Raw genomic sequence first — 56587 nt, forward strand, 5'->3', positions numbered from 1 at the left:
GAAGCGCTCTACCAACTGAGCTAATCGCCCGCTCCGGCGCGGACCTTTAAGCAGTTCGCGAACGCTTCGCAAGACCAAATGACAAGATTGAAGGGATGTTAAGCTTGCGCTTTCGCGGCTTTCCGATGGCTTGTCAAAAAACCTTCGCATGAACTGCAATTAGCCGTGACGGGCCGCTTGACACCCGCCGGTGAACCCCTTATCCAGCCGCCAACGACGACACAAACACGTGTCGTTGGTGCGCGGGTGTAGCTCAGTCGGTTAGAGTGCCGGCCTGTCACGCCGGAGGTCGCGGGTTCGAGCCCCGTCACTCGCGCCATTCTAATTTTCAGCAGAAAGCTGTTGTTTTTCAATCTTCATGCGGCATTGTCTGCATGAAGATGCGGCATGCTCGGCTGCGTCGCGGGCACCATCATTTCTTCAGCACGACAACATCCCTGGCCGCCGCGACTGTCAGCCACGAAACAGCCCGGTGAAGAATGGCCATGATTATCAACACCTCCAAAATCTCTACAATTTAAAGACTGGCGCTGCGGCGCGCTGGCCAAGTTGGTGATTCTGCATGTAAAGCGTGCTTCGATCGGAACGTTAGAACCGCGACATGGATCTCCCTATCTTTGCCATCAATCTCGACACCGAAGTCGACCGCTGGGAAGAGCTGGCGGGCAATGCCAGTTCCGCGGGACTTTCCTTGCGCCGTGTATCGGCGATCGACGGCAGAGGTCTGCCGGTTGAGAATTGGAACGGTGTCGACCTGGCAACGGCCAGGGCACGAAGCGGTCGAGAGATCCTGCCGACGGAGTATGCCTGCTACCAGAGCCATCTGACCGCGTTGCGGACATTCCTGGACGAAGGCAAGCCATATGGACTGATCATCGAGGACGACGTCGCGTTCAACGAGGATACGTTGAGCCGGATTGAAGCGATCGTCGCCGCCGTACCGAATTTCGACGCCATAAAACTCACCACCCACAGAACAGGGCTGTTCATCCGAGCGGTCACAACCTCGCAAGGCGACGAGATCGGGCGGGCACTCCATGGCCCGCAGGGCTCCGCAGCCGCCTATCTCGTTACAAGGCAAGGCGCGCAGAAGCTGATCTCGAAACTTGCAACGATGACCCTGCCTTGGGACATCGCTCTGGAACGGTTCTGGGATTCCGGCCTCGAAGTCTACTCGACCCGGAAGAACGTATTGAGCTTCACATCGCGCAGCGCTGTTTCCAGCATCGCAGGGCCTTCCGGAAGCTACAAGGGCGCCAGATTCTCGTGGTGGAAACGGCTGGGAACGGCCTCCTTCCGGGCGCAGGATCAGTTTCGACGTTTGCATCACGTTTTTTTGCGCCCGCCGCTGGACAGCGAGAGGGCGGACTTTGCGGCCTCCACACAGCCTTTGTTGTGGCAGATGCTCGCAACACTTCTCGTGCTGGCTTTCATCTCACCAGTCTGGCGGGAGGCAGATACCTATCGTTACGCCGGGGTCCTCCTTTTCTTGGCGGGCATCTTCCGCTGGCTGGGCAAGGATTTGTGGACATACGGCAAGCCGTTGATCGGCGGGGTCGGATATCTCTGTTTTGGCTGGACCTTCTATGTGTTCGCCCGCCTCGCGGTCGTCTATTTCACGAGCGGTCAACTCGGCGCATCTGAAGGCATCTACTTGTTTCCCGCCCTCTATGCGACGACGGGCTTCACACTCCTGGCCTATGTCAGGCGCCCGTCGATCGCAGCCGCAAGTTTCATGGCTCTGAGCCTGGCTTTTCTTGCAGCGACCACCGGCTACGCGGCTATACTTCAAGGTTTGAAACCCGAGCCAGTGCTGTTCAACAACCCCATCCACGCAGCGATCGGCGCCGGTTTCATCTTCCTGTGCGCGCTGCAGTTTGCGATTTACACCATGCAGCGCAGCGATCTCGGAGCAGGAGGCAAGGTGCTGTTCTGGCTGCTCTCAGCAGCCGTACTGGCTTTTGCCGTCGTCAACATCGTCGCGCTGCGATCGAAGGGCGTGTGGTTTGCCCTGGCTGCCGCGCTTCTTCTGCTGGTTGTCCTGACCGTGCTGCGGGGAAGTCGGCGCCACGTACTCGTAGCTATGGGCGCCCTGGCTCTGATCCTCGTTGGCCTTTTCTTCTCCTACGGTATCCTGTCGTCGACTGCGGGCGACACGGTTGCTTTCGTCGGAAGGTCCATTGCGGACGCAGCCACCAACGGCGTAGGCAATGCCCTCGAACATGCCATCCAGAACGACCTGACGCCTGTATCGGCCAAAGAGCGCTTGATGTTGTGGTCCAATGCGCTCGAAATCTGGAAACACCATCCGATTTTCGGCGCCAGTTCAGCCTGGCTCACCGAGTGGCAAAACAGGGCCTATCACACCCAAATCTACGATGTCTTCCACAACGGCTATCTTGAGATCGCCGTGCGCTACGGCATCGCGGGGCTGGCGTTCTATGCCTTTCTGTTCGCCTGGTCGGCAAGGCAGGTACAGCAAGCGGCGCGGACGAAACTCATCGAGCCGGCCGCATGGCATTGCTACATCTCAACGCTGGTCTTCTTCGCCATCACACTGCTCAGCAACTCCAACAACCGGTTGGCGATCGGTGAGGCTTACATGTGGTTCGCGGCGGCTTTCGGCTTCTATTGTTTCTACCTGCGCCAGCGTGCCAGGCAGGTTCAACCACAGACATATTTCTAATCCGGGCCAGGGTTTGGCCATCTGGCCAACAAAAAAGCCGGGCGCTAGGCCCGGCTTTTCGCAGTTCTGAACAAACAGCGCGCCTTAGTTGACGGCGTCCTTCAGGCCCTTGCCGGCGGTGAACTTCGGCACCGTACGGGCCGGAATCTTCACTTCCGCGCCGGTCTGCGGGTTGCGGCCGGTCGAGGCAGCGCGCTTCGAAACCGAGAAATTGCCGAAGCCCACGAGACGTACATCGCCACCCTTCTTCAACTCGCCGGTGATAACGGCAAACACCGCATCCACCGCCGACTGCGCGTCACCCTTCGAGATCTTCGCGGCATCGGCGACAGCGGACACCAGTTCGTTCTTGTTCATCAAAATTCCCTTCCATGAGAAAACCGGAACTTGCGACTCATCCGGCAGGGATTGGACTTTAGAAAGAAGCGTTCCGACAACCAAGCCAAAAGACCGACAAAACAATGAAAAAAGCCCGGAAAACCGGGCTTTTTCACAAAAAAGCCGGGCGTGAAGGCCCGGCTTTTCGTTTGTGCATTGCACTCTTAGCCGATGCTCATGCAACAACCCGAAAATCGAAACCGATTCTCGTCGCACACAACGACGGCTCTAAAGTCCTGGATCAGCTTCGCGCGCCCCAACGGACGCGCGACGCTCTAATGAGCAAGCGACTTTCCAGCATCATCGACATCGGCGCTTGCCGGGGCGTTGACGGGCTCCACCCACTCGATCGGCTCAGGCATCCTGACCAGAGCGTGCCGCAGCACCTCGCCGACACGGGAGACCGGAATGATTTCCATTCCGTTCTTCACATTGTCCGGAATCTCGGCCAGGTCCTTGGCGTTGTCTTCCGGGATCAGCACCTTCTTGATGCCGCCGCGCAATGCCGCGAGCAGCTTCTCCTTCAGGCCGCCGATCGGCAGGATGCGACCGCGAAGCGTGATCTCACCGGTCATCGCCACATCGGCCCGGACCGGAATACCGGTCAGGATCGACACGATAGCGGTGGCCATGGCCGCACCAGCGGACGGACCATCCTTCGGCGTGGCGCCTTCCGGCAGGTGCACGTGGATGTCGCGCTTGTCGAACAGTGGCGGCTCGACGCCGAAATCGAGTGCCCTGCTGCGGACGTAGGATGCCGCCGCCGAGATCGATTCCTTCATGACGTCGCGCAGGTTGCCGGTGACCGTCATCTTGCCCTTGCCGGGCATCATGACACCTTCCACCGTCAGCAACTCGCCGCCGACCTCGGTCCAGGCCAGACCGGTGACGACACCGACCTGATCGTCGGACTCCGCACGGCCGAAACGGTACCGCTCCACGCCGAGATAGTCAGCCAAGTTGGCGGCGGTGATCTTCACCGACTTCTTCTTGGTCTTGAGGATCTCGGTCACGGCCTTGCGACCGAGCTTCATCAGCTCGCGCTCAAGGCTGCGGACACCCGCCTCGCGGGTGTAGGTCTGGATGACGGCACGGATGGCATCCTCGGAAACCGAGAACTCCTTCGGCTGCAACGCATGATCCCGCACCACCTTCGGCAGCAGGTGCCGCTTGGCGATCTCGATCTTCTCGTCCTCGGTGTAGCCGGCGATACGGATGATCTCCATGCGATCCATCAGAGGCGCAGGGATGTTCAGCGTATTGGCCGTCGTCACGAACATCACGCTCGAGAGATCGTATTCGACCTCCAGATAGTGATCCATGAACGTTGCGTTCTGTTCCGGATCGAGCACTTCGAGCAGCGCCGAAGACGGATCGCCACGGAAGTCCTGGCCCATCTTGTCGATCTCGTCGAGCAGGAAGAGCGGGTTGGACTTCTTCGCCTTCTTCATCGACTGGATGACCTTGCCGGGCATCGAACCGATGTAGGTGCGGCGGTGACCGCGGATCTCGGCTTCGTCACGCACGCCGCCGAGCGCCATGCGGATGAACTCACGGCCTGTCGCCTTGGCAATCGACTTGCCGAGCGAGGTCTTGCCGACGCCGGGAGGGCCGACGAGGCACAGGATCGGCCCCTTCAGCTTCTTCTGGCGGCTCTGCACGGCCAGGTACTCGACGATACGGTCCTTGACCTTGTCGAGGCCATAGTGATCGGTATCGAGCACGTCCTGCGCGAAATTCAGGTCCTGCTTGACCTTGGAATTCTTGCCCCACGGGATCGACAGGATCCAGTCGAGATAGTTGCGCACGACCGTGGCCTCGGCCGACATCGGCGACATGGTGCGCAGCTTCTTCAGCTCCGCCTCAGCCTTCTCCCGAGCCTCCTTGGTCAGCTTGGTCTTCTTGATGCGCGCTTCGATCTCGGCGGCCTCGTCGCGGCCGTCCTCGCCCTCGCCGAGCTCCTTCTGGATCGCCTTCATCTGCTCGTTGAGGTAGTACTCGCGCTGCGTCTTCTCCATCTGGCGCTTGACGCGCGAGCGGATGCGCTTCTCCACCTGCAGGACGGAGATTTCGGCTTCCATGAAGCCCATAGCCTTCTCGAGACGCTCCTTGACGGAAAGCGTGGCGAGCATTTCCTGCTTCTCGGGGATCTTGATGGCAAGATGCGAAGCAACGGTATCGGCGAGCTTGGAATAGTCGTCGATCTGGCTGGCAGCGCCGACCACCTCGGGCGAAATCTTCTTGTTCAGCTTGACGTAGTTCTCGAAGTCCGAGACCACGGAACGCGCCAGCGCCTCAACCTCGACCTCTTCCTCCTCCGGCTCGGCCAGAACACCGGCCTTGGCCTCGTGATAGTCGGTACGATCGGTGAAGGTCACGATCTTGGCGCGCGCGACACCCTCGACCAGCACCTTCACGGTGCCATCGGGAAGCTTGAGCAGCTGCAGCACGTTGGCGAGCGTGCCGATGTCATAGATCGCACCGGGCTCGGGATCGTCGTCGGCTGCATTCATCTGCGTGGCGAGCAGGATCTGCTTTTCCTGACCCATCACTTCTTCGAGGGCCTTGATCGACTTCTCGCGCCCGACAAAGAGCGGAACGATCATGTGTGGGAACACCACGATGTCGCGAAGCGGGAGAACCGCAAAGGCGCCGTCACCGGTAGCCTTGGATATTTTGGCCATTGTCCAACCTTTCCTTCACGATCGCCTTTGGCCAATCGCGAATCTCATATTAACGACCGCGGACCATTCCGCCTACCACCGATTGTGACGGGAGTTTTGCAGCACAGAATTCGGCCCGTGGCCTTCGACTGTTAAGTGGATAAGACACCGGCAAAGATCAAGGTCCATCTCCACCTACCTTTAGTGCTAGGCAACCTGCCCCGCAGTGACCTCGTCCACGAAATGAAAACGGCGCCGAACGGCGCCGCTTCAACCTTGAAAGAAGACACGTCAGGCGCTGACGTTACCCTTCTTTTCCTTCTGTTCGGAGTAGATGTAGAGCGGCCGGGCATTGCCCGAAACGACCTCCTCCGAAATCACGACTTCACGGACGCCTTCGAGCGCCGGCAGCTCGAACATGGTGTCGAGCAAGATGGCTTCCATGATCGAGCGCAGGCCGCGCGCGCCGGTCTTGCGCTCGATGGCACGCTTGGCGATCGCCGACAGCGCGTTCTCGTGGAAGGTCAGATCGACGCTCTCCATCTCGAACAGGCGCTGATACTGCTTGACCAGCGCGTTCTTCGGCTCGGTCAGGATCTGAATCAGCGCAGGCTCGTCGAGATCCTCGAGCGTCGCCAGCACCGGCAGACGGCCGACGAATTCCGGGATCAGGCCGAACTTCAGCAGATCCTCGGGTTCGACCTGGCGGAACAGATCGCCAGTGCGGCGATCTTCCGGCGAAGCCACCGTCGCGCCGAAACCGATGGAGGTCTTGCGGCCGCGATCCGAAATGATCTTGTCCAGCCCGGCAAACGCGCCGCCGCAGATGAACAGGATGTTGGCGGTGTCGACCTGCAGGAATTCCTGCTGCGGATGCTTTCGGCCGCCCTGCGGCGGCACCGAGGCAACCGTGCCTTCCATGATCTTCAGAAGCGCCTGCTGGACGCCCTCGCCCGATACGTCGCGGGTGATCGAAGGGTTGTCCGACTTGCGGCTGATCTTGTCGATCTCGTCGATGTAGACGATGCCGCGTTGCGCACGCTCGACATTGTAGTCGGCCGACTGCAGCAGCTTCAGGATGATGTTCTCGACGTCCTCGCCGACATAACCGGCTTCGGTCAGGGTCGTGGCGTCAGCCATCGTGAACGGCACGTCAATGATGCGGGCGAGCGTCTGGGCAAGCAACGTCTTGCCGCAGCCGGTCGGGCCGATCAGAAGGATGTTCGACTTCGCCAGCTCGACATCGTTGCTCTTGCCGGCGTGCGCAAGGCGCTTGTAGTGATTGTGGACGGCCACCGACAGCACGCGCTTGGCGTAAGGCTGACCGATGACATAGTCATCCAGCACTTTCAGGATTTCCTGCGGTGTCGGCACGCCTTCGCGCGACTTCACCATCGAGGTCTTATTCTCCTCGCGGATGATGTCCATGCACAATTCGACGCATTCGTCGCAGATGAACACCGTCGGTCCGGCGATCAGCTTGCGCACCTCGTGCTGGCTCTTGCCACAGAAGGAGCAATACAGGGTGTTCTTGGAGTCACCGCCGCTGTTGCTGACCTTACTCATCGTCCCAGTCCTTTCATGGGCACCCGCCGATGGTTTGGCGTATGGCACACCTACATATCTATCGCGGGAATCCGCGCCGGCCAGTGGTCTGGCTCCTGCAACGCATTCCGTACGAAACACAAATCAGAAAACGTGGCAATGATTCCTGCAGCCCCACGGAAAGCTAAGCCGCCGAAAATCAACATAGCCTTAACGTAGGCAATCGTCGTCGTCGAGGAAACAGCCAATTGTGGCTGAAATGCCGCAAACCACACCAAAAGCGTGGTCTGCCGCCGACAACTGACAATTTTCGCTGGTCCGGCTATCAGCTTGCAGCCGTTTCCGCCGGGTCGCGGCTTTCAATGACCTTGTCGATGAGACCGAAATCCCGGGCCTCGTCGGCGGTCATGAAATGGTCGCGGTCGAGCGTCTTTTCAATGGTCTCGTAGTCCTTGCCGGTGTGCTTGACATAGACCTCGTTCAGACGACGCTTCAGCTTGATGATATCCTGCGCGTGGCGCTCGATGTCCGAGGCCTGGCCCTGGAAGCCACCCGATGGCTGGTGCACCATGATGCGGGCGTTGGGCGTGGCAAAGCGCATATCCTTGTGGCCGGCGCAGAGCAGCAGCGAGCCCATCGATGCAGCCTGGCCGATGCAGAGCGTCGAAACCGCCGGCTTGATGAACTGCATGGTGTCATAGATCGCCATGCCGGACGTCACCACGCCACCCGGCGAGTTGATGTAGAGGTTGATTTCCTTCTTCGGGTTCTCGGCTTCCAGGAAGAGCAGCTGCGCGCAAACCAGCGTCGCCATGCCGTCCTCGACCGGGCCGGTGATGAAGATGATGCGTTCCTTGAGAAGACGCGAGAAGATATCGTAAGCCCGTTCGCCGCGATTGGTCTGTTCGACCACCATCGGAACGAGGTTCATGTAAGTTTCGATGGGGCTCTTCATAAATGGTCCCTTGCCTGGATGGGGTTTCCGCTCCGAATGGGCGGAATCGATGCTGACGGTCGTTTCCGTAGATAGGATGCCGGCTCACCCTAGCGCAAGACCGGGCCGCCTAGCCATCCGGCCAGCGCATTTTATGGCCTTGCCGCCGTTAACGAATTTTAAAGAATTCACTTTCCCGCCCACCACCGTCCGTTAAAGTTGAAGCGAGCGGCGTCAGTTCGCGTAAAAAGGGGTGGCATATGTTGAAGAAGCAGCTTTCGCTGGCCGTGTCCGCGCTGATCATGCTCGGCACCGCCTCGGAAACAGTGGCCGGCGGCCGCGCGGTCGAATGTTACGAACCATACCGGACGCGTCCGGTCTACGACACCATCTATGGCGAGGAACAGGTCAGCCCGGGCTACAGCCGGGTGGTCAGGACGCCGCCGATCTATGGCACGCGCCAGCGCGCCGTACTGATCCGCCCTGAACGCGTCACCTACGAGGTGATCCCGGCTGTGGTCGACACGCGCTACCGCACCGTGCAGGTCTCGGATGGTGGCTATGGCTGGGAATGGCGCTGGATCAACGGCCGCCGCGTGCTCTGCAAGATCAAATACAAGCCGCGCTACGAGAGGGTAGCCGAAACCGTCGTGATCCAGCCGGAATCGCGCCGCCGCGTCGTCATCCCCGCGGAATATGGCTACGAGACCGAGCAGGTCGTCGTCCAGCCGGGATCCGAGCGGGTGCTGGAGGTGCCGCCCACCTACCGGCAGGTCGCACGCCGCGTGATGGTCTCCGAAGGCCAGACCGGCTGGCGCCGCGTGCACATTCCACGGCACTGCCAGTACTGAGCAGGCAGCGTGCAGACAAAGCCGGGCATTTCCTCCGGCTTTTTTGCCGGCGCCAGCAATGACCGTAGCTCAAAGCAACCAACGGAATGCCCGACGCAGGAAAGCCTGCCCGTCCCGCGTTATCGGGTCGCCATGAGCCATCAACACGTTGTCCGCCGGCCAGGCCAGGATCTTCTCGATTGAGCCGCGCGCCGCCCGCCTGTCCGTGAATGCGATCCGAAACTTGCGCGGCACGGACGCCTCGGCGCCGGTCATCAGATCAAGCCGCGCCACGACCCCGCGCCAGCCAGAGAACCAGCCGGGTTTGAATTGCTGGATCAGATCGCAGAACAGAACCGTGCGGCTCGCCAGGTGAAAAAACACGACTTCGGTCGTGATGCGATTTCCGCCCATGACGACCTGCTTCATATCCGTGTTCCAGGCCGACTGGCCGATGTCGGCGAGATCACCATCAAACGGGATATCGGGTCGTTTCTCGCGCAGCCCCTGCGGGGCATAAGTCTTCGCTTGTGGAAAGGCACCCTGCCAGTCACCAAGGAACAGGTGATGCAGCGAATTGGGCGGGACGAGATAGGCCACCTCGCCCAACGCACTGACCGCCGCCTGCAATTCGGCTGTAAGGGCAACCGGCGACCAGATGAACAGCTGGTTGCCGGACAGGCGAATGACAGCCATGAGCGTCGGATAGTGAAAACCGGCCGCGGCTGTTACGGTCGGGCCTTCGGCAAGCCAGATTTCAGGCCCGAACTGCGTCAGGATGGAAGCCACGTCATCACCAATATTTACAGATGAGTAAATTTACACATATGTATAAAAATGCCAAGCTTGAAACGCACTGAACGGTCCAGAAATCTGATCCTCGACGCCGCCGACGGCGCATTCCGGGAATTCGGGTTCGAGAACACCTCGGTCGAGGAAATAGCCGGGCGTGCCGGATTGACCCGCAAGACCGTCTACAATCTGTTCGCCTCGAAGGAGGACATCGCGTTAAGCCTCATCGCCCGCGTGGAAGCGAACGATGCCAGCTATCGCGAGCTGATGACGCGCAACACGAACGTCACCGAATTGCTGGAACTGGTTCTGACAGACAGCGCAGGCTGGTGCATGGCCAACCCGTCACTGGCACGCCTGGCGCTTGCGCCTTCCACACGGCCGTCCCTGGAGCCACCGTCCGGGCGCCCGTCTTTTCAGGGGCTGGTCAGGGACATTCTTGCTCTTGGACAGCAGCAGGGCCTGGTACGCAGGGATGAGGAAGCAAGCTACATGGCCCTGGTCCTGCTCGGGATCTATGGCCAGGCGATGCTGAACTCGCTTGCGGGAGAAGCGTTCGATCACAGCCAGGTGCGCCGGCTTGTCCGCATCGTCGTCGAGGGCATAGGCCCACAGGCATAGGCCCCGCACCTTCTTGTGTTCAACTCACGCTTGACGTGCCTGAGGCACCTGCGGTAGCCATCCACCCGCAGTCACTCTAGCGCTGCCGTAGGCGTTACCGTCATCCAACGCGCCTTTTCGAGAAGGTCCCGGCTGGGAGATCTCGATCACGAAGGCGCAACGGTATGTCCATTCTTCCCGCACAGCGGCTTGTGGCCCGCTCGACACATGCATTGGCAGGCACGTGCTGCCAGGATGCACGCTGTCGCGCCGCGCACAGCCAGGCTCCCCGTCCGCCTTTCTCCAACAAGCACCTGAAAGGCAAAACCTATGAAAATGACTGGCAACACCATCCTCATCACCGGTGGAACGAGCGGTATCGGTCGCGCGCTGGCCGAGGCTTTCCATGCCCGTGGCAATCGCGTCATCATCACGGGACGGCGGCAGTCACTGCTCGATGAAATCACGGCGGGCCGGCCAGAACTCCACGGCATCCAGCTCGATCTGGCCGATCCGGCCTCGCTCGCCCGCGTCACAGCCAACGTCCGGCTGCATTTCCCCGAACTCAACGTAGTCGTTGCCAACGCGGGCATTTCGCGGGCGGAAGACATGACTTCCGACAGTTGGGATGCTTCTGACGCCGAGGCGATCGTCGAAACCAACATATTGGGCGTACTGCGCGCCACAGCAGCCCTCTTGCCGATGCTGAAGGGACGGCCTGGTGCGACGATCATCGCCACCAGTTCGAACCTGGCCTTCGTGCCTCGTGCCGATTTTCCTGCCTATTGTGCAAGCAAGGCGTTCCTGCATTCCTGGCTGCAATCACTGCGGCACCAACTCCGCAACGTTCCCGTCGAGGTGCTTGAGCTTGCACCGCCTTACGTGCAGACACAGCTCACCGGCGCCCAGCAGGCCATCGATCCACGCGCCATGGCCGTCGATGCCTATGTCTCGGAGGTGATGCAGCTGCTGGAGCTGGGCGAACATCCCGGAGGCGAGGTGCTGGTCGAACGCGATCGTGCCCGGCGTTGGGCTGAACGCGATGGCAATTACGAAACCACCTTCGCAGCCATGAATCCCGCTTGAAAAATCGTCTGATGGCGGTGGTGGCTTCCCGCCAGCAGCCACGAGCGCCAGCCCATCGAAGAAGCCGGGTCGATGGCCCGGCTTCTTTTCTGTCAATTGTCGCCAGGACTTGTCCTTTCGGCGATCCGCGGCGTCCGGATCCATGCAATTCCTCTAATATGGATCTGTTTCGAACGCTCCCTCCTGCCCGCGCGCCACTGGCGGTGCCTCGCCTGCGTCGGCTGCTTGCGGCTCAGATCCCGGCCGATCTCGCGGATTGGCTGGATCTCGTGGCGCTGGGAACATTGCTGGCATATTCCTGGCAGGAGGGGCCGACCGCACTGGCTTTCCTCATGCTGGCGATCAGTCTGCCTTATGTCGTGCTCGGGCCCGCCATCGGTGTGGTCGTCGATCGGGCGGACCTGCGCGTGTTGCTCGTCGCCAGCAATGTGTTTCGAGCTTTGGCAACCGCAGCCTTCGCAATAGCTCCCGATCTGCCGATCCTGTTGACGCTCGTGGCGCTCAAGTCGAGTGTGGATGCCGTGTTCACACCCGCAAAACAGGCCGCGATCCCGTTGCTCACCCCTCCCGACCGCCTCATGGCCGCCAACGGGCTGAGCCACACCATCAACCAGACGACGAAGGTGGCGGGACCTGCTTTGGGCGGCGCGTTGATGATCGCCGTAGAACCTACCGTCGTCTTCTTCCTCAACGCCGGCCTATCGCTGGTCGCAGCCTTTCTCGTCCTGGGGCTGCCCTCCGCGCTGCGCCCCCTGCCCGACAAATCGGAGCGTGCCGGTTTCCGCAGTGAGCTCAGGCAGGGGATTACCCACATCCGCAGCCGTCCCGTTCTCGCAACTGCCATCCTTGCCATGACCATCGGCTTCCTGGTCATGTTTCTGTATGACGGGCTGATCGCGCTTCTGGTCAAGGAGGTCGGCTACCCCAGCTCAATGTTCGGCACCGCGATCGCCGTCCTTGGTGCCGGTGGAGTGGTTGGCGCGCTTCTGCTTGGACAATTCGGCGAGCGACGCGATCCGCTTGTCCTCATGGCCTTCGCGGGCATCACCAGCGGCATTCTCGTCGCCACCATCGGCCACGTGGGCCGCAACGACATTTCGATGCCGCTGCAGCTGTTCCTCACCACGCTGTTCGCCGTGCGGATTGCCTGCGCCGGGCTGTTCGTGCCCTACCGAACCGTTCTGCAGCGGGAAACGCCCGCCAATCTGCTGGGCAGGGTCTCGGCTATCGGCGAAGCCGCGATCGCGTTGGCGACACTCGCAGGACCGCCGCTCGGAGCCTTCCTGGCCAATGAAGCTGGAATCGCGTCACCCTTCCTGCTGGGTGGCTATCTTACGGCGCTTTTGGGACTGGTCCTCCTGGCCGTACGGCACCGCATCGGCCAGCCCGACTTGAAGTGAGGCCGGAAGTCGATTTACCGACCGCACTCGATCTGCTCAGGTCGACGTCGTATTGGCTCACACCCGGGAGGGTCTCTTGCATCGCCTTGTGCGCATCGACTGCTCCAACGTCACCGATCTGCACCGCCTCTTTGCCGAAACCTTTGGTTTCCCGGATTTCTATGGCCGCAACTGGGACGCCTGGATCGACTGCATGTCGCATCTGGACGAACCGGATGCTGGCCTTTCAACCGTCCATGTGGAAAAAGGCGGCATCGTCGTCATTCAGCTGGAGCAGGCTGAAGCGCTCAAACGCAACCGGCCGGATCTGCTCGTCGCCTTGTGCGAAAGTGCTGCCTTCGTGAATTGGCGCCGCATCGAGGCGGGTTCCGGCCCGATCCTATGCCTTTCCTTTGCGAGCTGAGACCGACATATGCCGACCAAGCCAGCCTATCTCTCCTTCGATCCGGCCACCCGGCACGTCAGTCTCGATCCGCACGAGCCGGCTTTCGTCCAGAGTCCCTATGAGGCCTATGCCTGGCTGCATGCCAACAGTCCGGCCTTCTTCTGGAAGGAATTCGGCTTCTGGTGCCTGGGCGGCTACGACATGGTCAACGGCCTGCTCCGCGACCGCCGCTTCGGTCGACAGAACCCGGCCGGCATTCCAGACAGCCGTGGCGTCGACCGGGATCGCAGCCATCTGGCCGCGTTCGACGCGATTGAAGCCAATTCCATGCTGGAGCTGGAGCCGCCGGTGCACACCCGACTGCGCACGCTGGTCAACCGCGCTTTCGTCTCTCGCCAGGTGGAGCGGCTGCGGCCCCGCGTGGAAGCGCTCGCCAACGAACTGATCGATCGCTTCGAGCCGGGCAAACCCGTGGACCTGCTGCCTGCCTATGCAGCGCCTTTGCCAATTACCATCATCGCCGAGATGCTCGGCGTGCCTGTGGCAATGGGGCCGCAGCTGCTCGACTGGTCGCACCAGATGGTGGCCATGTACATGCACGGGCGCACGCGCGAGACCGAGGATACGGCCAACCGCGCGGCGCGCGAATTTGCCGACTTTCTGCGCGGCTATGTCGCCGAACGACGCAAGCAGCCAGGTGACGACCTGCTGTCGCTGCTGATCTCGGCTCAGGAGGACGGACAGAAACTCTCGGAAGACGAACTGGTGTCCTCGACCATCCTTCTGCTCAACGCAGGCCATGAGGCAACCGTGCATCAGACCGGCAACGCAGTGCGTTCAGTCCTCGCGCAGGGCGGCGACCCTCGACGTTTCTTCACGTCGCCGGAAGCTACCGCCGCAGCTGTCGAGGAATGCCTGCGCTACGATGCACCGCTGCATATGTTCACCCGCTACGCCTATCAGGACATCGAAGTCGTACCGGGGGTAACCATAAAGCAGAACGAGCAGATCGGTCTCCTGCTCGGAATGGCCAATCGCGACCCTTCCGCCTTCGCGGGACCGGATGTCTTTACCCCAGAACGCGACGATCAGAAGAATGTCTCCTTTGGCGCCGGCATCCATTTCTGCATCGGGGCCCCATTGGCCAGGCTGGAACTGCAGGTATCGCTGAAGACGCTGTTCGAGCGCCTGCCGACATTACAGTTCGCCGAAGAGCCAAAGTTCCGCGACACTTATCACTTCCATGGACTGGAAAGGCTCAGCCTCCGCTCCTGATTTGCTTACATAAGCGCGAGATGAAGTTCCCACGCCAACGCTGCCTTTTCGTGCTATCCTTGCTTCTTTCGAAGGCATTGTTTCGCATCGCCGTACGTCTCGATGAGGGGGAGCGTGCACCATGCGGCAGGACAAATATCTGCTCGGCCGTGGCCCGGCCGAGGAAGCAAGGCTGAAACGGCAGATCGCCAATCTGGCACCGGATTCCGATGCACAATTCGAGCGGATCGGCATCAAGCCGGGTGAACGGGTCATCGACCTGGGTTGCGGACCAGGCGGCGTACTGCATCTGCTTGGCAAGCGCGTCGGCGTGACCGGCTCGGTGCTGGGCCTTGAGCGCAGCCCGCATTTCGTCGACATGGCACGTCGGTTCGTCGCCGATCATGCGCTGCCGCAAGTCGAGGTGCGTGAGGGCGATGCCTATGATACCGGGCTGGAACGCGGGTCGTTCGACGGCGCGCATATGCGGCTGGTCCTGGTCAATGTGCCGGAGCCGCAGCGCATCGTGCGCGAGATGGTGGCGCTGGTGCGGCCGGGGGGCTGGATCGCGAGCTTCGAGGCCGATTTCGTCGCCCATTTCTGCGATCCGGTACTGCCGGCCTGGGAGCGGCTGCTCAACGCCTACATCGCGTACTCAGCGGCACAAGGCATCGACCTGTTTATCGGCCGGCGCACGCATCGCCTGTTCCACGAAGCGGGCCTGACCGACATCCATGTCGACGCGGTCTACCATGTCTATCCGCTCGGACACGACCGGCGGCCGATGCTCTACGAGTTCGTCAACAATGTGCGCGAGAAGATGATCGATCAGGGGTTCATCGCACAGTACGACCTCGAAACGGACATGGCCGCGCTCGAAACCCATCTTGCGGATCCTGACGTGCTGGTGACCTCGCACACTTTCTTCAGGGTATCGGGTCGGGTACCGGGATAGGCATGCCGTCAGAGCTTGATGACATATTCCTTGCGAGTCGTTTCAAGCACTTCCCAGCTTCCCTTGAAGCCGGGCCTGAGCACGAAACTGTCGCCTGCCCGCACGGTGCGCGCCTCCCCACCTTCCTCCGCGATCACGGAGACGCCTGAGAGGATGTGGCAGAACTCCCATTCGTCATAGACGATACGCCATTTGCCCGGCGTTGATTCCCATATACCGGCGTAGAGACCGCCACCGCGCTCTTCGGCATTCCAGGTACGGAATTTCGGATCGCCCGAAACCAGACGGTCCGGAGCCGGCGCGCCATGTTCCGGCTCGATGCCGTCAGTGGAAACGGTGAGGAATTTCGGCTGGCTCATGAAAAAGGCTCCGGTCTGATCCGGAGCCTTCTGTGCCATGCCGATCAGACTTTGGCGAGCGCCTGTTCGAGATCCGCGACGATATCGTTCACGTCCTCGATGCCGACCGAGAGACGCACGGTGTCCGGACCTGCGCCAGCCGCAACCTTCTGTTCGTCGGAAAGCTGCCGATGCGTTGTCGATGCCGGGTGGATGACCAGCGACTTGGTGTCGCCGACATTGGCCAGATGCGAGAACAGTTCCAGCGCCTCGACGAACTTCACGCCGGCTTCGTAGCCGCCCTTGAGACCGAAGGTGAAGACAGCGCCCGCACCCAGTGGCGAGTACTTCTTGTGCAGCGCATTGTTCTTGTCCGTCGACAGTCCGGGATAGGACACCCAGGATACTTTCGGATGGTTGGCGAGCCAGGCCGCCACGGTCGAAGCGTTGTCGCAGTGGCGCTGCATACGCAGCGGTAGCGTTTCCAGGCCGGTCAGGATCAGGAAGGCGTTGAAGGGCGAGATCGCCGGACCGAAATCGCGCAGGCCGAGTACGCGGGTCGCGATGGCGAAGGCGAAATTGCCGAAGGTCTCGTGCAGCACCAGGCCGCCATATTCGGGGCGCGGTTCGGACAGCATCGGATATTTGCCGGACTTCGACCAGTCGAAAGTGCCGCCATCGACGATGACGCCACCGATCGAATTGCCATGGCCGCCGATGAACTTGGTCAGCGAGTGCACGACGATATCGGCGCCGTGCTCGATCGGTCGGACCAGATAGGGCGTCGCCAGCGTGTTGTCGACGACCAGCGGAATGCCATGCTTGCGGGCAATATCGCCGAGCTTTTCAATGTCGACGAACTCGCCGTTCGGGTTGGCCAGGCTCTCGGCGAAGATGAACTTGGTGTTTTCGTCGATCTGCTTCTCGAAGGTGGAGACATCATTGGTGTCGCCCCAGCGCACTTCCCAGCCGAAGTTCTTGAAAGCATGGCCGAACTGGTTGATCGAACCGCCGTAGAGCCGACGTGCGGCAACGAAATTCTCGCCGGATTTCAGCAATGTGTGCGCGACCAGCAGTTGTGCAGCGTGGCCCGATGCCACGGCAAGTGCAGCCGTGCCGCCTTCGAGAGCAGCGACGCGCTCCTCGAGCACCGCCTGTGTCGGGTTCATGATGCGGGTGTAGATGTTGCCGAACGCCTTCAGGCCGAACAGCGAGGCTGCGTGGTCGGCATCATCGAAGACGTAGGATGTGGTCTGGTAGATCGGCGTGGCGCGAGCACCCGTGGCCGGATCGGGTTTGGCCCCGGCGTGAACCGCGAGCGTGTTGAAACCTGGTGCGCGCTGGCTCATCGAAAACCTCCTCAAATCGCCCCAAAAAATCGCCGGGCATTCTTGGGCGAGCCGCGCACCGAATGCAAAGAAGATTTTGCCTGTTGAGTGCTATTTTTCAAACCCTCGACCAAGGTTTTGGCAAAACCCTGGAATATTATTGCTGGCTACCTCTGGCGAACGCCAAAACTCTGGAAACCCTGGCGCATGATGGGCTTCTTGGAGGACAGCACGCCCGAATTGACGCCATTCCATCCGATCTCGCCGGAGAGGCGGCCATATTCGATCTTGGGGCAGCGGTTCATCACCACCTTGATGCCGGCGGCCTCCGCCTTTGACGCCGCCTCGTCATGGCGCACGCCAAGCTGCATCCATAGCACTTTGGGCAGCGGATCGAGCGCCAGCACTTCGTCGACGATGCCCGGCACCGCGGCCGGCGCACGGAAGATATCGACCATGTCGATCGGCTGAGGGATATCCGCCAGCCTGGCATAGGTCATACGCCCGAGGATCTCCTTGCCGGCATGGCCGGGATTGATCGGGAAAACCGAAAACCCTTTGTCCAGCATGTATTTCAGTACGAACCAGCTCGGCCGCACGTCATTGGCCGAAGCGCCGACGATGGCGATGGTCTTCACCGAATTCAGGATGCCGGCGATGTAGGCATTGTCATAGCTGTCGTGGTTCATGCGGCATCCGGTGCGAAACGATAATGATAGCTGTAAAGCGAGGTGTTGAAGCCCAAAGCCCGGTAAACCGCAAGGGCTGGATGATTGTCGGCCACCACCTGCAGGCAGGCCTTGTCTGCTCCGGCGCCGCGCGCCCAGTTCATCAGCGCACCGACCGTCCGCTTGGCCAGTCCGTTGCCACGATGGTTCGGGTGAGTGGCGACAGATTCCACCACCAGCATGCCGTGGCAGAGGACACCATAGGCGATCGAGGCGGTGCGACCACCGGCGCGCGCCGAGGCGAAAGCTTTCGGCAGATTGATCGAAGCGACCATGTCGCGGAAGATCACCGGATCCTTCGCCAGGCGGTCTCGTAGATCGAACCAGTTTTCTGTTGGTTCGGTCGTCACCGTCACATCATTGGCATCGGATAGAGGCTGGGTCGCCAAAGGCGCCAGCAATGTCAGCGTGCTCGCCTGTGTCGTGTAGCCGCGCCGGTCGAGTTCGGCCGACATCTCGCGCGTGAAATCGGTGAGCCGGAACACCGGCACCTGGCGGAAACCACGATAGAAAGCTTCGACCCTGTCGATCAGCGCAGCATCGCAATGGCGCTCGCCCGCCAGCGGATTGGCGGAGTTGGTCCGGCGGATGCCGCCGCCCGAACGGCGCAGCAACCAGCCCTCGGCAACCTGCTCCACCGCTGCTGGCCAGGCCTGGCGACAGGCCTCCTCGACGTGCCAGACAGTGTTGGGCCGGATGTCGAAAACGAGGCTTTGGCTCATTGGGGTTTGAGGATCATTATCGATCCTTTTAGGCCAGTTATTTGGTCTCGAACTTCAGCAAATATACCATCCGTTCGAAAAAACCATCCAGGAGCTAATTCAAGTTCTGGGTATTCGAAATTCGAAGATCGCCTCGAAATCGCAGCTAGACCGACAAGGAATTCCTTTATCTCTTCGATCGTAACGTCCCCATGGAAAACAGCATTTTCAATCCTAGAAAATACCTTCGATTTGTACTTGTCCTCTCTGATCTTCTCAGCGTTATCACGCGCCAAGCCTGCAAGTATTCGAGCCATCGTTAAATGCGAAACGATTATTGGCGCATCAGTGAAGGTTCTATCCGATTTCACCAGATTGCAGCGCGCACAAATGGGTGCCCAATTTTCAAATGATTCCACTTCAAATGCTTGATCGAGCCCATATTTTTCTTTGATCTCGGCAAATCTGCTCTGCTGGCAGCCAACTGACTTTGGAACAATGTGATCAACTTGGCAGTCTTGGAACTGCACAGGTCGTCCGCACCAAGTACAACGACCATCGCGCGACATCCAAACCCCATAGGGTCCAGTTTGTCCAATGATTATTCCCCCTTCCATTCCGGCTGCCGCTTGCCGATGAAGGCACCGATGCCCTCTTCGGCGTCGCGCGCCAGCATGTTGTCCACCATCACGCGTCCCGCATAGTCATAAGCGTCCGAGAGCCCCATCTCTGCCTGAGCATAGAAGGCTTCCTTCCCAATGCGGATCGTCAAAGGCGATTTTGAAGCAATGGTTTGCGCGTATTTGGTCACGACCTGATTCAAGTATTCGCGTGGCACGATGCGGTTGATCAGGCCGAATTCCTTGGCGGTCGCGGCGTCGATGGTTTCGCCGGTCAACAGCATTTCCATAGCCTGCTTGCGTGAGACATTGCGCGACAGCGCCACCATCGGCGTCGAGCAGAACAGACCGATGTTGACGCCCGGCGTGCAGAATGTCGCCTCATGCGAGGCAATCGCCAGATCGCAGCTGGCGACGAGTTGCAGGCCGGCTGCTGTCGCCAATCCATCGACAGCCGCGATCACAGGCTTCGGATGACGCACGATGGCCTGCATCAAGGTCGAGCATGCGGCGAAGGTCTTTTCAAAGAAGGCCCTGCCGCGGTCGCCTTCATTGCGATTGGCGGTGAGTTCCTTGAGGTCGTGTCCGGCACAGAACACCTTGCCGGAAGCGGCGAGCACAATGACGCGCACGGACGGATCCTCGCGCAGCCGGTCGAATTCCGCCTGCAACGCAGCCATGACAGCCAGGGACAAGGCATTTGCGGGCGGGCTGGCAAGCGTGATCCGGGCGATGCCATTGACCTGCTCGGCCAGTACCGGCCCGACGGGTTCGGTCTTGATGGCGACGATTTCGGCCACGTCTTGATCTCCGCTGTTCGACGAACCAGCCGTCGGTTTCGTTCAGTATGGAACAAAAGAACTAGCACGCTGCCGATTGAAGGAAAGGCTTTGGGCATGCTTTCTGGACCTTAGAGCGTTTCCGTTTTCAACGGAAACTCGGAAACGCTCTAACTCTTTGTTTTTTCGCAATTCCGGACGGAAAACCGTTACACACTTTTCCTGGAATTGCTTCAACACCTTAACAGGCGTGAAGCTTCAACCGAAGCGCCACGACAGCGAACGGACGATGCCATGCCGATGCAGGACGATCTCAAGCCGGTGTTGACCGCCGGCGAGGCCAATGACCTCCTGAAGTCGGTCTACCCGCAGCTCAACGACGATTATCTCGCCTATGAGGCGGTCGACATCTTTCCGGGCGGCTGCACGGTTCGCCTCAATGCAGACGAGCGGCACCTGCGCCCGGGCGGCACTGTCTCCGGCCCCTGCCTGTTCACGCTGGCCGATATTGGCGGGTATGTCTGCGTGCTTTCCCACGCGGGCCCTGATGCACTGTCCGTCACCACCAATCTCAACATCAATTTCATGCGCAAAGCCGAAGCAGGACCGGTTCTCGGCCACTGCCGCATCCTGAAGCTGGGCAGGAGCCTGATGGTCTACGACATCGATATCGTCGCAGGGGCGACGGGACACACGGTCGCGCAGGCCACCGGTACCTACTCGATTCCTCCGAAGCGCTGATCGCATTCACTCGAAAATCGCCACATCCATCCCAGCCAGGCTGTCGTGTTCCGCGACCGCCTCGATGCCGGCGATGCGATCGCCTTTCAGTGTGACACGCAAGACAAGCAGTGTCCGGCCACCGGCCTCGACCACGACGCCGAGCGCACCATCGAGCATGGCCGGCTTTGCGCTACGGGCACGGCCGTTGAACGCATTGGCAACCGCCGTCGGCCCATGCAGTTCGGCCTCGGAGCCCAACCGCATCGCGGCCTCATCAGCCCGGAACACGACCCCCGGATCGAGAATGGAGAGCAGCGCCTCGAAATTGCCGTCACGTGACGCCGCGATAAAGGCTTCAACGACTTTGCGCTGGCGGGCACGGTCCGCCTCCGGCGAGACCGAAGTGCCCTGTACGCGCTGGCGGGCGCGGCTGGCCAGCTTGCGTGTTGCATCGGTCGTGCGCCCGACGATCGGGGCAATGTCATCGAACGGCAGGTCGAACATGTCGTGCAGGACGAAAGCGACGCGCTCGGCCGGCCCAAGCGTCTCCAGGACGATGAGCATGGCAAGACCAATGGAATCGGCCATGGCGAGTTGATGCTCGGGATCGTAGGAAATGGTCCCAGCCTCCGACGGCAACTCCGGCTCTCCGTCGCCGATCGGATCTTCGCGGCGCAATTTGCGTGAGCGCAGCATGTCCAGGCAGATGCGTGCCACCACCGTTCTCAGCCAGGCACCGAGATTGTCGACATCGCCGACATCGGTCCGGTTCAGCCGCACCCATGTTTCCTGCACGGCATCCTCGGCCTCGGTGCGGGATCCGAGCATGCGGAAGGCAACAGCTTTCAGATGAGCGCGGTTCGCCTCGAACTGGCCTGCCAGAATCTTTTTTTCGTCCATCGGTCACATTCCCTGTCTGCCGTGCGTCATGCCGATGACGAACGAAATCCGACCGATGTGACCACAAGGCGCGGAAATCGTCGCGAACCCGATCTAACACGGAGATGAAAACCATGCAGGCGAGAATGAAGAACCCGGTCTTTGTAATCCCCGAAGCCATGCAGGCGCTGATGGCGCTCAACAAGGCGACGGAAAAGAGCGGCCTTTCCGAGGTCACCACCAAGCTCGTCCACCTGCGCGCCAGCCAGATCAATGGATGCAGCGTATGCGTGGACATGCATGCCCAGGAATTGAAGAAGGCGGGAGAAACCGACCGCCGCATCTTTGCCGTGGCAGCCTGGCGCGATACGCCGTTCTTCAACGAAGCCGAACGCGCAGCGCTTGCACTCACCGAGGCTGTCACGCGCATTGCCGACCGTTCGGACGCCGTGCCGGACGATGTCTGGAATGAAGCCGCCAAATATTACGACGAGAAGGCCATATCCGGGCTGCTGCTGCAGATCGCACAGATCAATGTTTGGAACCGGCTGAACGCCAGCGTGCGGCAAGTAGCTGGCGCCGCGTGGAATTGATTGAGGACACGCCGAAGGCTGGGAGGTGCCCAGCCTTCGGCACGATTGTTTGCTATGCTGCCTGGAGCCGGCGAGCGACGTCGCCGATCGATTCTTCAAGCGAGCGGGGCTTGCTTCCCGACAAGGTCTCGACCGCATCGGTCGTCGCAGCCACCCATCCCTCAGCGACAGGATGGAAGATTGCCGCCAGAAGTTCGGCATAGCCCTGCGACAATCCACCGGCCACCGTTTCATCAATGAAAGTGCGGTCATCTACCGGATTGTAGCGGATCGTCCGCCCGAGCGCCTTCGACAACAGCGCGGCCGCCTCGGCATAGCTGTAGGCCTTGGAGCCGGTCAACGCGAAGGCCTTGCCGTCGTGACGGTTCGTAACCAGCGCGCTGGCGGCGGCAGCGGCGATGTCACGGGCATCGACGAAACTCGTCCTGCCCTCGCCCGCCGGCACGCGAATTTCACCGGCCTGCACGCCCCGCACCCAGTAAGTCGCGAAATTGTCGCTGAACCAGTTGGGGCGCAGGATCACGAAAGGCGTACCGGAGCGCTCCAGCTGCAATTCGAGTTGTCGGAACGGAATGGCGTCGCTTGCGTCAACGCCGATCGCCGTCTGGAGAACCACCTTGATCTTGCGTGGCGCCGCGGCTTCCACCACGGGCCCCAACAGCCCGAGTTGGTCGAGGTAACCCGCTGGGGAAACGGCATAGATGCGGTCGACGCCGTCCAGCGCCGGATCGATGCTGCGCGGATCGGACAAGTCGAGCCGAGCGGGTTCGGCACCGGCCGGCAGGCTCGGGGATGCCGCACGGCTTGCCGCCTTGACCTGCTCTCCCTTGCCTAGCAGCTCAGCCACCAGCGGTGCTCCGACATTGCCTGTCGCCGCCAGAACCAGGATCTTTCCCTTGGACATATCAAACTCCTTACGCTTTCTTTTTGAAAGCGAGTTTCAAACAGAAGCTTGTTAGCCAAGGGAAACGTGCATAAAAAGAAGGCACTATCCGGTTACAAGGTGGCACGCGCCGTCCCCAAGTTACCGGCAGGTAATTGCCTCAACGGACGAGCAGCCATGCGCAACTATGACGTCTATGCCGAGAACTGCCCGACAAGGCTGCTGCTCGATCATATAGCGGACAAATGGACCGCGCTGGTTCTGTGGAAAATTTCGGATGGACCGGTGCGCTTCAACCAGTTGCGCCGCGACGTCGAAGGCATCTCGACAAAGGTGCTGTCGCAGACCTTGAAACGGCTCGGCCGCGATGGGTTGATTGCGCGCAAGGTCTTCGCCACCGTACCGGTCACCGTGGAATACTCGATCACCCCGCTGGGCAACACACTCGCGGAGAAGCTCTCGGCCATCACGGAATGGGCCGAAGCCAACATCGAAGCGGTGATCGCAGCCCAGGAACGCTTCGATCGCGAATGTGTCTGCGCAGGCGGGCCCGAGGCTATGAGCGGCCCGAAACGTGGCCTCATTCAGCCTGCCGGAATGCGGTAAAATAATACCACAAATCCAAGCTACTGTTTTTGAATACTTTTTTAGAAAACACGCGATTTCCGGCCGCTTGACGAGGTCGACGGCCTCTCCTATAAGCCACACAAAGCAGCGGCCCGCAAAGGCCGCCGTTTTGTTATTGGCAGTTGGCGTATGCCAGCCGGCAATAAAAGCAACAAGAAACGCCTTCTTTTGAAGGTCCGAAACGAAAGCATGTAACCATGGCAACCTTTTCGCAGAAGCCTGCGGACGTGGTGAAGAAGTGGGTGCTGATCGACGCCGAGGGTCTCGTCGTCGGTCGTCTGGCATCGCTCGTCGCCAACATCCTGCGTGGCAAGAACAAGCCTACCTTCACGCCCCACGTCGACGACGGTGACAATGTCATCATCATCAACGCCGACAAGGTCGTTTTCACCGGCAAGAAGTACACCGACAAGGTCTACTACTGGCACACCGGTCACCCCGGCGGCATCAAGGAGCGCACTGCGCGCCAGCTGCTCGAAGGCCGCTTCCCGGAGCGTGTTGTCGAGAAGGCCGTTGAACGCATGATCCCGCGCGGTCCGCTCGGCCGTCGCCAGATGAAGAACCTCCGCGTCTATGCTGGCGCTGAGCATCCGCACACCGCCCAGCAGCCTGTGACGCTCGACGTCGGCGCGCTGAACGCCAAGAACAAGAGGGCTTGATAATGGCTGAGCTTTCCTCGCTCGCAGAACTCGGCTCGGTCGCGCAGACCGCGCAGCCGGCTGCTCCGGTCCACGTCCAGAAGCTCGACAAGTCGGGCCGCGCTTACGCCACCGGCAAGCGCAAGGACGCCATCGCCCGCGTCTGGGTGAAGCCCGGCTCCGGCAAGATCACTGTCAATGACAAGGAATTCGGCGCTTATTTCGCGCGTCCGGTCCTGCAGATGATCCTCAACCAGCCGATCATCGCGGCCAACCGCGCCGGCCAGTACGACATCGTTGCCACCGTTACCGGTGGCGGTCTCTCCGGTCAGGCCGGTGCAGTGCGTCATGGCATCTCCAAGGCGCTCACCTATTACGAGCCGGCGCTGCGCGCAGTGCTCAAGAAGGGTGGCTTCCTGACCCGCGACAGCCGTACCGTCGAGCGTAAGAAGTACGGCAAGGCCAAGGCCCGCCGCAGCTTCCAGTTCTCGAAGCGCTAAGCGGTTCAACGGATCAAAATCGAAAAGGCCGCCTCCGGGCGGCCTTTTTGCTTACACGGCTAGCCCGCATACGCTCAATTGATGCTGGCTGTCGTCGTCGGCAGATCGGGCCGCCTTTCGCCATACGGCACACGATAACCCTTGGTGGCCAGCCACTCGATCGCAGCCCGCGGCTCATCCGTCTGGATGATGGTGGCGCCGCGCTCGGCCCAGAAACCCCAGCTCTCGGCAGGCATTCCCGCCGCGACGGCCAATTCGTCGCCACGACCGCCAGCCAGGAACCCGCCCGGCTTGTTGAGGATGGCGTAGGTGTTCGCCCACAAATGCCAGCCGCCGCGCACCGCAGCCGCGCGCATGCGGGTCGAAAACAGCGCGCCACCGTTCGTGGTCAGCGCTTCGCCACCGTTACGCCAGTTGATCAATTCCATGGCGCGAGAATTGAAGGTGCGGGCGACCTTCTCGACGAAAGCCGCATCACGCACGGCGTCGTCAGCGATGATCGGCATGAACTGAAAGCCTTTGCCTGCCGCCCTCAGCGCGGCTCCGACCTCGGCGATGCGGGCATCGTTCCAGATGTTCTCCTTCACCACGACCTGTTCGGCCATGCCGAGCGCCCTCGCCTCGGCGATGATGCCGGGCAACGCATCGGTACCGAGTTTGTTGTCGACATTGACCAGGATCCGGCCGCGCGTGACGACAAGCAGTTCGGCGAGTGTCGATACCGCTTCATTCGTTTCGACGCGCCCAGCCTCGATCACAAGCCGGCAGCCTTTGAGTTCGGCCACTGTGCGTTCAGCAGCCTCGCCCCTGCACGTCGTAGTGCGATCCAGCCAGCTGTCGTGCATGACGATGAAGGTGCCGTCCTTGGAGCGGCGCACATCGACTTCGATCATTTCCGCACCGGCAGAGATCGCATCCTCGATGGCAGCCAGCGAGTTTTCCGGGAAACGCGCCTTGCCGCCCTGCAGACCACCGGCGCGATGCGCCACGACCATGACATGATCACGCCACTGGTTGGCATGCTGCAGCCGGTCGAGAATGAGCGCCGTACGATCCTGCCCCGCACCAGCACCAGGTGTCATCGTCAGCATCGCGGCCAGTGCCGCGCCGAGCCGTGCCATCCGCATAAAGAATCGCTCCGTGCCGGAAAAGGCGATTTGAAAATCGCCTGGATCGAGGCCGCTCTTAGCGGCCCGGCATGACGACGGCGTGAACGAAGCCGGCTTCGAAAGCGCACTAGCAGCGCTGCTGCAGGCTGCTCGCAAACAAAAAAGCCCCGGTCGAAACCGGGGCTTTTTCATTCAACATCATCCGGCCTCGCGGCCGGCCGGCGATTACTGCGCCGTCTTGGCCTTCTCCTGCTCTTCCTTGAGCTTCTTGGAGAAGTCCTGGTTGTTCTTGTTGACGAACTCCTGCAGCTTCTTCTGACGGTCTTCGATGTCAGACTGCTGCATGGCCGGGCCGTCGAAAGCAGTGCCGAAACCGGTCAGCGGGATCTTGATCGGGTTCGGCTGTGCCTGGAAATTGATCGAGGTCAGCGTGATCTGCTGGCCCTTCTTGAAGGAGGTGACGAGCTGGTCGGTCAGCGGCACCTCGGCAACGCAGCGATCCGGGAAGCAGATGACATAGTCGAGCTTCTGCGCCTTGTTGTTGTCGATCTGGAGGGCGATGCCGGGAGGAACCAGACGGCCGCTCGGTACGGTGACCTGGAACACCTTGCGGTTCACCTTGCCGCGCAGGTCGATCAGGCTGACGCCGGTGATCAGCTGGCCATTGCCGGCGGTCTGGATGTTCTGCACGTTGCAGATATCGACGTCTTCCTGCTTGGTGCAGGCCTTGAACCAGCCCTGCGGGATCTGCTGCTGAGCGGAAGCAGCCGGAACGCCTGCACCCAGGATGCCGACGACGCCAGCGGCCATGAGCGAAAGACGATGAGCTTTGCTGTTCAGGCTCTTCATATGATGAACTTCCTCTACCTTGATCCCCGTAGCGGCCTTCAGACCTTGGCGTGCTACCTCTTGCCCAAATGAGGCAACAGAATGACTTCGCCCGGCGTGTTACACCGGCATTGTTCCCGAATCCAGCCCACCAGAGCATTTCCTGCCCAGTTTGAGCGTTCTGTTCTTTGCCAGCTTCGTCAGCCGGCTTGCACCAGCTGCCCGACCATTTCTCGACTATGGCCACGGTACGGCCACAGCTCATGCTAGGTTGCGTCTCGAATCACATGTCCCGTTCGAGGCTACGGCATGAGCCGCTCTTTCTACTGGCTGACCGCCGCGTTTCTCCTGGCTGGCAGCGCATCGACCCTGGCCGAGCCGAAATACGGCATCGCCATGCAGGGCGAACCGGAACTGCCAGCCGGGTTCACCCATTTCCGCTACGCCAATCCCGATGCGCCGAAGGGCGGAAATGTGACCTATTGCGTTGTCGGCTCGTTCGACAATCTCAACCCGTTCATCATCAAGAGCCTGCGCACGACCGCGCGCGGCATGATCGACACGATCTACGGCAACCTCGTCTTCGAGCCGCTGATGCAGCGCAACTACGACGAGCCCTTTGGCCTCTACGGCCTGCTTGCCGACAGCGTCGACATGGATCCGGAGCGCAAATGGATCGAGTTCCATATCGATCCCAAGGCCAAGTGGTCGGACGGGCAACCGGTGACGCCGGAAGATGTCCTGTTCACCTATGACGTCTTCACCGAAAAGGGGCGCCCTCCCTATTCCGATCGCATGAAGCGGGTGGAGAAGCTGGAAAAGACCGGCGAGCGCAGCGTACGCTTCACCTTCAACGAACTATCGGACAGGGAATTCCCGCTGATCATCGCGATGACGCCGATCATCCCCAAACATGCCTTCGACAAGGAGACATTCGACAAGACGACCCTGAAGCCGCTGATCGGTTCGGGCCCCTATACGGTCGACAAGGTGATGCCGGGTCAGCGCATCATCTTCAAACGCAATCCGGACTACTGGGGCAAGGACATCCCTTCCAAGCGCGGCTTCGACAATTACGACCGCATCACGATCGAATATTTTCTCAACTCCAATGCCCAGCTTGAGGCGTTCAAGAAGGGAATTTGCGCGGTCAACATGGAGACTGATCCGGTCAAGCGCGAGCGCGACATGGATTTCCCGGCCTTCAAGCGCGGCGAAGTGATGGCGGAAACGTTCAAGAGCGGCATTCCGCCCGTGATCACCGGCTTTCTCTTCAACACCCGCCTGCCGAAATTCGCCAACGCCGAGGTGCGCCATGCGCTCGGCATGCTTTACGACTTCGAGTGGGCCAACAAGAACCTGTTCAACAACCGCTACGCGCGCCTGAAGAGCTTCTGGCAGGATTCCGAACTTTCAGCCCTCGGTCACCCGGCCGGTGACAAGGAGAAGGCGCTCCTGGCACCCTACCCCGGTCGCGTCCCCGCCGACGTGATGGATGGCACATGGTTGCCTCCGGTCACGGATGGCAGCGGCCAGGACCGCAAGGTGCTCAAGGCAGCCTTCGAGATCCTCAAGGGCCAAGGCTATCATATCGAAAGCGGCCAGATGCTCGACAAAGAGAGCCAGCCCTTCACTTTCGAAATCCTGACATCGTCGCAGGATGAGGAACGGCTGGCATCGCTCTATCAGCGCACGCTCGCCAAGATCGGCATCACCGTCTCGATCCGTTCACTCGATGGCGACCAGATCCAGTCGCGCAAGCAACGCTATGATTTCGACGTCCTGATCGGCGCCAGCGGTTTCAACAATTCGCTGTCGCCCGGCATCGAACAGCGAGGGCGCTGGGGATCGGAAGCGGCCAAGGTCGACGGTTCGTTCAACCTGGCCGGCGTCGCCGAACCCGCCGTGGATGCCGCGATCAACGCCATGCTGAACGCGCGCACCAAGGAGGATTTCGTCGCCGCGGTGCGCGTACTCGACAGGTTGCTGATCTCGGGCAACTATATGGTGCCCATGCAGTACAATCCCGACCAGTGGGTCGCATACTGGACCTATCTCGAGCATCCGAAGGTAACGCCGCTGTTCGGTTATCAACTGCCGGTATGGTGGCGCAAAACTGACTGACCCCGGGTGTTTCCGATTTTCGGAAACTCTTTGTTTCATGCAATTCCGGACGGAAATCCGCCGCGCACTTTCCTGGAATTGCCATACCGCGAAAGGACGAAGCGATGAGCGAGACCCTGAGCATAGACGTGGTGTCGGATGTCGTCTGCCCCTGGTGCTTCCTCGGCGAGAAGCGGTTGCAGCATGCGATCGGAAGCCTGAAGGATGTAAGTGTCGAGGTGCGCTGGCGTCCGTTCCAGCTCGACCCGACCATTCCGCCGGAAGGCAAGGACCGCAAGGCCTACATGCAGGCCAAGTTCGGCGACGGTGATCGGTTGAAGCAGATCCACGCCAATCTGGTCTCGCTGGGTGCCGTCGAAGGCATTTCCTTCGATTTCGACGCCATCAAGGTTGCCCCCAACACCTTGGACGCGCATCGCGTCATCCGCTGGGCCGGGACCGCTGGCGTCGCCGTCCAGAACAAGCTGGTCGACCGCCTGTTCAGTGCCTATTTCGAGCGCGGCGAGAATACCGGCGATCCTCACGTACTGATCGAGGCTGCGCGCGAGGCCGGAATGGACGTCTCCATCGTCGAGACGCTGCTGCCAACCGACGCAGATGTCGAAGCGGTGCGTGCCGAGATTGCCACCGCCGCACGCATGGGCATCACCGGAGTGCCATGCTTCCTGATCGAGGGGCGCTATGCGGTGATGGGTGCACAGGACACCGACACGCTTGCCGATGCGATCCGCCAGGTGGCCGAAGCCAAGGCGCGCGGAGAACTGGAAAAGGCGGTCTAGAGGCCTACACCGCCAGTTTCGCGAGCTGCGTCATCACGACCGCGGAACCCGCCAGGCGCTTTTCGGGGGTTGGCCAATCGCGGACAAACACCACGCTTTGATCCGGCCTGATCTTGGCCAGGGATCCCTGCTCGCCGATGAACTTGACCAGCCCAACAGGATTGGAGAACTCCTTCTTGCGGAACTGGATGACGACTCCCTTGGGGCCAGCATCGAGTTTCTCGACATTGGCCTTGCGGCACAAGGCCTTGATGAAGACGATCTTCAGCAGGTGCTTCACCTCCTCCGGCAGCGGGCCGAAGCGGTCGATCAGTTCAGCACCGAAGGCGTCGATCTCCTCGGTGGTCTCCAGGTCGCCCAGGCGCCGGTAGAGCGCCAGCCTGAGCTGCAGGTCCGGCACATAACCTTCGGGGATCATGACGGCTGTGCCGACGGTGATCTGCGGCGACCAGCCGGTGTCAGCGACCTCGCCGGTGTCCTTCACCTCCGCAACCGCCTCTTCGAGCATCTGCTGATAGAGTTCGAAGCCGACCTCCTTGATATGACCGGACTGCTCCTCGCCGAGCAGATTGCCGGCACCGCGGATGTCGAGGTCGTGGCTGGCAAGCTGGAAGCCTGCCCCCAGCGTGTCCAGTGACTGCAATACCTTGAGGCGACGGTCGGCGGTGTCGGTGAGCTTCTTGTTGGCGGGCAACGAGAACAGTGCGTAGGCGCGCACCTTGGAACGGCCGACGCGACCGCGCAGCTGATAGAGTTGGGCGAGGCCGAACATGTCTGCGCGATGCACGATCAATGTGTTGGCTGTCGGAATGTCGAGGCCGGATTCCACGATGGTGGTGGAGAGCAGGACATCGTACTGACCGTCATAGAAGGCGTTCATGATGTCGTCAAGCTCGCCCGGCGGCATCTGGCCATGGGCGACGGCTACTTTGAGCTCCGGCACTTCTGCCTTCAGGAAGTCATGGATCTCCGAGAGATCCGATATCCGCGGCACGACATAGAACGAATGGCCGCCACGATAGCGCTCGCGCAGCAGCGTCTCACGGATGACCAGCGGATCGAAAGGCGAGATGAAGGTGCGTACCGCCATGCGGTCGACCGGCGGCGTGGCGATGAGCGACAGCTCGCGCACGCCGGTCAGCGCCAGTTGCAGCGTACGCGGAATAGGCGTCGCCGACAGTGTGAGAACATGGACGTCGCTCTTCAGCTCCTTCAGCCGCTCCTTGTGCTTGACGCCGAAATGCTGCTCCTCGTCGACGATCAGCAGGCCGAGGCTCTTGAACGAGATGGAGGAACCCAGCAGCGCATGGGTGCCGACGACGATGTCGACCGTGCCGTCGGCGATGCCTTTCTTGGTTTCCGCCAGTTCCTTGGTGCCGACCAGCCGCGAAGCCTGACGGACGCGGATCGGCAGGCCTGAAAAGCGCTGCGAGAAGGTCTTGAAATGCTGACGCGACAGCAGCGTCGTCGGCACCACAACAGCGACCTGGAACCCTTCCATGGCCGCGATGAAAGCGGCGCGCAGCGCCACTTCGGTCTTGCCGAAGCCAACGTCGCCGCAGATCAGGCGATCCATCGGCCGGCCGGCAGAGAGATCCTCGGTGACCGCGTCGATGGCCGACTGCTGATCGTCGGTCTCCTCATAAGGGAAGCGTGCGGCGAACTCGCCATAGAGCCCGTCCGCAGGCACCATGGCAGGCGCTGCACGCATCTGACGTTCGGCGGCGATACGGATCAACTGGCCGGCCATGTCCAGCAGCCGGCGCTTCAGCTTCGCCTTGCGCGCCTGCCAGGCGCCACCGCCCAGCTTGTCGAGCGTGGCCTCTGCCGAGTCCGAACCGTAGCGGGACAGCAGTTCGATGTTCTCGACCGGCAGGAACAGCCGGTCATCGCCGGCATAGCGGATTTCCAGGCAGTCGTGCGGTGCGCCGGCGGCCTCGATGGTTTTCAGGCCGACGAACCGGCCGATGCCATGATCGGCGTGGACGACTATGTCGCCATGCGACAGCGAAGCAGCCTCGGCAATGAAATCGGCCGCCCGCTTCTTGCGCTTGGAGCGGCGTACCAGCCGGTCGCCCAGAATGTCCTGTTCGGCAACGACGACCAGGGCATCGGTCTCGAAACCGGTTTCCAGAGGCAGGACAGCCAGCCCCGCCTCGCCCGGCGCCAGCTTTTCTGCTTCGGCCAGCGACACAACCTGCTTGATGTTGCCGAGATGGTGTTCGGCCAGGATCTGGCCGAGACGGTCAAGCGAACCTTCGGTCCAGCCGGCGACGATGACCCGGCGCCTGGCCGCACGCTCCTCGGCAATGTGTTTGACCGCCACGTCGAAGACATTGGCGTTGGGGTCCGCGCGTTCCTCGGCGAAGGAGCGGCCGGCACGGGAGCCGGCGTGGAAAACCTTGCGTCCCCCGGCGTCCGGTGCATCGAACGGCGTGAATTCGATCTGCTCGCGTTCTCCGGTTGCCGCCTTTACGTCATCCGGCGCCAGATACATCTGCGCCGGCGCCACCGGCTTGTAGGGCACGGCATCCTTGAGCGCGGCGTCCGCCTGTTTGCGCCGTGCCTCATAGTGGTCGAGGATGAGATCGTGTCGCTCGACCAGCGCCTCATGGGCCAGATGATCAAACACCACCGGTGCATCCGGCAGGTATTCGAACACTGTTTCCAGCCGCTCGTAGAAGAACGGCAACCAGTGCTCCATGCCGGCGAAACGGCGGCCTTCGGAGACCGCCGCATAGAGACCGTCGTCGCGCGACGGCGCACCGAAGGCCTCGATGTAGGAGCGGCGGAACCGGCTGATGGTTTCCGGCGTCAGCTCCACCTCGCTCATCGCCTGCAGCGTCATCGACTTGCGCTGGCCGGTCGTGCGCTGGCTGGCGACGTCGAAGCTGCGGATCGATTCCAGCGTGTCGCCGAAGAAGTCTAGGCGCAGGCCTTCGCTCCAGCCCGGCGCGTAGAGATCGAGGATACCACCTCGTACGGCGAACTCCCCGATATCGCGCACCGTCGGCACACGTTCGAAGCCAGAATTCTCCAGCCGCGAAATCAGCTTGTTCATGTCGACCTGATTGCAGGTCTGGCATGGAAGGTCTGGCTTTCCAGCAGTTCGGCAGGTGGCATGCGCTGCAAGAGCGCGTTGACGGTCGTCAGCACGATGGCCCGGTGCGGCTTCCTGGCCAGAGCGATCATCGCCGCCAGCGCGTCCAGCCGGCGCCCCGCAGCGTCGGAACCTGGTGAAACACGATCGTAGGGCAGGCAGTCCCAGGCCGGCAGTTCCAGCACCGGCAGCCCGGGCGCAGCAAAGGCCAGCGCCTCGACGATGGCGGGCAGGCGCTGGCCGTCACGAGCCACGAACAGCAACGGCCCGTCCGGTGCGATTTCGTTCGCCGCCTGCACCAGTGCAAAGGCTTCGAAGCCGTCGGCAACGCCGTCAACGATATAGGAGGCGGCGCGGCCCTTGGGCAGGCCGATTTGGGGTATCAGGCTCATGGTCGTTTCAGAATTCGAGCGTTTCGCGCGACGCCAGGATCTTGTGCAGGATCGGCAGACCGATGTCACCCGGAACCGGTTCGCCGCCGGTCAGCCAGGGCATCAGCACCGTATCGGAAATTTCGAGAAGCTTTTCATATTGGTGGATCTCGTCAGCGGTCAAGCTGGCGATCTCGCGCTCGGCGAAGTTGCCAAGGATGAGATCCATCTCCTTCATGCCGCGATGCCACGAGCGGAACAGGAGCTTCTTGCGATGCGGGTCCAGTTCATTGTTCGCCAGTCTTGCGTTCGATGGTGTCGTTGCGGTCATGGCGGCGGCATCCCTTACTTGCAGGGCGCATATAGCGTGGATAGGCGGCGGTGTCAGCCTGTTCGCCGATCAAGGCCTGCTCACGGCTCGGTTGCGATGCTCCGGACTGTGATTGATCTCACAGTCGCACGCCCGGCTTCGTGATCAGATTTCCGGTGCACTCAAGCACCTGGTCACATGAGGGAGCATGATTATGGTCAAAGCAGTCACCAAAAGTCCCGTCAAGACCACTGCCGCCAGCCTGAAAAGCACAGATGTAAAGTTCGGCGACAGTTTTCTCAGCGATCCGTCGAAAGCCTTGAAAGCCAAGGGCCTGGTCATTTCAGACGCCGAGGCCACCCGGCTCTCCCGCGAAGTCGCCAAGCTGAGAACGCGCCCCGGCGGCGCGCTCACCGGCTCCGAGGCCGCGGAAACCGAAGTCACAGTGTCCGTCGGCGTCAAATTCTGACGACGACTGGAGGATCGACGGCGGTAAACCGCCGTCGATCCGGCATGCGTTCATCGTGCAGAGCCCTCCGCGCCATGCGTCCGACGCGACGCGGAGGGAGTTTCCCCGACAAAAAACAGAGGTGCACCATGTTCGACGCAGATTACAGAACAGCCGACATCCTTGTGGTCGTACCGCCTTTCGCGAGCCCGGATCGACCGGCTCTCGGTCCGCACGTGATTGCCGCGCGCGCAGCGCAGGCCGGTTACGAAGCCAGAGTGATTTACGCCAACCTCTCTTTCGCCAGCAGGATCGGCGTTCGCCGTTACCAGAAGCTCTGTGGAACACCGACCGGACTGCTGATCGGAGAGCGGATTTTCGCGCGCGCCATGTTCGGAACCAAGGCGCATGGGCGCATGGAACCCGAAGTCGAACGCGCCATTGCCGCCGCGACCGCCCCATCAAGCGTCACGCTCGACTGGCTCCAGCAAACCGCCAGGCAATGGGCCGACGATTTCTCGGCCTCACTGGCAGCGATGCCCGCAACAATTATCGGTTTCAGCACCGTCTTCGAACAAACCCTGGCTGCGCTGTCCATCGCAAAACGAACCAGGAAAGCGGCACCGGGAAAGATCTTCCTGCTCGGCGGCGCCAATGTCGACGGCATCATGTCGGAAGGCATCCAGCCATTGGCCAGCTCGATCGACCACATCTTCTCGGGCGAAAGCGATGTCTCCTTCGTCGATTTCCTGACCAATCTCCGCGATCAAAAAACGGGCAATGGCAAGATCATCCGTGGCGAACCGCTCGAGGCCCTCGATGACTCGCCAATGCCCGACTACGACGACTATTTCGCGCAACTGGCGCAGACGGTAGCGTGTGACATTCACCCCGACGGACTGCGCCCGGAAGAAATCTGGCTGCCTTATGAAACAAGCCGCGGCTGCTGGTGGGGCGCCAAGCAGCATTGCACCTTCTGTGGCCTCAACGCCAACGGCATGCAGCATCGGCAGAAATCGGCGGAAAAGGCATTCGCCGAACTCAATGACCTTGTTGCACGACACAAGTCGACGAGGATCATGATGGTCGACAACATCATGCCGCACTCCTATTTCTCGACCCTGCTTCCGGAGCTGGCCAAGGCGGAAAAGAAGGTCGGCATCTTCTACGAGCAGAAGGCCAATCTCTCCTTCCAGAAGATGAAGCTGCTGAAATCGGCTGGAGTAGAGCGCATCCAGCCTGGCATCGAGTCGCTGGCGACCTCCGTGCTGAAACTGATGCGCAAGGGCAGCACTCTGAAGATCAATCTCGACTGCCTGCGTTTCGCCAGGGCACTCGGCATCGAAGCAGCCTGGAACCTGCTGACCGATTTTCCCGGCGATGAGGACGCTGCCTATGAGGTTACGGCGCGCCTGATCCCGCTGCTGCAGCACCTGCAGCCGCCTGTCGGTGTTGGCCAGCTCAGCATCGAACGTTTCAGCCCATACTTCGACAGGAAGGACGACTACAGGATCACCAACGTCCGCCCCATTCCGGCCTACAGTCTGGCGTTCCCGACCCTCGAACGTGCCGACGACATCGCCTATCACTTCATTGGCGACTACGATTCCAGCCTTCGCCGCAGACCGGACCTGGCACGATGGCTGGGTGACGGTGTCGAAGCCTGGAAAGCCGCCTGGGCACCGGACCGCGTCATGCCCGTCCTGTGCGTGCTTGATTTGTCGCCCGGTCGTTACCTGCTGGCGGATACGCGGGCCTGCGCTCAGGTGGATGCCGAAATCCTCAACGAGGCTACCATGTCAGCCTACCTTTCCGGGGTCGGCGACCGGACAGTGCTTCAGCGCGCGCTCGACCGGGGCTACCTGCATGACGACTATGGGCTGCTGTTGCCACTGGCGACCGCGACCGAACATCTGCTCGAAAGATTCGAATCGCCCCGCAATCACGCGGCCGGGTTCGACCAGCATGGCCCAGGATCTGGAAACACTCGATCCCTGAAAACCGCCAGCGCCTGACAACCGCCGTCTGGATGGAACAGGAACCGGCCGCATATGCCTTGCGCATGCGGCCGGTTCCGCGCTTATTGCTGCGATGCGCCCTTCCCTGCTCGACCCGCTGTTTTCGCACATCACGACGCTTGCCGGTGTCGGAGCAAAGGTGGCAGCGCTCATCGAGCGGGTGCTGCCGGTGGATCTCGGCGACCGGGAGGCGCGTGTCGGCGATCTTCTGTTCGTGTTGCCGAACTCGGTCATCGACCGCCGCAATCGCCCGGGCATCGCCAATGCGACCGAGGGCGCGATCGTCACGCTGGAAGTGCGCATCGACCGGCACCAGCCGCCGCCGCGCGGCAACAGGTCCGTCCCCTACCGGGTCTATGCGCATGATGACACCAGCGAGATCACGCTGACCTTCTTCCACGCCCATGCCAGCTATCTCGAAAAGGCAATGCCCGAGGGCGAGCTGGTCGTGGTGTCCGGACGCATGGAGTGGTTCAACGGCCGGCCAAGCATGGTGCATCCCGACCATATCGCGCTGGCAAGCGATGCCGGCAACCTGCCGCTGGTAGAACCGGTCTATCCGCTCACCGCGGGGCTATCCTCGAAAGTGCTGCGTCGTGCCATCGGCCAGGCGCTGGAGCGTGTGCCCGTGCTTTCGGAATGGCAGGACGCCGGGTTCATGCGGCGTCATACCTTTCCGTCATTCGCGGCAGCGCTTGGCCGGGTGCACAATCCGGAAAGCCCGATCGATGCCCAGCCAGAAAGTGCGGCCTGGCGCAGGATCGCCTACGACGAATTCCTGGCGGGCCAGCTATCGCTTGCCCTGGTGCGCTCACGCATCCGCAAATTGTCCGGCCGGCCGTTGAACGGTGACGGCCGCATCATCGAACGGCTGCGCAATGCCCTGCCCTATTCCTTGACCGTTTCGCAGGAAGCGGCACTTGCCGAGATCCTCACCGATCTTGCAACGCCCGAACGCATGCTGCGCCTGCTGCAGGGCGATGTCGGCTCCGGCAAGACGGTGGTTGCTTTGCTGGCCATGGCGCGTGCCGTCGAAGCAGGCGGGCAGGCAGCGCTGATGGCACCGACCGAAATCCTGGCACGCCAGCATCTCGCCACCATCGCGCCGCTGGCCGAAAAAGCCGGGCTCACGACAGCCATCCTGACCGGCCGCGAAAAGGGGCGCGAACGCACGGAGACGCTGGCAAAACTCGCCGACGGTTCGATAGACATCGTCGTCGGCACTCATGCCCTGTTCCAGGAGACCGTTTCATTCAACAACCTGGTCTTTGCGGTGATCGACGAGCAGCATCGCTTCGGCGTGCATCAGCGGCTGGCCATCACCGCCAAGGGGGATGCCCCCGACATGCTGGTGATGACGGCGACGCCGATCCCTCGCACACTGGTGCTGACCGCATTCGGCGACATGGACGTTTCCAAGCTCACCGAAAAACCAGCCGGGCGACAGCCGATCCGCACCGTCACCTTGCCGCTGGAGCGGCTGGAGGAACTGGTCGGCCGCATCCGCGACGCAGTGGCGGAGGGCCAGAAGATCTACTGGATCTGCCCGCTCGTCGAAGAATCCGAAGAGATCAAGCTGATGTCGGCGGAAGATCGCTTCGCCTCGCTGAAACCGGTGTTCGGCAATCGCCTGGGGCTGGTGCATGGCCGCATGAAAGGCGCGGAGAAAGACGAGGCGATGCGCGCCTTCAAGGAAGGCGAAACCCGCGTGCTGATTGCCACCACTGTCATCGAAGTGGGCGTCGACGTGCCGGACGCCACCATCATGGTGATCGAACATGCCGAGCGCTTTGGCCTTGCCCAACTGCACCAGCTGCGCGGTCGCGTCGGTCGCGGCTCGAAACCGTCGAGCTGCGTGCTGCTTTACAAGGATCCTCTCGGTGAAACGGCAAAGCGACGGCTTTCGGTGATGCGCGAAACCGAGGACGGCTTCGTCATTGCCGAAGAGGATTTGAAGCTGCGCGGCGAAGGCGAGCTTCTCGGCACGCGCCAGTCGGGCACACCGGGTTTCCAGGTGGCACGCATCGATGTTCACGCCGACCTGCTGGAGGCGGCACGCGACGATGCAAGGCTGATCCTTTCGCGCGATCCAGAGCTTCAGGACGAACGCGGCGAGGCACTAAGGCTGCTGCTTTATTTGTTCGGGCGCGACGAGGCTGTGCGGCTTTTACGGGCGGGTTGAGGCAAGGTACCTGTGGCCGGATTGCCGATATCGATCAGTTGCCCATCCGGTCCCTTGACCTTTTTCCTCGGATCCGGCGCGACAAGGCCGGCCGAAACGATCAGGCGGGCGCCCTCCTCGATGGTCATGTCGAGCATGACGATCTCCGACTTGCGGACATACATCAGGAAGCCGGTGGTCGGGTTCGGCGTGCACGGCATGAACACGCCGATCAGAGGATCGTCGCCGACATCCAGCTTCTCGTTGATCTCGGTGTGCTTTTCGCCGGCGACGAAGACCAGCGACCAGACATCCTTGCGTGGATATTCGACCAGTCCGACCTGGCGGAACATCTCGCTCTTGTTCGAAAGCACGGTCTCGAAAATCTGCTTCAGAGAACCATAGATGCCGCGCACCAGCGGCATGCGCCCGAGCAGGCGCTCGCCGAAAGTGACGATGGCGCGGCCTACGATGTTGGCGGCCAGGAAACCGATCAGCGTGATCAGCACCAGCGCCACGATGAGCCCGAAACCAGGGACCGGAAACGGCAGGTAGGTATCGGGATTGTAACGCCATGGAATGTAGGGTTTCACCCAGGAATCGACCCAGCCGATGAACGACCACGCAATATAGGCGGTGATCGCCAGCGGTGCGCAAACGACAAATCCGGCGAGGAAATAGTTCCTCAGCCGGGTTATCGCTGATGTTCTGGGGGTATCCGACATTCCGTGCTTGGCCATGCTCTAAGATTGTGCGCTGCACCTATCTTAGAGCATCAACACGAATGGGCGACAATCTGACTTTCCATCGGAGCATGATCTTTTCCGAAAACCGGCTCCCGCTTTGCGGGCTCATGCTCTATCGCGACAGCCCGATCGTCACTCCACCGTGACGGACTTGGCCAGGTTGCGCGGCTGGTCGACGTCGGTGCCCATGAACACAGCCGTGAAGTAGGCCAGCATCTGGACCGGCAGTGCGTAGAGGATAGGCGCGATGATTTCCGGCACGTCCGGCAACACGATGGTGTCGATGGTCTTGACCGTCGACTTCTCGGCGCCCTTCTTGTCGGTGATCAGGATGATCTTGCCGCCGCGCGCCGCTACTTCCTGCATGTTCGAGACGGTCTTCTCGAAGATGCGGTCGAACGGAGCGATGACGACAACCGGCATGTTTTCGTCGATCAATGCGATCGGCCCATGCTTGAGTTCACCCGCCGCATAGCCTTCGGCGTGGATGTAAGAGAGTTCCTTGAGCTTCAGCGCGCCCTCGAGCGCCAGCGGGAAATTGGTGTCGCGGCCGAGATAAAGCACATCGCGGTGATGGGCGAGATCGCGCGAGACCTTCTCGATCTGCTCTTCCAGCTTGATGACCTGGCTGGCCAGGCGCGGCGCCTCGGCGAGCTGTTTGACCAGCCTGGCTTCGTCATCGGGCGAGATAAAGCCGCGGGCAACGCCCGCGCGTACAGCCAGCGCCGCCATCACCGAAAGCTGACAAGTGAAAGCCTTGGTAGAGGCAACACCGATCTCCGGCCCAGCCAGGATCGGCAGCACGACATCGGCTTCGCGCGCCATGGTCGATTCGCGCACGTTGACGACGACACCGATCGGCACGCCTTCCTTGCGGCAGTAGCGCAGCGAAGCCAGCGTGTCGGCGGTCTCGCCAGACTGGGAAATGAAGAGCGCAGCACTGTTCTTCGACAGCGGCATTTCGCGGTAGCGGAACTCCGAGGCGATATCGATATCCACCGGAAGCCGTGCCAGACGTTCGAACCAATACTTGCCGACGAGGCCGGCGAGATAGGCGGTGCCGCAGGCGGAGATGGCAAGGCGATCGATCTTGGCGAAATCCCATGGCAGGTCCAGCGCCTTGGCCTTGCCGTTGGTGAAATCGATGTAGTTGCCGAGCGTGTGGGAAATGACTTCCGGCTGCTCGTGGATTTCCTTGTGCATGAAGTGGCGGTGGTTGCCCTTGTCGACCAGGAACGAGGTGCCGATCGACTGCTGGCGCTTGCGCTCGACCTTGTTGCCATCCATGTCGAAGATGGTGATCTCGTTGCGGCGTACCACCGCCCAGTCGCCGTCTTCGAGATAGGTGATGGAATTGGTGAACGGCGCCAGCGCGATGGCGTCCGAACCGAGATACATCTCGCCCTCGCCATGGCCGACAGCCAGCGGCGGGCCGTTGCGCGCGCCGACGATCAGGTCTTCGTCACCCTTGAACATGATGGCGAGTGCGAAGGCACCTTCGAGGCGCTTCAAAGCGTTGTGAGCGGCCTCCACCGGCTTGGCGCCGCGCGCCATTTCGCGCGAAACCAGATGAGCGACGACCTCGGTGTCGGTCTGCGAGGAGAATTCATAGCCATCCGCCGAAAGCTCGGTGCGCAGCTCGGCAAAATTCTCGATGATGCCGTTGTGGACGATCGCCACGCCATTGGAGAAATGCGGATGTGCGTTGGTTTCGTTGGGAACGCCGTGCGTCGCCCAGCGCGTATGACCGATGCCGATGGTGCCATCGAGCGGCTCGGCCTGCAGCCGGCGCTCAAGATTGACCAGCTTGCCCTCGGCGCGGCGCCGGGACAGCTCACCATGTTCGATCGTGGCGACGCCAGCTGAATCATAACCGCGGTATTCGAGCCGTTTCAGCGCGTCGACGATCAGAGGTGCAACCGGCGAATGGCCGACAATTCCTACAATTCCGCACATAAAAAGTTGCCCCGATTCCTCTTGGCGATCACCCGGCCGCTGTTTAAGCGACCGCTGCCGCCCACGACAATCACATTGCGTTTCGTCCAGTCTTTTGACTTAGAGCGTTCCGCTTTTTCCGGAAACGCGGAAACACTCTAACTTTTTTGGGCAATTCCGAACGGAAAACCGCTACGCACTTTTCCTGGAATTGCCCTGGACCTGTTCCGATGCCTCGTATGACAGGCTTCTGGCGAAGTCCAGCCGCAACAACTTCCTATTTCTTGACAGCAGAAGCCCGCCGCTCGCGCAGTTCCTTGCCTTTTCCAGGCAAGGTTTTCTGGCGCGCACGACCAAATGCCAAAGCATCCTCTGGCACATCTTCCGTAATCACACTTCCAGAAGCGATGTATGCGCCATCGCCAAGCTTGATCGGCGCAACCAGCGACGAGTTGGAACCGACAAAAGCTCCGGCACCGATATCGGTGAAGAACTTGGAATAGCCGTCATAATTGCAGGTGATGGTACCAGCGCCGATGTTGGCGCCGGCGCCGACCCGCGCATCGCCGATATAGGTCAGATGGTTGACCTTCGCGCCGGCCTCGATCCTGGCGTTCTTGACCTCGACGAAATTGCCGACCTTGGCCTTGGCCGCGAGATCGGAGCCAGGGCGCAGACGTGCATAGGGGCCGATGTCGGCATTGGCCGCGACGGTAGCGCCTTCCAGGTGACTGAACGCGTGGATCTTCACGCCGCCGGCGATCGTCACGCCCGGGCCAAAGAACACATTGGGCTCGACCACCGTATCCTGACCGATCTCGGTGTCATGTGAGAAATAGACCGTCTCCGGCGCGATCAGCGTCACACCGGCAAGCATTGCCTCCTTGCGCCGGCGCTTCTGCCAGATGGCCTCGGCTTCGGCGAGCTCGGCGCGATTGTTGATGCCGAGCGCGTTCTCGTAACCTGCCTCGGTGGCGACGACATCCAGTCCCTTGCCGTTGGCAATCTCGACGATGTCCGTCAGATAATATTCGCCCTTGGCGTTGGCGTTGCCGACGCCGTCCAGCAGGGCGAGCGCGTGCCTGCCGGAGACCGCCATCATGCCGGCATTGCAGAAGCCGATCTTGCGTTCCTCGTCGGTACAATCCTTTTCTTCGCGGATTGCGGTGAGTTTGCCGCCCTTCTCGATCAACCGGCCGTAGCCTGCCGGACTCGGCGGACGGAAGCCGATAACCACGACGGCAGCTCCTTCGGCGAGTTGCGCCCGCGCCGCGCCGAGAGCGGCCGCATCAATCAGCGGTGTATCGCCGAACATGACGAGGACATCGTCATAACCCTTGGCGAGGGCTTCCCGCGCAGCCAGCACCGCGTGCGCGGTCCCCAGGCGCTGCTCCTGAACGAAGGTGCCGGCCTCTGGCGCGAATTTTTCCGCCGCCTTGCGCATCTCTTCGGCGCCATGGCCGATGACCAGGGCGATATCCGTGGCACCCGCTGTTTCCGCTGCCTTCACCACATGCGCCACCAACGGCAGGCCGGCTATCTGATGCAGCACCTTCGGCAATGCACTTTTCATGCGCGTGCCTTCACCGGCAGCGAGGATGATGGAAAGGCAGGTTCTGGATGTCATGAGCAGCTACCGATGCGGGAAAGACGGATGGTTTCTAGAGCATTTCCGGCGAAAACAGAATCGCCTTCAATGCTCTATGTTCTTGTTTCGACGCAATTCTGGACGCAAAACCGCTGCGCACTTTTGCTGGAATTGCTCTAGCATCGGCGCATTATGGTACCAATACGGTTAAATTTCGGGCTGTAGCAATTCCAGGAAAAGTGGGCAGCGGTTCCTGGAATTGCGTAAAAACAAAAATTAGAGCGTCTCCGCGTTTCCGTGAAAAACGGAAACGCTCTAGCTATCCGAGACGCCCAAGTGCCGGAAAGTTTTCGAGCAGCCAGTAGGCCATCACCTGAACGCCACCGGTCAGGAAAAAGACGCCGGCAACAACCAGCAGCGCACCGATCACCTTCTCGACCCGACCGAGATGAACACGGAACCTGCCCAGGAAGCGCATGAAGGCGCCAGAGAACAGCGCGGCAATCAGAAATGGAATGCCAAGACCAAGGGAATAGGCGGCAAGCAGCAGCGCGCCTTCGCTCACGGTCTCGCGACCGCCCGCCAGCGTCAGGATCGGCCCGAGCACAGGACCGATGCAGGGTGTCCAGCCAAAGGCAAACGCCAGGCCCATGACATAGGCCGCAACCGCGCTGGCCGGCTTGCCCTGCGACTGGAAGCGCGCCTCCCGCGACAGGAGCGGAATGCGCAGGATGCCCAGGAAATTCAGACCCATCAGAATGATGAGAGCGCCGGCGATCATCGCCAGCGGTTCCTGGTAGACGCGCAGCAGCCGTCCGATCGTTGAAGCGCCCGCGCCCAATGCGATAAAGACGGTGGAAAAGCCAAGAACGAAGGCAATGGAGGCAGCGATCAGCGCGCCGCGGGCTCCAGCCTTGGCGGCGACACCGGCATTGCCGCGAAAATCTTCGACGGAAACGCCTGCCATGTAACACAGGTAAGGCGGCACGAGCGGAAGCACGCATGGCGACAGGAAGGAGATGGCCCCTGCCCCGATTGCGCTGACATAGCCGACATCCAATGCCATAGGTGATGCTCCGTCCGTTGCGCAGCAGGATATAGCCTCGTCGCGGCGCGGTCTCCAATCACCATTCTGTGGCAAGTCAGCGCAGAACGTCCTTGTCAGCAATGACGACATCGTGAGGACGCGAATTTCAAAAGAGCCGGATCGTGGGCGCCTTCGGGCATGTTCAGGCCTCCCTGGCACCCGTGGGGTAACCCGTTGGTCAGAACACGTACACGGCTGGCCAACAGTCCTGTTGCAATCGCCTTTCGAGGGACCCGGGACCGCTTCGAGGCGGGTTTGGGTGAGTGGAGAGACCGTCAAAGCCAGTCTTCGACAACACCGCGCCACAAGCAACTCCAGCAGCATAATATGACCCGCCAATGCGTGATTTACGCCCGGCTCAAGGCAGGCAATTTGAGGCGACCTCTTGACCGAACTGAAAAGCACGGCCATGTGACGGGCGGATTTTTCAGCTTCCGGCGCTTCCATTTTCTGGTTTGACGCCGCACGGGAACGCAGCCGCTCATGGACATCGTCGTCGTCGAGTCGCCGAACAAGGTTAAAAGCATCAACAAATATCTCGGCCGGAACTATAAGGTTCTGGCCTCCTTCGGCCATGTCCGTGACCTGCCCGCCAAGGATGGTTCGGTGAAACCCGACGAGGATTTCGCCATGTCCTGGGCCGTCGACACGGCTTCAGCGAAGCGATTGACCGATATCGCCAAGGCCGTGAAGGAAGCTGACGGCCTGATCCTTGCAACCGACCCGGATCGCGAAGGCGAAGCCATTGCCTGGCACGTTCTGGAAGTCCTGAAGCAGAAGAAGGTGCTGAAGGACAAGCCGGTCAGGCGCGTCGCGTTCAACTCCATCACCAAGCAGGCGGTGCTCGATGCCATCGCCAGCCCGCGCGAGATCGATCCACCGCTGGTGGACGCCTATCTGGCGCGCCGCGCCCTGGATTATCTGGTCGGCTTCACGCTTTCACCGGTGTTGTGGCGCAAACTGCCAGGCGCCCGTTCTGCCGGCCGCGTGCAGTCGGTGGCGCTGCGTTTCGTCTGCGATCGCGAGGCCGAGATCGAGCGCTTCGTGCGCGAGGAATACTGGCAGATCGCCGCCGTTCTGGGCACCCCGCGCAACGAGAGCTTCGAAGCCAGGCTGACCGCCTATGAAGGCAAGAAGCTGCAGAAGCTCGACATTTCCTCGCAGGTCATGGCCGACGACATCAAGGCGATGCTGGAGGGCGCGTCCTTCCGCGCGCTGTCTGTCGAAGCCAAGCCGACCAAACGCAATCCCGCACCGCCCTTCACCACCTCGACGCTGCAGCAGGCCGCCTCGTCGCGCCTCGGTTTCTCGGCCCAGCGCACCATGCAGGTTGCCCAGCGCCTCTATGAAGGCATGGACATCGGCGGCGAGACGGCCGGCCTGATCACCTACATGCGTACCGACGGCGTTCAGATGGCACCCGAGGCGATTTCGGGAGCCCGCGACACCATCGCCAAGGAATTCGGCGCCAGATATCTGCCGGAAAAGCCGCGCCACTACACGACCAAGGCCAAGAACGCGCAGGAAGCTCACGAAGCGATCCGGCCGACCGATTTCAACCGCACGCCGGCCGAGATGCGCAAATATCTCGATTCTGACCAGGCGCGGCTCTACGAGATCATCTGGCAGCGGGCGATCGCCAGCCAGATGCAGCCGGCCGAAATCGAACGCACCACGGTCGAGATCGAAGCACGCAATGGCGCGAAAGTCGCCGGCCTGCGCGCGGTGGGTTCCGTCACCCGCTTCGACGGCTTTATCGCAGCCTATACCGACCAGAAGGACGAGGATTCGGAAGACGAGGAAAACCGCCGTCTGCCCGAAATCCGCGCCGAGGAGACGCTGAAGCGCGAGCAGGTCAACGCCACCCAGCACACGACCGAGCCGCCGCCCCGCTACTCCGAAGCCTCGTTCATCAAGAAGATGGAAGAGCTCGGCATCGGCCGTCCCTCGACCTATGTCGCGACATTGAAGACGCTGGAAGACCGCGACTACATCAAGATCGAGAACCGCAAGCTGATGCCCCAGTCCAAGGGCCGGCTGGTTACCGCCTTCATGGAAGGCTTCTTCGAGCACTATGTCGAATATGACTTCACCGCCTCTCTCGAAGAGAAGCTCGACGAGATTTCCGACGGCAAGCTCGCCTGGAAGGACGTCTTGCGCGATTTCTGGAAGGATTTCTCCGGCGCTGTCGACGGCATCAAGGAACTGCGTGTCACCGACGTGCTCGACGCGCTCAACGAAGAGCTGGCGCCGCTGGTCTTCCCCGAGCGCGAGGATGGCTCCAATCCGCGCATCTGCCCGAAGTGCGGCAACGGCAACCTGTCGCTGAAACTCGGCAAGTTCGGCGCCTTCGTCGGTTGCTCGAACTACCCCGAATGCGGCTATACGCGCCAGCTCGACGGCCAGAACGGCAATGGCGAGAACGGCGCGGTCGAAGACGGCACCAAGCTGCTCGGCAAGGATCCGTACACCGCCGAGGAGATCACGCTGCGCTCCGGGCGTTTCGGTCCCTATGTGCAGCGCGGCGAAGGCAAGGATGCCAAGCGTTCCAGCCTGCCCAAGGGCTGGACTGCCGCCACGATCGATCATGAGAAGGCGCTGGCGCTGCTGTCGCTGCCGCGCGACGTCGGCCAGCATCCCGAGACCGGAAAGATGATTTCGGCCGGCCTTGGCCGCTACGGCCCGTTCATCCTGCACGACGGCACCTATGCCAATGTCGAAAGCATCGAGGATGTGTTCTCCATCGGCCTCAACCGCGCCGTATCGGTGCTGGCGGAGAAGCAGTCGAAGGGACCAGGCGGACGCAATGGCGGCACGCCGGCAGCACTGAAGGATCTCGGCGACCACCCTGCCGGCGGTGGCAAGATCACGGTGCGTGACGGCCGCTACGGCGCCTATGTGAATTTCGGCAAGATCAACGCGACCCTGCCCAAGGGCAAGGATCCGCAGACGGTGACGGTGGACGAAGCCGTCGCGCTGATCGCCGAGAAGGAAGCCAAGGGCGGAGGCGGCAAGAAGCCGTTCCGCGGCAAGAAGAAGGGATAGGGCATTGGCGCGCAGGATCTCCGGACGAAGCCATGGCGATCCCCGCGCTGCCGATACCCGCCGGGGCACACGCGACCAGTATCGCCCCTCGCGCGATGAAATCCTGCGCTACATCGCGGAAAACCCCGATCGTTCCGGCAAGCGCGAGATCGCCAAGGCCTTTGCCCTGCGCGGCGACGATCGGGCCTGGCTGAAAGACCTGCTGCGCGACCTGCAGGACGAAGGACTGCTCGAAAAGACGCGCAAGCGACACATTCGCCCCGGTGCGCTGCCCCATGTCGCAGTGCTCGACGTGATTGGGCGTGACAGCGAAGGCGGCCTCCTCAGCCAGCCCGCCGAGCATCAGGGCAATGGCGAGCCGCCGCTGGTTTCGATCCGGGTCTCGCGCACCGGCCCCGTGGCTGGCATCGGCGACCGGGTGCTTGCCAAGACCTTCCCGACCGACGATCCCGCTGGCCCCGCCTACACGGCGCGCATCATGAAGGTGTTCGAGAAACGCAAGGACGCCGTGCTCGGTGTCTTCCGTGTCTTGAAGGACGGTACATTCCGTATCGAACCGGTGGAACGCCGGCAGCCCGAGCTCATCGTCGACCAGGAGTTCCAGAACGGTGCCCGCAATGGCGACCTGGTCGAAGTCGAACCGTCGCGCCCCGGCCGCTATGGCCTGCCGCGGGCGAAAGTGCTGGCGGTCCTCGGTTCGCTGACCAGTGAAAAAGCGGTCTCGATGATCGCCATCCACGCACACGACATCCCACACATCTTCTCGCCCGATGTGCTGGCTGAAGCCGAAGCCTTGAAGCCGGTGACGTTGCAGGGGCGCGAAGACTGGCGCGACCTGCCGCTGGTCACCATCGATCCGGCGGACGCCAAGGACCACGACGACGCGGTCTATGCGGTACCGGACACGGACGAGAACAATCCCGGTGGCGTGGTGGTGACGGTAGCCATCGCCGATGTCGCTGCCTATGTGCGGCCGAATTCGGCACTCGATCGCGAGGCCCTGAAGCGTGGCAATTCCGTCTATTTCCCGGATCGCGTCGTGCCGATGTTGCCCGAACGCATTTCGAACAATCTCTGCTCGCTGCGCGAGGGCGAGGACCGCCCGGCCATAGCGACGCGCATGACCTTTTCGGCAGAAGGGCGCAAGATCCGCCACAGCTTCCACCGCGTGATGATGAAGTCGGCCGCCAAGCTTGCCTATCCTCAGGCACAGGCTGCCATCGACGGAGTGCCGGACGACAAGACTGGCCCGCTCCTCGACAGCGTGCTGAAACCGCTGTGGGACGCCTACGCCGTGCTGAAGCGCGGTCGCGATGCCCGCCAGCCGCTGGAACTCGACCTGCCGGAACGCAAGATCCTGCTCAAGGAGGACGGCACTGTCGACCGTGTCATCGTTCCGGAACGGCTGGACGCGCACAAGCTGATTGAAGAGTTCATGATCCAGGCCAACGTCGCCGCCGCAGAGACGCTGGAAGCCAAGAAGCAACCGCTGATCTATCGAATCCACGACGGCCCGACGCTGGCCAAGCAGGAATCGCTGCGCGAATTCCTGCAGACGCTTGGCCTGTCTCTGGCGCGTGGCGCGCAGATGCGCCCGAGCCAGTTCAACTCGATCCTCGAACGCGTACGCGGCGCCGACAACGAGGCACTCGTCAACGAGGTGGTGCTGCGCTCGCAGAGCCAGGCCGAATACAACCCCGACAACATCGGCCATTTCGGGCTGAACCTGCGCCGCTACGCGCATTTCACCTCGCCGATCCGTCGTTATGCCGATCTGATCGTGCACCGTGGACTGATCGCGGCGCTTGGCCTGGGGCCGGACGGCCTGACCCATGGCGAAGAGGAAAGACTGGCTGAAACCGGTGCACTGATCTCGGCCGCGGAACGCCGCGCCATGGCCGCGGAACGCGAAACCGTCGACCGCCTCATCGCGGCCTACCTGGCCGAGCGCGTCGATGAACGCTTCGACGCGCGCATCTCCGGTGTCGCCAAGGCAGGACTTTTTGTCCAGTTGCCACAATTTGGCGCAGATGGTTTTATCCCGGTGTCATCGCTGGGTGACGATTATTATATATTCGATGAAACGGCGCGTTCGCTTTTCGGGGAACGCAGCGGCAAGGGATATCAGCTTGCGGACCGCGTCGAGGTCCGACTTGTCGAAGTGGCGCCGCTGGCCGGCGCGATGCGCTTCGAAATGCTGAGCGCACCGAAACCACTGCCTGGCTCGAAACGGTCGTTTCACAAGGCAAAGGGCCGCGCCCGAGCCTCGCAATCGCGTTCTGGACCGCGCGGCAGGAGACGATGATGCAACAGCAGGTTTTCGGCGGCGAACAGCATTCCGGCAGGGCAACGCGTCCACTGTGGACGGCGATGAAGCGCGGCTTCCTGTGCCGCTGCCCGAATTGCGGCGAAGGCAAGCTGTTTCGCGCCTTCACCAAGACCTTCGATCACTGCGAAGCCTGCGGCGAAGAGTTTCATCACCATCGCGCCGACGACCTGCCGGCCTATCTGGTGATCGTGATCGTCGGCCACGTCATCCTCGGCGGTTTCATGGGCGTCGAGGCGACCTCGACGCTGACCATGTGGCAACACCTCGCGATCTGGGCGCCTATCACCATCATCATGTCGCTGGCGCTTTTGCAGCCTGTCAAGGGCGCAGTGATCGGCTTGCAGTGGGCGTATTACATGCACGGTTTTGGCGGCGAGGTCGATCACATCGAAGGTCATCCCGAGACCTGACCTCGCGGCTGGTGCAATGCACCGGCCCAGACCACCCCTTTAATTTGACATGAGTTTCCGCTAGGTCGGTCACATGCAAGGGATGACCAAGGCGGAAGTCGACAAGGCCGAGCGCAACGAATCCGCGCTCGGAGACGGGCCGAAACGTCCGCGCGACGCGGCGACGCTCATTCTGCTCGACCGCAAGGGCGACGACTTCCGCGTGCTGATGGGCCGGCGCCACGCGGCACACGCCTTCATGCCCGGCAAATTCGTCTTCCCCGGTGGCCGCACCGACCCTGCCGACAGCCGCGTTCCGGTTGCGACCGGCCTGCATCCCGAAGACGAAAGCAAACTGATAGCCCGCGCAGGACGCACCGGATCAACCCGCGCCCGCGCCATTGCCCTGTCCGCAATCCGCGAAACCTACGAAGAGGCTGGCCTGCTGATCGGCCGGAAGGGCCCCCTCACCACAGGCAAGCGCGACTGGCAGGGTTTCGTCGAACATGGCGTGCAGCCTTCTCTGGAAGCCGTGCGCTTCATTGCCCGCGCGATCACCCCACCCGGGCGCGTGCGTCGCTTCGATACCCGTTTTCTCGCTGCCTGGCGCGACGATGTCGCGGTCGCCTTGCCCAACGGGCCGACCAACGAGCTCGAAGAACTGGTCTGGCTGCCACTGGCCGAGGCCAGGAAAGCCGATATTCCGACGATTACGCGAACGATCCTCGATGAGCTGGAGAAGCGGCTCAGCGACGATCCGCTGCTGCGGCCCGGCGGAGCGGTGCCTTTCTACCGGATGCTCCACAACCGCTTCGTGCGTGACGTTCTCTAAGACAAATCCATAATCAGGCTGGCATGACGGACGAAACCATGGCGCAAGACGAGGAGCGCGTACATTGGCTGCCGATGATAGCAGCCATTTCCTCGATCAGCGTCGTTGGCATTGCCATCGGCCTTGGCATGCCGCTGCTCAGCGTCATCCTGGAATCGCGCGGCCATTCGGCCTCCATGATCGGGCTCAACACGGCGGTCGCCGGCCTCGCCTCGATCGCCGGGGCACCATTGGCAACACCGATCGCCACACGTCTCGGCGTGGCCTGGGCCATGCTGATCATGATCGCGGCAGGCGCACTCGCCTTTGTCGGCTTCCATTTCGCACCAGCGTTCTGGATGTGGTTTCCGCTTCGCATCGTGCTTCACATCGCATTGACGGTGCTCTTCATCCTTTCCGAATTCTGGATCAGCACCTCCGCGCCGCCACAGCGACGCGGCCTGGTACTCGGCATCTACGCCACAGTGCTGTCGCTGGGCTTCGCAGCCGGACCATGGCTGTTCTCGCAGATCGGCAGCTCCGGTTTCCTGCCCTTCGGCGTCATCATCGTGCTCGTCACGGTTGCGGCGATCCCCGTGCTTGCAGCGCGCAAGGAAAGCCCACCGATCCGGCCGGAGGGCGAGGAAACCAGCGGCTTCCTTCGCTACATCTGGCTGGTTCCCACCGCCACGGCCGCTGTCCTGGTGTTCGGCGCGGTCGAGACCGGCGGCTTCGCGCTTTTCCCGGTCTACGGCAACCGGATCGGCTATTCGGAAGCGGATGCGGCGCTGCTGCTCACCATGATCGGGCTCGGCAATGTCCTGCTGCAGATCCCGATCGGCATGGTCAGTGATCGGGTCGGTGACCGTCGCTACCTGCTTCTTGCCTGCGCCGCTGTCGGGCTCATCGGAACGCTGGTCATGCCGCACCTTGCCTCGAACTGGCGCCTTATGGCCGGACTTCTGTTCGTATGGGGCGGCGTCGTAGCGGCGCTCTACACCGTTGGCCTTGCCCATCTCGGCTCGCAGCTGTCCGGCCACGAACTTGCCTCGGCAAATGCTGCCTTCGTGCTCTGCTATGGTGTCGGCATGGTGCTTGGACCGCAGGCCATCGGCCTCGGCATGGACGCCTTCGGGCCGTCCGGCTTCGGCGGAGCGCTGTCCTTGTTCTTCGGAGCCTACATCCTGCTGGCCGTGGGCCGCCTTGTCCTGAAAGCAGGGAGGGGCTGACGGCTATCAGGCCGCAAGCGGCCGGGCTTTCAGCCACAGGAACAACGGAATCCGATCCCAGTTGCGCATGGCAGCCCATTGCGATCCGGTATCAGGCGTAGGCTCCAGAATCGAAGTAACTGCCAATCCGGCTGTCTCCAGCGCGGCCATGTAGTGCTGCAGCGGCTGTGACCAGCCGGCGAAACGCATGCGCAAGCCGCCGCGTTCCTCCGTGCCTTCAAAATGCTCGCGGCCGAAATAGCTGCCGTCGACCACGAAAGGGGCATGTGGACGCTCGCGGTCGAAACGGCCGCGATCGGCAAAGGGATGCACGATCGAGACAAACAGCGTGCCGGATGGGCGTAGCACGCGCCGCATTTCCTTTACTGCGGCGGGCACATCGTCGATATCCATCAAGACGTTGTAGGCCATGACGAAGTCGAAGCTGGCCGCTTCGAACGGCAGGCTGGTGGCCGGCGCGACCTCGTAGCGGTCAGCCGAATCGACCTCCCTGGCGGCAGCGACAAAAGCTGCAACCGTGTCCGTCGCGGTCACGCGATAACCGTGTTCCTTCAGCAAGCGCGAAACCCTGCCTTCGCCGCAGCCTACCTCCAGTGCGTCACCGGCGCCCTTGCCGATGAACTCGTGCAAGGCCGGCCGATACGCCCAGAAGGCGTCGTGGTTGGGTGCGCGGGCCCATTCGATCCATTCGGACGCGACATCGGACCAATGATCGTGATCCTTCCTCGGATCGGTCATGGCGGGCTCCCTGGTTTGCGACGAAACGGCCCTGATGGCTCATTCATCGGGTCCGTACAACGTCCAAATCCGGCCCGCTTTTACTCCAGTGGCCAGTCCCGCAGACCTCGAAGAGGCACCGCCCTCAGTCGCCGGGTTTCTTCTTGCCGGTCAACAGGGCATAGACTGCCATGGAGTGACCGTGACCGAGATCATAATCCGTCTTCAGCCATTCGATGATCTGGCCAGCCTTGATGCCAGGCTTCAGCTTTCCACCCTCCGAATAGCCCTTTGCGTCGGCGAGGCGCATCAGGTCGTCCGGCCCCTGGCCCGTCTTGTTCTTGATCGTATCGAGATAGGCCTGGAAAGACATGAACTTCTCCGGTTATTGAGACGCCGGAATATGAGATGCACCATCGCCACCCGCAATGGCCCTGATTTGCGCCGTCCCCAGCCAGCATCTGCGTGATTTGCCGTAGCACGGCCGGTCAGGGTTGTGTTCCAGCCAAATTGCTGTATAGACGCGCCCAATCTGCCGGTCCCAGCTGGGGGCTGAACGGAGGGCCGGAGGTTTCCCAGGGAACCACCGTGTGGAGCGAAAACGCTTCCGCCTCCCGTGTCTCCGCTCTCGACCGTCTCGTCATGCTCCTTTCTTCTCCGCTTCGCGGATAAAGAGAAGTTGCAGAGGCTTTAGCCGCCGGGAACCGGGAGAGAAACGAAGAAAGGCAAGACAAATGGCTCTTTACGAACATGTGTTCCTTGCCCGGCAGGATCTGTCGCAGCAGCAGGTCGATGAGCTCGTTGAACGTTTCAAGGGCGTCATCACCGCAGGCGGCGGCTCGGTTGGCCGGGTCGAGAACTGGGGACTGAAGTCCCTCACCTACCGGGTCAAGAAGAACCGGAAGGCTTACTACACGCTCATGGACCTGACCTGCCCGCCGGCAGCGCTCAGCGAAATGGAACGCCAGATGGGTCTGTCGGAAGACGTCCTGCGCTTCCTGACCATCAAGGTCGAGAAGCACGAGGAAGGCGTCTCGGCAATGATGCAGAAGCGCGAAGAGCGCTCCGAGCGCGGTGGCTTCGGCGACCGTGACCGTGGCGATCGTGGTCCGCGTTCGTTCGGCGACCGCGGCGATCGTGGTCCGCGCTCGTTCGGCGACCGTGACGGTGGCGATCGTGGCCCGCGTCCGCAGCGCAGCTTTGAAGGGGGTGCAGAATAATGGTCGACATCAACCAGATCCCGACCCGGCGCCCGTTCCATCGCCGCCGCAAGACCTGCCCGTTCTCCGGCGCCAATGCTCCGAAGATCGACTACAAGGACGTGCGTCTGCTGCAGCGCTACATCTCCGAGCGCGGCAAGATCGTGCCGTCGCGCATCACCGCCGTCAGCCAGAAGAAGCAGCGCGAACTCGCCCAGGCGATCAAGCGCGCCCGTTTCCTCGGCCTGCTGCCCTACGTGGTTCGCTAACAATTTACCCGCGGGCGGCAACGCCCGCGGGTTTTCTCCGACCATGATGGGCATGGCCGGTATGCCGAGAATCCCAAGTTGGGCATGAGCCCTAACTGCCTCGACAGGCAGGACAGCGAAACCGGTGCCAAAGCGCCCTTCTCTTCCTGACTGTCTCCCGAACAGCGTCGGCTACGACGCATATGGAGAAAACAATGGAAGTCATTCTTCTCGAACGCATTTCCCGCCTCGGCCAGATGGGTGACACCGTCAAGGTCAAGGACGGCTTCGCCCGTAACTTCCTGCTGCCGCAGGGCAAGGCGCTGCGCGCCAACGAAGCCAACAAGAAGAAGTTCGAAGGTCAGCGCGCCCAGTTGGAAGCCCGCAACCTCGAGCGCAAGTCCGAAGCCCAGCAGGTTGCCGACAAGCTCGACGGCAAGAGCTTCATCATCGTGCGCTCGGCCGGCGAGACCGGTCAGCTCTACGGCTCGGTCTCGACCCGCGACATCGCCGATCTGCTGACCGCCGAAGGCTTTTCGGTTGCACGCAACCAGGTCGAACTGAACCACCCGATCAAGACCATCGGCCTGACCAATGTGGCGATCGCGCTGCATCCGGAAGTCGAAGTCACCGTGACGCTCAACATCGCCCGTTCGTCCGAAGAGGCCGAACGCCAGGCCAAGGGTGAGACGCTCACCACCGCCGAAGCCATCTATGGCGACGACATCAACGAAAACGCCCGTCCGGACAGCTTCTTCGATCCGAACGCCGATTTCGAAGGCGAAGAAGAGAACGCCTGATCTTTTAGAGATCTGTCATAAAGCCAGTCTTGTTACTGGATCAAGAAACCGGGCCTGGCGCCCGGTTTTTTTATGCCAACGGAACTTTTCGACGCTTCCGCCTTTTTTGAGGGATTGGACAGCAGTGCTGTCACTATCGTTCTTTGAGGGCACGTCATGAATGTTTTTCTGGAACGCATTGCCGAACGCGTTGTGCGCAGAGGCAATCTGGTCATCACCGGGCCGAATGGGGCGACCCGGACTTTCGGCGACGGCAGCGGCCCGAAAGTGCATATGGTAATTCACACGCGCCATGCAGAGCGCGCCATCACCCTGCACCCGTCCCTGGCCATTCCCGAAGCCTTCATGGAAGAGGAACTCGACTTCGTTGAAGGCGATGTGCTCTCGTTCCTTCACCTCGTCTATCAAAACACCGGCATTTCCTGGATCGAGTCGACCTGGGGCAAGCTGGTCAATTCGGCGAGGCTGACCGTCCGTCCGCTGCAGCAGCTCAACAATGCCCGCCAGTCGCGCCGCAACGTCGCGCATCACTACGATCTGTCGGGCGATCTCTACAAACTGTTCCTCGACACCGACATGCAGTATTCCTGCGCCTATTTCGAGCGGCCGGACATGACCCTTGAGGAAGCGCAGCTTGCCAAGAAACGGCATATTGCCGCGAAGCTGAAGGTGCGGCCCGGCCAGACCGTGCTCGACATCGGATCAGGCTGGGGTGGGCTCGGCCTCTACATCGCCGAAGCCTTCGAAGCGGATGTGCTAGGCGTCACGCTCTCGACCGAGCAGCATCAGGTTTCGACCGACCGGGCGCATGCCCAGGGCCTCGACCGGCGTGTCCATTTCGAGCTGCGCGACTATCGTGATCTGTCCGAGCGCTTCGATCGCATCGTGTCGGTCGGCATGTTCGAGCATGTCGGCGTCAACCACTACAAGACCTTCTTCGACAAAAGCGCGAAACTGCTGAAGCCGGACGGCGTCATGCTCCTGCACACGATCGGACGGACCGGGCCGGCCACCACCACCAACGCCTTCATCCGCAAGCATATTTTCCCGGGCGGCTACATCCCGGCACTTTCCGAGATGATGCCGCATATCGAACGCTCGGGCCTGGCAGTCACCGACGTCGAAATCCTGAGGCTGCATTACGCCGACACGCTGAAGCACTGGCGCGAACGCTTCCTGGCCAACCGCGACAAGGTCAAGGCGATCTACGATGAGCGCTTCTGCCGCATGTGGGAGTTCTACCTGTCCGGTTCCGAAGCGTCCTTCCGCTGGCAGGACCTTGTCGTGTTCCAGATCCAGCTCACGCACAAGAACGACGTCCTGCCGATGACACGCGACTACATCAGCAAGTGCGAAAAGGCGCTTGAAGTGCGCGATGCACCGCAGAAGCCGCTGTTTGCCAAGCCGGTGCGGCGGCGCAAGGTGAAGGAATAGGCGCGCGTATTCCACGTCCGGCGTTCTGCCGGACTGATGCCATGGCTATTGATATCGACTAAGAGAGGAGGATGAACATCCTCCTCTTTGTCGTTGCAGCTATCGCCGAGATCGCCGGCTGTTTTTCGTTCTGGGCCTGGTGGCGGCTGGAGAAATCGCCGCTATGGCTGCTGCCGGGTCTCGCCTCTCTGGTTGCCTTCGCCTGGCTGCTGGCGCTGGTGCCGGTCGACGCGGCCGGGCGCGCCTACGCGGCCTATGGCGGCATCTACATCGCTGCATCCCTGCTCTGGCTGTGGCTCGCTGAAGGCATTCGGCCCGATCGCTGGGATATCGTCGGCGCCGCGGTCTGCATGGCGGGAGCGTCCGTGATCCTGTTCGCACCGAGGAGCGTCTAGGCATGGAACTGCCCGCACCGCTGCGCCAGGCCGTCGAGCAATTGCTGGACAACGTACCGCTGGCAACACTGAAGCAGGCTTCCCGGACGTTGTCCGATCGCTACCGCGCCGAAGTGCGCGACGGGCGCCTGCACATGGGGGATGACATTGCCGCCAAGGCCTATCTCGCCACCCGCCTGCCCGCCACCTATGCAGCCGTCCGTACCAGTATCGAAGTGCTTGCGGACACATTGCCGGATTTTGCCCCAGGGACGATGCTCGATATCGGCGCCGGACCCGGCACGGTGTTGTGGGCTGCGGCAGACCAATGGGCTTCGATCGAATCCGCAACGCTGCTGGAAGCCAGCAATGCTGCCCGCAAAGTGGGGCAGACGCTCGCGACAGGCATCGATGTGTCGCAGGTCCGCTGGCAGGCCGGCGACGTGACGATCGATCTCGCGGACATGCCGGCCGCCGACCTCGTAACGATCGCGTATGTCATGGATGAAATCGCACCGGCATCGCTGCCTCGGCTGATCGAACGCCTCTGGCAGCTGACTGCC

Annotated in this window: 51 protein-coding genes, 1 tRNA gene and 1 pseudogene (1 of these 53 cut by a window edge); 30 read left to right on the top strand and 23 right to left on the bottom strand. The window is 61.5% G+C overall.

All coding sequences use genetic code 11. From position 1 onward, the window contains the following. Positions 1-242: 242 nt before the first annotated feature. Both C1M53_RS00005 and C1M53_RS00010 read left to right on the top strand, forming a co-directional pair. Positions 243-319: transfer RNA gene (locus C1M53_RS00005), tRNA-Asp, on the top strand. A 282-nt stretch (positions 320-601) separates the two neighbouring features. After that, a complete protein-coding gene (locus C1M53_RS00010; RefSeq protein WP_129410361.1) occupies positions 602-2686 on the top strand; it encodes an O-antigen ligase family protein in 2085 nt (694 codons plus the stop codon). Between the two features lie 84 nt (positions 2687-2770). Here C1M53_RS00010 and hupB read toward each other — a convergent pair whose 3' ends face one another. The 4 genes from hupB to clpP form a co-directional block, all read right to left on the bottom strand. Next, a complete protein-coding gene (gene hupB, locus C1M53_RS00015) occupies positions 2771-3043 on the bottom strand; it encodes a DNA-binding protein HupB (protein ID WP_129410362.1) in 273 nt (90 codons plus the stop codon). Between the two features lie 296 nt (positions 3044-3339). Next, a complete protein-coding gene (gene lon, locus C1M53_RS00020) occupies positions 3340-5748 on the bottom strand; it encodes an endopeptidase La (protein WP_129410363.1) in 2409 nt (802 codons plus the stop codon). Positions 5749-6018: 270 nt separating this feature from the next. After that, entirely contained in the window at positions 6019-7293 is a 1275-nt protein-coding gene (gene clpX / locus C1M53_RS00025) for an ATP-dependent Clp protease ATP-binding subunit ClpX (RefSeq protein ID WP_129410364.1), read from the bottom strand. Positions 7294-7597: 304 nt separating this feature from the next. Then, the gene (gene clpP, locus C1M53_RS00030) at positions 7598-8227 is read right to left on the bottom strand and encodes an ATP-dependent Clp endopeptidase proteolytic subunit ClpP (protein WP_129410365.1); all 630 of its coding nucleotides are present in this window, start codon (positions 8225-8227) and stop codon (positions 7598-7600) included. A gap of 239 nt (positions 8228-8466) precedes the next feature. Here clpP and C1M53_RS00035 point away from each other — a divergent pair, with 239 nt between their 5' ends. Next, positions 8467-9057, top strand: a complete 591-nt coding sequence (locus tag C1M53_RS00035) for a hypothetical protein (RefSeq protein ID WP_129410366.1) — start codon at positions 8467-8469, stop codon at positions 9055-9057. 69 nt (positions 9058-9126) lie between these two features. Here the strand turns inward: C1M53_RS00035 and C1M53_RS00040 are convergent, their stop codons facing one another. After that, entirely contained in the window at positions 9127-9816 is a 690-nt protein-coding gene (locus C1M53_RS00040; protein WP_129415952.1) for a DUF4336 domain-containing protein, read from the bottom strand. Positions 9817-9873: 57 nt separating this feature from the next. Between C1M53_RS00040 and C1M53_RS00045 the strand changes: the two genes are divergently transcribed. From C1M53_RS00045 to C1M53_RS00070, 6 genes are all read left to right on the top strand, one after another. After that, positions 9874-10449, top strand: coding sequence for a TetR/AcrR family transcriptional regulator (locus tag C1M53_RS00045; RefSeq protein WP_129410367.1), 576 nt, complete (start codon positions 9874-9876; stop codon positions 10447-10449). A gap of 309 nt (positions 10450-10758) precedes the next feature. After that, entirely contained in the window at positions 10759-11514 is a 756-nt protein-coding gene (locus tag C1M53_RS00050) for an SDR family NAD(P)-dependent oxidoreductase (protein WP_129410368.1), read from the top strand. 158 nt (positions 11515-11672) lie between these two features. Continuing rightward, positions 11673-12914, top strand: a complete 1242-nt coding sequence (locus tag C1M53_RS00055; RefSeq protein WP_165358004.1) for an MFS transporter — start codon at positions 11673-11675, stop codon at positions 12912-12914. 76 nt (positions 12915-12990) lie between these two features. Continuing rightward, complete coding sequence (locus tag C1M53_RS00060) at positions 12991-13317, top strand: barstar family protein (RefSeq protein ID WP_129410370.1); 327 nt, start codon at positions 12991-12993, stop codon at positions 13315-13317. 9 nt (positions 13318-13326) lie between these two features. After that, positions 13327-14574 carry a cytochrome P450 gene (locus tag C1M53_RS00065; RefSeq protein ID WP_129410371.1) on the top strand — a complete coding sequence of 416 codons (1248 nt, stop codon included), beginning with the start codon at positions 13327-13329 and terminating at the stop codon, positions 14572-14574. 121 nt (positions 14575-14695) lie between these two features. Next, positions 14696-15508: a methyltransferase domain-containing protein gene (locus tag C1M53_RS00070; protein ID WP_129410372.1), complete on the top strand. Its 813-nt coding sequence runs from the start codon at positions 14696-14698 to the stop codon at positions 15506-15508. Between the two features lie 8 nt (positions 15509-15516). On the opposite strand, the gene C1M53_RS00075 is transcribed toward C1M53_RS00070, so the two are convergent. The 6 genes from C1M53_RS00075 to C1M53_RS00100 form a co-directional block, all read right to left on the bottom strand. Beyond that, entirely contained in the window at positions 15517-15867 is a 351-nt protein-coding gene (locus C1M53_RS00075; protein WP_129410373.1) for a cupin domain-containing protein, read from the bottom strand. Between the two features lie 44 nt (positions 15868-15911). Then, entirely contained in the window at positions 15912-17195 is a 1284-nt protein-coding gene (locus tag C1M53_RS00080) for an O-acetylhomoserine aminocarboxypropyltransferase (RefSeq protein ID WP_129410374.1), read from the bottom strand. Between the two features lie 146 nt (positions 17196-17341). Then, positions 17342-17863 (bottom strand): CoA-binding protein, encoded by a 522-nt coding sequence (locus C1M53_RS00085; protein ID WP_129410375.1) that lies wholly within the window; start codon positions 17861-17863, stop codon positions 17342-17344. Further along, on the bottom strand, positions 17860-18624 hold the full coding sequence (locus tag C1M53_RS00090) for a GNAT family N-acetyltransferase (RefSeq protein ID WP_165358005.1): 765 nt from the start codon (positions 18622-18624) through the stop codon (positions 17860-17862). Before C1M53_RS00090 ends, C1M53_RS00085 begins: the two co-directional genes overlap by 4 nt. Then, positions 18621-19133 carry a hypothetical protein gene (locus C1M53_RS00095; RefSeq protein ID WP_129410376.1) on the bottom strand — a complete coding sequence of 171 codons (513 nt, stop codon included), beginning with the start codon at positions 19131-19133 and terminating at the stop codon, positions 18621-18623. The genes C1M53_RS00090 and C1M53_RS00095 overlap by 4 nt, the downstream gene beginning before the upstream one ends. A gap of 71 nt (positions 19134-19204) precedes the next feature. Continuing rightward, on the bottom strand, positions 19205-20023 hold the full coding sequence (locus C1M53_RS00100) for an enoyl-CoA hydratase (protein ID WP_129410377.1): 819 nt from the start codon (positions 20021-20023) through the stop codon (positions 19205-19207). A gap of 273 nt (positions 20024-20296) precedes the next feature. Here C1M53_RS00100 and C1M53_RS00105 point away from each other — a divergent pair, with 273 nt between their 5' ends. Continuing rightward, positions 20297-20743 carry a PaaI family thioesterase gene (locus tag C1M53_RS00105; protein ID WP_129410378.1) on the top strand — a complete coding sequence of 149 codons (447 nt, stop codon included), beginning with the start codon at positions 20297-20299 and terminating at the stop codon, positions 20741-20743. Between the two features lie 6 nt (positions 20744-20749). On the opposite strand, the gene C1M53_RS00110 is transcribed toward C1M53_RS00105, so the two are convergent. Next, complete coding sequence (locus C1M53_RS00110; protein WP_129410379.1) at positions 20750-21625, bottom strand: sigma-70 family RNA polymerase sigma factor; 876 nt, start codon at positions 21623-21625, stop codon at positions 20750-20752. Between the two features lie 113 nt (positions 21626-21738). On the opposite strand from C1M53_RS00110, the gene C1M53_RS00115 reads away from it, so the two are divergent. After that, a complete protein-coding gene (locus tag C1M53_RS00115) occupies positions 21739-22197 on the top strand; it encodes a carboxymuconolactone decarboxylase family protein (protein WP_129410380.1) in 459 nt (152 codons plus the stop codon). A gap of 52 nt (positions 22198-22249) precedes the next feature. On the opposite strand, the gene C1M53_RS00120 is transcribed toward C1M53_RS00115, so the two are convergent. After that, positions 22250-23101, bottom strand: coding sequence for an SDR family oxidoreductase (locus C1M53_RS00120; protein WP_129410381.1), 852 nt, complete (start codon positions 23099-23101; stop codon positions 22250-22252). Positions 23102-23257: 156 nt separating this feature from the next. On the opposite strand from C1M53_RS00120, the gene C1M53_RS00125 reads away from it, so the two are divergent. The 3 genes from C1M53_RS00125 (at position 23258) to rpsI (ending at position 24845) form a co-directional block, all read left to right on the top strand. Next, positions 23258-23686, top strand: a complete 429-nt coding sequence (locus tag C1M53_RS00125) for a helix-turn-helix domain-containing protein (protein ID WP_129410382.1) — start codon at positions 23258-23260, stop codon at positions 23684-23686. A 218-nt stretch (positions 23687-23904) separates the two neighbouring features. Further along, positions 23905-24366 carry a 50S ribosomal protein L13 gene (gene rplM / locus C1M53_RS00130; RefSeq protein ID WP_129410383.1) on the top strand — a complete coding sequence of 154 codons (462 nt, stop codon included), beginning with the start codon at positions 23905-23907 and terminating at the stop codon, positions 24364-24366. A gap of 2 nt (positions 24367-24368) precedes the next feature. Continuing rightward, entirely contained in the window at positions 24369-24845 is a 477-nt protein-coding gene (gene rpsI / locus C1M53_RS00135; protein ID WP_129410384.1) for a 30S ribosomal protein S9, read from the top strand. A 74-nt stretch (positions 24846-24919) separates the two neighbouring features. On the opposite strand, the gene C1M53_RS00140 is transcribed toward rpsI, so the two are convergent. Together C1M53_RS00140 and C1M53_RS00145 are read right to left on the bottom strand one after the other, a co-directional pair. After that, positions 24920-25972, bottom strand: a complete 1053-nt coding sequence (locus C1M53_RS00140; protein WP_129410385.1) for a glycerophosphodiester phosphodiesterase family protein — start codon at positions 25970-25972, stop codon at positions 24920-24922. A gap of 207 nt (positions 25973-26179) precedes the next feature. Next, complete coding sequence (locus C1M53_RS00145; RefSeq protein ID WP_129410386.1) at positions 26180-26803, bottom strand: invasion associated locus B family protein; 624 nt, start codon at positions 26801-26803, stop codon at positions 26180-26182. Between the two features lie 288 nt (positions 26804-27091). Between C1M53_RS00145 and C1M53_RS00150 the strand changes: the two genes are divergently transcribed. Together C1M53_RS00150 and C1M53_RS00155 are read left to right on the top strand one after the other, a co-directional pair. Continuing rightward, positions 27092-28906 (top strand): extracellular solute-binding protein, encoded by a 1815-nt coding sequence (locus C1M53_RS00150; RefSeq protein WP_129410387.1) that lies wholly within the window; start codon positions 27092-27094, stop codon positions 28904-28906. A gap of 104 nt (positions 28907-29010) precedes the next feature. Continuing rightward, entirely contained in the window at positions 29011-29685 is a 675-nt protein-coding gene (locus C1M53_RS00155) for a DsbA family protein (RefSeq protein ID WP_129410388.1), read from the top strand. A gap of 4 nt (positions 29686-29689) precedes the next feature. Here the strand turns inward: C1M53_RS00155 and mfd are convergent. Together mfd and C1M53_RS00165 are read right to left on the bottom strand one after the other, a co-directional pair. Continuing rightward, positions 29690-33177, bottom strand: a pseudogene (mfd, locus tag C1M53_RS00160) (transcription-repair coupling factor). Between the two features lie 7 nt (positions 33178-33184). Then, positions 33185-33487: a succinate dehydrogenase assembly factor 2 gene (locus tag C1M53_RS00165; RefSeq protein ID WP_129410389.1), complete on the bottom strand. Its 303-nt coding sequence runs from the start codon at positions 33485-33487 to the stop codon at positions 33185-33187. A 193-nt stretch (positions 33488-33680) separates the two neighbouring features. On the opposite strand from C1M53_RS00165, the gene C1M53_RS31555 reads away from it, so the two are divergent. From C1M53_RS31555 to recG, 3 genes are all read left to right on the top strand, one after another. Beyond that, on the top strand, positions 33681-33935 hold the full coding sequence (locus C1M53_RS31555) for a hypothetical protein (protein ID WP_165358006.1): 255 nt from the start codon (positions 33681-33683) through the stop codon (positions 33933-33935). A 128-nt stretch (positions 33936-34063) separates the two neighbouring features. Beyond that, positions 34064-35929, top strand: a complete 1866-nt coding sequence (locus C1M53_RS00170; protein ID WP_165358007.1) for a RiPP maturation radical SAM C-methyltransferase — start codon at positions 34064-34066, stop codon at positions 35927-35929. 76 nt (positions 35930-36005) lie between these two features. After that, on the top strand, positions 36006-38114 hold the full coding sequence (recG, locus tag C1M53_RS00175) for an ATP-dependent DNA helicase RecG (RefSeq protein ID WP_129410391.1): 2109 nt from the start codon (positions 36006-36008) through the stop codon (positions 38112-38114). Here recG and C1M53_RS00180 read toward each other — a convergent pair. The 4 genes from C1M53_RS00180 to C1M53_RS00195 form a co-directional block, all read right to left on the bottom strand. Next, on the bottom strand, positions 38066-38818 hold the full coding sequence (locus C1M53_RS00180) for a DUF502 domain-containing protein (RefSeq protein WP_129415953.1): 753 nt from the start codon (positions 38816-38818) through the stop codon (positions 38066-38068). The two genes, recG and C1M53_RS00180, sit on opposite strands and share 49 nt — an antisense overlap. Before the next feature lie 153 nt (positions 38819-38971). Then, positions 38972-40795 carry a glutamine--fructose-6-phosphate transaminase (isomerizing) gene (glmS, locus tag C1M53_RS00185; RefSeq protein ID WP_129410392.1) on the bottom strand — a complete coding sequence of 608 codons (1824 nt, stop codon included), beginning with the start codon at positions 40793-40795 and terminating at the stop codon, positions 38972-38974. A 256-nt stretch (positions 40796-41051) separates the two neighbouring features. Beyond that, positions 41052-42401, bottom strand: coding sequence for a bifunctional UDP-N-acetylglucosamine diphosphorylase/glucosamine-1-phosphate N-acetyltransferase GlmU (gene glmU / locus C1M53_RS00190; RefSeq protein WP_129410393.1), 1350 nt, complete (start codon positions 42399-42401; stop codon positions 41052-41054). Between the two features lie 280 nt (positions 42402-42681). Beyond that, complete coding sequence (locus C1M53_RS00195; RefSeq protein WP_129410394.1) at positions 42682-43428, bottom strand: cytochrome c biogenesis CcdA family protein; 747 nt, start codon at positions 43426-43428, stop codon at positions 42682-42684. A gap of 504 nt (positions 43429-43932) precedes the next feature. On the opposite strand from C1M53_RS00195, the gene topA reads away from it, so the two are divergent. The 5 genes from topA (at position 43933) to C1M53_RS00220 (ending at position 51252) form a co-directional block, all read left to right on the top strand. Next, positions 43933-46494: a type I DNA topoisomerase gene (gene topA / locus C1M53_RS00200; protein ID WP_129410395.1), complete on the top strand. Its 2562-nt coding sequence runs from the start codon at positions 43933-43935 to the stop codon at positions 46492-46494. Between the two features lie 4 nt (positions 46495-46498). Then, on the top strand, positions 46499-48799 hold the full coding sequence (rnr, locus tag C1M53_RS00205; protein WP_129410396.1) for a ribonuclease R: 2301 nt from the start codon (positions 46499-46501) through the stop codon (positions 48797-48799). Beyond that, entirely contained in the window at positions 48799-49233 is a 435-nt protein-coding gene (locus C1M53_RS00210; protein ID WP_129415954.1) for a DUF983 domain-containing protein, read from the top strand. The genes rnr and C1M53_RS00210 overlap by 1 nt, the downstream gene beginning before the upstream one ends. A 73-nt stretch (positions 49234-49306) precedes the next feature. Then, positions 49307-50044, top strand: coding sequence for an NUDIX hydrolase (locus C1M53_RS00215; RefSeq protein ID WP_129410397.1), 738 nt, complete (start codon positions 49307-49309; stop codon positions 50042-50044). A gap of 23 nt (positions 50045-50067) precedes the next feature. Next, a complete protein-coding gene (locus tag C1M53_RS00220) occupies positions 50068-51252 on the top strand; it encodes an MFS transporter (RefSeq protein WP_129410398.1) in 1185 nt (394 codons plus the stop codon). A 6-nt stretch (positions 51253-51258) separates the two neighbouring features. Here C1M53_RS00220 and C1M53_RS00225 read toward each other — a convergent pair whose 3' ends face one another. Continuing rightward, complete coding sequence (locus tag C1M53_RS00225) at positions 51259-51990, bottom strand: class I SAM-dependent methyltransferase (RefSeq protein WP_129410399.1); 732 nt, start codon at positions 51988-51990, stop codon at positions 51259-51261. Between the two features lie 124 nt (positions 51991-52114). Next, entirely contained in the window at positions 52115-52342 is a 228-nt protein-coding gene (locus tag C1M53_RS00230) for a DUF4287 domain-containing protein (RefSeq protein ID WP_129410400.1), read from the bottom strand. 361 nt (positions 52343-52703) lie between these two features. Between C1M53_RS00230 and rpsF the strand changes: the two genes are divergently transcribed. From rpsF to C1M53_RS00260, 6 genes are all read left to right on the top strand, one after another. After that, positions 52704-53189 carry a 30S ribosomal protein S6 gene (rpsF, locus tag C1M53_RS00235; protein WP_101934856.1) on the top strand — a complete coding sequence of 162 codons (486 nt, stop codon included), beginning with the start codon at positions 52704-52706 and terminating at the stop codon, positions 53187-53189. Next, on the top strand, positions 53189-53437 hold the full coding sequence (gene rpsR / locus C1M53_RS00240) for a 30S ribosomal protein S18 (RefSeq protein ID WP_024923879.1): 249 nt from the start codon (positions 53189-53191) through the stop codon (positions 53435-53437). The genes rpsF and rpsR overlap by 1 nt, the downstream gene beginning before the upstream one ends. A gap of 194 nt (positions 53438-53631) precedes the next feature. Further along, positions 53632-54216, top strand: a complete 585-nt coding sequence (gene rplI, locus C1M53_RS00245; protein ID WP_129410401.1) for a 50S ribosomal protein L9 — start codon at positions 53632-53634, stop codon at positions 54214-54216. A gap of 156 nt (positions 54217-54372) precedes the next feature. Continuing rightward, on the top strand, positions 54373-55650 hold the full coding sequence (locus tag C1M53_RS00250) for a cyclopropane-fatty-acyl-phospholipid synthase family protein (RefSeq protein WP_129410402.1): 1278 nt from the start codon (positions 54373-54375) through the stop codon (positions 55648-55650). A gap of 71 nt (positions 55651-55721) precedes the next feature. Beyond that, entirely contained in the window at positions 55722-56045 is a 324-nt protein-coding gene (locus tag C1M53_RS00255) for a YnfA family protein (protein WP_129410403.1), read from the top strand. 2 nt (positions 56046-56047) lie between these two features. Beyond that, positions 56048-56587, top strand: partial view of a small ribosomal subunit Rsm22 family protein gene (locus C1M53_RS00260; protein WP_129410404.1) — the 5' portion only. 438 nt of this gene lie beyond the right edge of the window; only the first 540 of its 978 coding nucleotides appear in the window; it begins with the start codon at positions 56048-56050; its stop codon lies off the right edge, out of view.

The sequence above is a fragment of the Mesorhizobium sp. Pch-S genome, assembly GCF_004136315.1.
GTDB lineage: Bacteria > Pseudomonadota > Alphaproteobacteria > Rhizobiales > Rhizobiaceae > Mesorhizobium.

What these genes read in the sequence shown, in the direction of transcription:
- glmU (WP_129410393.1), bottom strand. Translation starts at nt 42,401, where the DNA reads ATGACATCCAGAACCTGCCTTTCCATCATCCTCGCTGCCGGTGAAGGC.
- rpsF (WP_101934856.1), top strand. Translation starts at nt 52,704, where the DNA reads ATGGCTCTTTACGAACATGTGTTCCTTGCCCGGCAGGATCTGTCGCAG.
- rpsR (WP_024923879.1), top strand. Translation starts at nt 53,189, where the DNA reads ATGGTCGACATCAACCAGATCCCGACCCGGCGCCCGTTCCATCGCCGC.
- C1M53_RS00250 (WP_129410402.1), top strand. Translation starts at nt 54,373, where the DNA reads ATGAATGTTTTTCTGGAACGCATTGCCGAACGCGTTGTGCGCAGAGGC.
- rplM (WP_129410383.1), top strand. Translation starts at nt 23,905, where the DNA reads ATGGCAACCTTTTCGCAGAAGCCTGCGGACGTGGTGAAGAAGTGGGTG.
- topA (WP_129410395.1), top strand. Translation starts at nt 43,933, where the DNA reads ATGGACATCGTCGTCGTCGAGTCGCCGAACAAGGTTAAAAGCATCAAC.
- C1M53_RS00125 (WP_129410382.1), top strand. Translation starts at nt 23,258, where the DNA reads ATGCGCAACTATGACGTCTATGCCGAGAACTGCCCGACAAGGCTGCTG.
- C1M53_RS00215 (WP_129410397.1), top strand. Translation starts at nt 49,307, where the DNA reads ATGCAAGGGATGACCAAGGCGGAAGTCGACAAGGCCGAGCGCAACGAA.
- C1M53_RS00180 (WP_129415953.1), bottom strand. Translation starts at nt 38,818, where the DNA reads ATGTCGGATACCCCCAGAACATCAGCGATAACCCGGCTGAGGAACTAT.
- C1M53_RS00220 (WP_129410398.1), top strand. Translation starts at nt 50,068, where the DNA reads ATGACGGACGAAACCATGGCGCAAGACGAGGAGCGCGTACATTGGCTG.
- C1M53_RS00145 (WP_129410386.1), bottom strand. Translation starts at nt 26,803, where the DNA reads ATGAAGAGCCTGAACAGCAAAGCTCATCGTCTTTCGCTCATGGCCGCT.
- C1M53_RS00225 (WP_129410399.1), bottom strand. Translation starts at nt 51,990, where the DNA reads ATGACCGATCCGAGGAAGGATCACGATCATTGGTCCGATGTCGCGTCC.
- C1M53_RS00140 (WP_129410385.1), bottom strand. Translation starts at nt 25,972, where the DNA reads ATGCGGATGGCACGGCTCGGCGCGGCACTGGCCGCGATGCTGACGATG.
- C1M53_RS00195 (WP_129410394.1), bottom strand. Translation starts at nt 43,428, where the DNA reads ATGGCATTGGATGTCGGCTATGTCAGCGCAATCGGGGCAGGGGCCATC.
- C1M53_RS31555 (WP_165358006.1), top strand. Translation starts at nt 33,681, where the DNA reads ATGGTCAAAGCAGTCACCAAAAGTCCCGTCAAGACCACTGCCGCCAGC.
- C1M53_RS00115 (WP_129410380.1), top strand. Translation starts at nt 21,739, where the DNA reads ATGCAGGCGAGAATGAAGAACCCGGTCTTTGTAATCCCCGAAGCCATG.
- clpX (WP_129410364.1), bottom strand. Translation starts at nt 7,293, where the DNA reads ATGAGTAAGGTCAGCAACAGCGGCGGTGACTCCAAGAACACCCTGTAT.
- hupB (WP_129410362.1), bottom strand. Translation starts at nt 3,043, where the DNA reads ATGAACAAGAACGAACTGGTGTCCGCTGTCGCCGATGCCGCGAAGATC.
- C1M53_RS00110 (WP_129410379.1), bottom strand. Translation starts at nt 21,625, where the DNA reads ATGGACGAAAAAAAGATTCTGGCAGGCCAGTTCGAGGCGAACCGCGCT.
- C1M53_RS00155 (WP_129410388.1), top strand. Translation starts at nt 29,011, where the DNA reads ATGAGCGAGACCCTGAGCATAGACGTGGTGTCGGATGTCGTCTGCCCC.
- C1M53_RS00210 (WP_129415954.1), top strand. Translation starts at nt 48,799, where the DNA reads ATGCAACAGCAGGTTTTCGGCGGCGAACAGCATTCCGGCAGGGCAACG.
- C1M53_RS00120 (WP_129410381.1), bottom strand. Translation starts at nt 23,101, where the DNA reads ATGTCCAAGGGAAAGATCCTGGTTCTGGCGGCGACAGGCAATGTCGGA.
- C1M53_RS00150 (WP_129410387.1), top strand. Translation starts at nt 27,092, where the DNA reads ATGAGCCGCTCTTTCTACTGGCTGACCGCCGCGTTTCTCCTGGCTGGC.
- C1M53_RS00035 (WP_129410366.1), top strand. Translation starts at nt 8,467, where the DNA reads ATGTTGAAGAAGCAGCTTTCGCTGGCCGTGTCCGCGCTGATCATGCTC.
- recG (WP_129410391.1), top strand. Translation starts at nt 36,006, where the DNA reads ATGCGCCCTTCCCTGCTCGACCCGCTGTTTTCGCACATCACGACGCTT.
- C1M53_RS00230 (WP_129410400.1), bottom strand. Translation starts at nt 52,342, where the DNA reads ATGTCTTTCCAGGCCTATCTCGATACGATCAAGAACAAGACGGGCCAG.
- C1M53_RS00075 (WP_129410373.1), bottom strand. Translation starts at nt 15,867, where the DNA reads ATGAGCCAGCCGAAATTCCTCACCGTTTCCACTGACGGCATCGAGCCG.
- C1M53_RS00165 (WP_129410389.1), bottom strand. Translation starts at nt 33,487, where the DNA reads ATGACCGCAACGACACCATCGAACGCAAGACTGGCGAACAATGAACTG.
- clpP (WP_129410365.1), bottom strand. Translation starts at nt 8,227, where the DNA reads ATGAAGAGCCCCATCGAAACTTACATGAACCTCGTTCCGATGGTGGTC.
- C1M53_RS00010 (WP_129410361.1), top strand. Translation starts at nt 602, where the DNA reads ATGGATCTCCCTATCTTTGCCATCAATCTCGACACCGAAGTCGACCGC.
- C1M53_RS00105 (WP_129410378.1), top strand. Translation starts at nt 20,297, where the DNA reads ATGCCGATGCAGGACGATCTCAAGCCGGTGTTGACCGCCGGCGAGGCC.
- C1M53_RS00055 (WP_165358004.1), top strand. Translation starts at nt 11,673, where the DNA reads ATGGATCTGTTTCGAACGCTCCCTCCTGCCCGCGCGCCACTGGCGGTG.
- C1M53_RS00085 (WP_129410375.1), bottom strand. Translation starts at nt 17,863, where the DNA reads ATGAACCACGACAGCTATGACAATGCCTACATCGCCGGCATCCTGAAT.
- rplI (WP_129410401.1), top strand. Translation starts at nt 53,632, where the DNA reads ATGGAAGTCATTCTTCTCGAACGCATTTCCCGCCTCGGCCAGATGGGT.
- C1M53_RS00255 (WP_129410403.1), top strand. Translation starts at nt 55,722, where the DNA reads ATGAACATCCTCCTCTTTGTCGTTGCAGCTATCGCCGAGATCGCCGGC.
- lon (WP_129410363.1), bottom strand. Translation starts at nt 5,748, where the DNA reads ATGGCCAAAATATCCAAGGCTACCGGTGACGGCGCCTTTGCGGTTCTC.
- glmS (WP_129410392.1), bottom strand. Translation starts at nt 40,795, where the DNA reads ATGTGCGGAATTGTAGGAATTGTCGGCCATTCGCCGGTTGCACCTCTG.
- C1M53_RS00065 (WP_129410371.1), top strand. Translation starts at nt 13,327, where the DNA reads ATGCCGACCAAGCCAGCCTATCTCTCCTTCGATCCGGCCACCCGGCAC.
- C1M53_RS00090 (WP_165358005.1), bottom strand. Translation starts at nt 18,624, where the DNA reads ATGAGCCAAAGCCTCGTTTTCGACATCCGGCCCAACACTGTCTGGCAC.
- C1M53_RS00045 (WP_129410367.1), top strand. Translation starts at nt 9,874, where the DNA reads ATGCCAAGCTTGAAACGCACTGAACGGTCCAGAAATCTGATCCTCGAC.
- C1M53_RS00170 (WP_165358007.1), top strand. Translation starts at nt 34,064, where the DNA reads ATGTTCGACGCAGATTACAGAACAGCCGACATCCTTGTGGTCGTACCG.
- C1M53_RS00050 (WP_129410368.1), top strand. Translation starts at nt 10,759, where the DNA reads ATGAAAATGACTGGCAACACCATCCTCATCACCGGTGGAACGAGCGGT.
- rpsI (WP_129410384.1), top strand. Translation starts at nt 24,369, where the DNA reads ATGGCTGAGCTTTCCTCGCTCGCAGAACTCGGCTCGGTCGCGCAGACC.
- C1M53_RS00070 (WP_129410372.1), top strand. Translation starts at nt 14,696, where the DNA reads ATGCGGCAGGACAAATATCTGCTCGGCCGTGGCCCGGCCGAGGAAGCA.
- C1M53_RS00080 (WP_129410374.1), bottom strand. Translation starts at nt 17,195, where the DNA reads ATGAGCCAGCGCGCACCAGGTTTCAACACGCTCGCGGTTCACGCCGGG.